This window comes from Acidocella sp. C78, from assembly GCF_907164655.1.
Genome location: NZ_CAJQZK010000001.1, coordinates 344121 through 399714, shown reverse-complemented (window position 1 = coordinate 399714; position 55594 = coordinate 344121). Strand labels below are relative to the sequence as shown.

Genomic DNA, 55594 nt, shown 5'->3' with positions numbered 1-55594 from the left:
GCAGATTTGCCGCAAGATCCCAGCGGGGCCGGGTTTCGGCGTGATAATAGGGAGCCAGATTCAGAACAAGGACCAGTCCGGCGGCCGGAAGCACGGCAAGGCGCGCCGCCGGAACCAGTTCGTCGAGGCCGAGCCCGGCTAGGATGAAAAATGGCGGCGCGCTCCAGAGCAGATAGCGCGGCAACAGAAGCGGATGGAGCAGAGACAGCAGACAGAGCGCGGCTGGCTGGCCGAGCCAGGCGATCAGCAACGTCAGGCCCTCGCCGCGGGCGGCGCGCAGATGGCGGATACCAAGGATCGCCAGAACCGCCATCGCAGGCGCAAGAATCATCATGTGGGTGGGCAGCAGACGCATGGTGACCATGGTTGCGTCGCGCAGGCCGTAGAGGCTGGCGGCCTCGGTCAGCAGGAAATGGATCGTCGGCGCCGGGATCCAGCGGAACCCCGCCATCGGCCCGTGATGCGGCGTGAGGAGCAGCAACGCGTAGGCAGGGGCGACGAGGATGAGGATGCCTCCGTTCAGCAGACCCCAGCTTCGGATCAGGCGTTTGCGGGCGCGGCTGCGCGGTATCGCGGCGGCGAGGAAAGCCGCGCTGGCGATAAGCGGCCAGGGCAAGGCATCCGGCAGGATCAGAAGCGCAACCGCCGTGCCGGCGGCATAGGCAGGCCAGGATGCGCGGGGCGGCGCGTCGGGATTGCGGACAAGGGCGAGCAAGCCCGCCAGCGCCAGGAGCAAGGGGGCCATCATCATCGTATAGGATCTGGCCTCTTGGCTGAACGCGACCTGCTGCGGGGCGAAGGCCATCAACAGGCCGGCGAGCCACGCGCCATCCCGGCCGCCGGCCTGACGGGCGATGGCAAAGACCAGCCCTGCCGAGACAGCTCCGGCCAGCGCCGGGGTGAAACGCAGCGCCGCGATCTGCATGCGAACGGGCGCCAGTTCGCGGGCGAGCCGTTCGATCAGGAAAAAGCCGGGCAGATGACGATTGCGCAGCGAGTCGTGCAGAAGATGCGGCACCGGAAGTCCGGCACGGTTGATGGTGATGACCTCGTCGAGCCAGGGCGGCTTTTCGCCGATCCCGTACAGACGGGCGGCAAAGGCGATGCAGAGGATGATCGCCACGCCCACGACCATTCCTGCCCGTTTGCGGATTCCGGAGAATTCGCCCATGGATTCCGATTTTAATTCGCCCACGATTCCGACGTTTATTCGCCCGGGGATTCCGAGATTTATTCGCCCGGGTAGCGGTCTCTGTGGCTGTTGATTTCGTTGCTCTCCTGTTCTCGTTGGGTCAAGCGGTTTTTGGGGTTTGCTTGCGGATCTTGCGCAGGCTTTCGCCGGTGAGTTCGATGCGGTGGGCATTGTGGAGCAGACGGTCGAGAATGGCGTCGGCGTAGGTCGGATCGCCGATCAGCTCATGCCAATGCGCCGGGGGGATCTGGCTGGTGATGATGGTGGCGCGGCGGCCGTAGCGATCCTCGACGATCTCGAGCAGGTCGTGACGGGCGCCGGCGTCGAGTGGAGCAAGGCCGAAGTCGTCGAGGATCAGTAGATTGACGGCACCGAGGGTGCGGATCATCCGGCCGTGACGCCCTTCGGCGCGGGCGACCGCGAGTTCTGCGAAGAGTTTGGGGGCGCGCTGATAGAGCACGGTCCTGTCATCGCGACATGCCTTGTGACCGAGGGCACAGGCCAGCCACGATTTTCCGACCCCTGTCGGCCCGCTCAGGACGAGATTGTCGTGCGCGTCGATCCACTCACCCTGGATCAGCTTCTGGAACAGAGCCCGATCGAGGCCGCGGGCACTCCGGTAATCGACATCCTCGATTGCAGCGTCATGGCGCAGCCTGGCATGGCGCAGCCTTGTGCTCAACCGCTTGTCACGTCGGACGGTGATCTCGCGGTCGAGCAGAAGACCGAGCCATTCGGCGTGACTGAGGCTGGGGGTTTCGGGATTGGCGTGCAGCTCGGTGAACGCGCGGGCCATGCCTGCAAGACCGAGCTGGTGGATCTGATCGAGGGTCGGATGGTTCAGCATGAGGCTTCTCCTTGTCATCAGTGGAAATATCCGCCGCCCCGGATGTTGGGGTGGCGGATCGGGGTGGGATCGGGACTGGCGGTGCCGGCGGCTCGCTCCAGCCGGTTATCGAGGATGGATTTGACCGAGCCGTAGGTCAGGGTGCCGATGGTGAGCGCGCGCTCGGCCGCGGCATCGAGCCGGTCGGCGCCAACACTGCGGGCCAGGCGAAGGATGCCGATGCAGGCGCGGAACCCCTGCTCCGGATGAGGCCGGCGTTCGAGGATCAGGGTGCAGAGTGTCGCGACCGAGGGACCAAGCCGTGCGGCTTCCTGATGGATCCGTGCGATGGTCCAGTCGCCATAACGCCGGTGGCTCGAGGGCATGTGCTCGGCGATCGTCGTGTGTTTGCCGTTACCCGGCCTGCGTGCGTGCACGGCGATCCGTTCGCCACGGAGAAAGATCTCGACCGTGCGCACGGTGAACCGGGCCTCGACCTCGGCGCGGGCGTGCCGGTAGGGGACGGAGTAAAAATGCTTCTCGATCTCGACGTGATAATCGATGCCGACCCGCCGGCGCCGCCATTGCGCCAGCACATAGGGTTCGGCCGGCAGTTCCTTCAGCGCGGGACGATCGAGTGTTTCCAGCAGATGCCGTCTTGTCGCCCCCAGGCGACGGACGACCCGCTCCTCGTTCAGCCAGCGGCAGAATTCAGCGATCGCGGCATTCAGTTCGGCGAGGCCGTAAAATGCCCGGTTGCGCAGCTTGCCCAGCAGCCACCGCTCCGCCAGCAAAACCGCCACCTCGACCTTCGCCTTGTCACGCGGCCGCCGCGGCCGCGCCGGGAGAATGGCCGTGCCGTAATGGCGCGCCATATCGGTGTAGGTCCGGTTGACCTGTGGATCGTAGAGGCAGGCGCGGATGATCGCGACCCTGGCGTTGTCGGGCACCAGCAGCGCCGGCACGCCGCCAATTGCTGCCAGAGTGCGATTATGCGCCTCGATCCAGTCCGGCAGGGTCTGGGTCCAGGTCGCCTCAGCATAGGTGAAGCTCGATGCGCCGAGAACGGCGACGAAGATCTGGGCCGCACGCGTCTCGCCGGTGAGCCGGTCGATCACCACCGGCACCGTGTCGCCGGCATAATCGACGAACAGCTTCTCGCCCGATGCGTGGGTCTGGCGCATCGTCACCGGTAGCCGGGCTTCCCAGCTCCGGTAGAGCTCGCAGAACCGGCTGTAGCGATACCCATCCGGGTGCTCGGCAATATACTCGTCCCACAGGATCGACAGCGTCACGTGCTTGCGCTGCAACTCGCGGCGGATACGCCCCCAGTCCGGCTCATCCACACGTCGATGCCCCGGCCGCTTGCCCACCGCGCCGTCGAACAAGCGCCTTTCCAATGCCGCTTCGGACAGCGCCAGAGCCCCTGGCCCATCGAGCCCGGCCGCCTCCAGTCGCCGCAGCGTCAAGCGCACCGTCGATGCCGCAACCCCGACCCGGATCCCCACCTGGCGGGTCGAAAGCCCCGCCATCCTCAATCTGACAATCTCGCGCACATCGCGCATCGCAATCCGCTCCACTGGCATTCATCCGCTCCCTCGATCAGCCAAAGGGAGGGAACCTGAACCAGCCAGCAGAGACCTCAAGCCAACCCGGCCAACCCCGCCCGCCTGGGCGAATAAAAGTCGGAACAGGTGGGCGAATTAATCTCGGAATAGGTGGGCGAATAATTCCCGGAATCCCGGGCGAGTTAATCTCGGAATCCCGGGCGAATTGAGCCCGGAATCAGCACCCGTTCATCCCGGCCTGCGCCCACCGCCCGCATGGCTGCACTCTCGCGCCGATATGTAACGGGGCGACAACCGACATTACGAGGACGTTCTCAACATTTTGTTAACCGGATTGCGGCAAGGTGGACCGGAATTGAACGGCCAATCCTGACGAGCGGCCCTGCGGGAGCAAAGGAGCGGATGAGCGGTCAAGCTCGAACGGACAGAAACAGCGATGCGACGCAGCTGGCTCAGGAGGAGATTGATTCCATCCTGTCTGGCGGCGCGGTCGACGAGGAAGAGGAGCTGGAACCGGAGGCCGAAGAGGACGCCAACCGACTGCTTTATGGTCGGGCGGACAGTTATGAACGCCTGCCGATGGCGGAAGTCGTTTTCGAACGTCTGTCGCGCATCCTGGCGGGCTCCTTGCGCAACCTGTTTCAGGACAATGTCGAGGTCCGCCTTACCCGGCTTGCCTCGCGCCGGCTCGCCGACAGTTTCGCGGAAATCAGGCCTCTGGCGTTGCTAGGCGTGTTCCGCGCGCGGGAGTGGGACAATCTCGGGCTCATTCACCTCGATGCCGAGACCGTCAACAATCTGACTGAAATCCTGCTCGGCGGGCGCCGCATGGCGATTTCATCCGATCGGATCCCGAAGCCGGTCACCTCGATCAGCCGAAACCTGTCCGAGCGGCTTATCCGCGTCGTGCTGCACGATCTCAGAAGCAGCTTCGGGCCGATCTGCGATGTTACGTTCGATTTCGAACGAACCGAAACAGATCCACGTTTCGCAACAATCGGGCGCAATTCGGGCGTGGCGCTGACGGCGCGACTCAGCCTGCATTCAGCGGGACGGAATTGCACGATCGACATCATCCTGCCGTTCGCCACGCTGGAACCAGTTCGCGAATTGCTGCTGCAGCAATTCATGGGCGAAAAATTCGGTCGTGATTCGATCTGGGAAAGCCATCTCGCCGAGGAACTCTGGCATACCGATGTGGAACTCGAAGCGGTGCTCGACGAGCAGACGATGAAGCTGGGCGCGGTAATGGAGTTGCGCGTGGGCGACATCATCCAGATCAACGCGCCGCGTGGCTCCGATATCGTATTGCGGTGCGGCAATGTCGACCTTTTCGCCGGACGACTCGGCGTTCGGCACGGCAAACTGGCCGCCGAGATCCGCGGCTGGATTCCCCGCGAGCGGGATTAGGGGATCACCCGATCTGATGGAGTGATCTGATCGGATAAAGATGCTCCACTTATAAATCTCACAGAGCACTACACCCGATCCGGATGGATCGGAAAGCGCTCGGCCCCCTGCCCGATCCCGCCGGAGTGGCTGAGGATCGGGTTTGCCGAGCTCGCTCACCCCGCCCTATCGTCACCAGATGGGCACATCAGATCAGGGAACCGTCTCGACGATCCGGGGGAACAGGCCGGACGGCGCCGGCAGCGCGGTGCCGGTATCGAGCGGGATCGCCAGCGCCGCGAAGTCACGCCGATCGGCCGGGACGGCAAGCTGGTCCAGCAATATGGCCATTGTCTCCGGCATGAAGGGTTGCAACAGGATTCCGATCACACGCAGCGCCTCGCAGAGGGTCCGCAATACGGCACGCATCCGCTCCTGGTCGGTCTTGCGCAGGGCCCAGGGTGCCTGGTGGTCGATATACGCGTTGGCGGCGCGGACCAGTTTCCAGACTTCCTCGATCGCTTCCTGATACGCCAGGCGGTGCATCGCATCGCGCATGCGGTCCGGCAGGCCGTCAGCAATCGCACGCAACGCGTGATCGGCTTCGGCTGCGGGGCCGGCTTCGGGCACCACGCCACCGGCATTCTTGGCGATGAAGGAGAGCGTGCGCTGCGCGAGGTTGCCGAGATCGTTGGCAAGCTCGACATTGATCCGCGTGATCACCGAACGGCGGGAGAAATTGCCGTCATTGCCAAAGGGCATTTCGCGCAGCAGGCAGAAGCGGAGCTGGTCGAGCCCGAATTCGGCGATCAGCGGCTCGACGGCCAGGGCATTGTTGAGCGACTTGCTCATCTTTTCGCCCTCGATCGTCCACCAGCCATTGGCGAAGATGCGGCGCGGCACCGGCAGGCCGGCAGCCATGAGCATCGCCGGCCAGTAGACGGCGTGGAAGCGGGTGATTTCCTTGCCGACCAGATGCAGATCGGCCGGCCAGTATTTCATCAGCGGCGCGTCCATGTCCGGATAGCCGCAGGCGGTGAGATAGTTGGTCAGCGCGTCGATCCAGACATACATCACGTGATCGGGTGCGCCGGGAACGGGAATGCCCCATTTGAAGCTGGTGCGGCTGATCGAGATGTCGCGAAGGCCGGAGCGGACGAAGGACAGCACTTCGTTGCGGCTGGAGGCGGGCTGGATAAAGTCCGGATTGTCTTCATACAATTTTAGAAGACGATCCTGGAACATGCTGAGTTTGAAGAAATATGAGGGTTCACGCACCCACTCGACCGGCGCCCCGAAGGGCGAGCGCTTGACGCCGTCGGCGCCGGTGACGAGTTCGCTCTCGTCGTAAAAGGCCTCGTCGCGAACGGCATACCACCCCTCGTAATGGCCGAGTTCGATGGCCCCTGCCCGCTCGATCGCCTGCCAGATCGCCTGGCATGAGCGGATATGGCGCGGCTCGGTGGTGCGGATGAAATCATCGTTCGAGATGTTCATCGCCTGCGCCATGGCGCGGAACTCGCTGGAAATGCGGTCGGTGAACTCTTGCGGGGCGATATTGTTCGCGCGGGCGGTCGCCTCGACCTTCTGGCCATGCTCGTCGGTGCCGGTGAGGAAATGCACATCGAACCCGTCCAGCCGCTTGAAGCGCGCGAGCGCGTCGGCGGCGACCGAGGTGTAGGCGTGGCCGATATGCGGCGCACCGTTCACGTAATAGATCGGGGTCGTGATGTAGAATTTTCGGGTCATGGCACTCGGAGAAGCTGGAGCATGGTCAGAACCGCCGCACGCGGGTCGAGATTGAGACCGTCGACCTCCGCCGCGATCCTGCCGAACTCCTGCCAGAGCCGGGCGCGGCCATCAAGCGCGGACGACGGGTTGGCGCGGGCGGCGGCGCGGGTTTCGGTGGCCAGCGCGGCGCGCAGCAGGTCGGCGAAGGTGGCGAATCCGTCATCGGCGCGGGCCACCGTATCGGCGATGGCGGCGCTGCGCGCGGGCGGGAGCGGGCCGGCGAGCGCCTCGCCGACAAGGCCGGCCAGAGCCAGGCCATCGGCATCGGCCAGCGAGAGCGCGCGTCCGATCGATCCTTCGGCCAGTCTGGCCAGGGCCGTGCGGCGTTCATCGGGAAGTTCGGGGAGATCGGCGGCCAGCAGGTTGCTGACGGTTTCGGCTGGCAGCGGGTCGAGATCGAGCCGGCGGCAGCGGCTGCGGATGGTGGGCAGCAGCCGGCCGGGCGCGTGGCTGACCAGCAGCCAGATCGCCCGCGCCGGCGGTTCCTCGAGCAGTTTGAGCAGCGCATTGGCGGCATTGCGGTTCAGCGCCTCGGCGCCATCGACGATGACGACGCGCCACCCCCCCTCGCCCGGCGTCAGCCGCAGAAAACGGCCGGCGGCGGCGACCGTGTCGACCACGATTTCGCCCTGCATCCGCTTGCGCTTCTCGTCATAACGGCGCTCGATCACCAGCAGGTCGGCATGCGCGCCGGTGGCGATGCGGCGGAAAGCAGGATCGCGCGCGGACAGCGACAGGTCGGGCGTGCGGGCGCCGGCGAGCAGCCAGCGGGCGAAGCGGAAGGCCAGCGTCGCCTTGCCAATCCCCGGCGGACCGGCGATCAGCCAGGCGTGATGCAGGCGCGCGCCAGTCGCGGCACGGAAAAGCTCCGCGACGGCGCTGTCATGGCCAAACAGTTGGGGGTTGGCGCGGGGCGACAGCATCAGGCGATGGCGAGGCCGAGCCGGGCGCGGATGCAAGCGGCAAGGGCTTCGGTCACCTCCTCGATCCGGCCCGCAGCGTCGACCACGGCGCAGCGTTCCGGCGCGGCGGCGGCGATGGCGCAAAATCCGGCAGCGACCCGCGCGTAAAAGCCGGCATCGAATTTCTCGTACCGGTCGGCGGCGCTGCCGCGACAGGCGAGCCGCGCACGTGCGACGGCATCCGGCAGGTCGAGGATCAGCGTGAGATCGGGCGCCACGCCGATCATCGTGCCAAGTGTTGCGATCGTCGCCCGGTCCACACCAAGGCCATAGCCCTGATAGGCCATGGTGGAATCGGTGAAACGGTCGCACAGCACCACGGCGCCGCGTTCGAGCGCCGGACGGATGACTGCCGTGACATGATCGGCACGGGCAGCAAAAACCAGCAACGTGTCGGCAAGCGGCGTGAAATGGCGCTCGGGGTCGAGCATCAGCGCGCGGATAGCCTCGGCTCCCGGCGTGCCGCCTGGCTCGCGGGTGGTCAGAACCTCGTGCCCGGCGGCGCGGAGCCGGTCGGCAAGCCGGGTGATCTGCGTTGACTTGCCGGCCCCCTCCCCGCCTTCAATGGTGATGAAAACACCGCGGAGGTTCACCGAACCACGATCCCTGGGCCGGCGATGCCCCGGTCGAGCAATGCACGTAGCGCCGCATCGGCGGCGGGTACGCTGTCATAGGGACCAAGGCGCATGGCGTAGAGCGTGCGACCGCCGGCGGACTGCGGAACAACCTCACCCGGCATGCCGTAAAGACGAGCGTGAAGGTTCATCGCGTCGGCGCTCGACCCAAATCCCGGGATCTCGACATAGAGCGGGCCGGGGGAAGATGGGCCGATGCGCACCATGCCGGAGAGGTGCGCTGCTGCGCCGGCGTTGCGTTGGCGCGTGGCAGGGTGGGCAGGGGTAGCAATAAAGGTACCGGCTGTGCCTGTGGCGCCCGGTGGCGGCGGCAGGGCGGCGGCAGCGACCGAACTGACCGGCGCCGCTGTGAGATGCGGACCGACGCCGAGACTGGCCTGCAAGGTCGACGAGCGCCCGGCCAGCAGCCGGACGCGGACCTCGGCGAGACCGTTGGACGGCATTCCGAGAAGACGGGCGACGCGGGGCGTGACTGCAATGATCCGCCCTGGCTGCATCGGACCGCGATCGTTCACGCGGACGGTCAGACTGCGGCCGGTATCCAGATTGGTGATCCGCACGATCGAGGGCAGCGGCAGGACCGTGCTCTGGGCCATGAGACCGCTGGCGCGATACGCCTCGCCATCCGCGGTAAGCCGGGCAGGCCCGGATGGAATGACCGCGGAAAGCCCAGTTCGGTCATAACGATTGAAAACGCGCGGATAATGCCATTGTCCACCCGCCTCGTAGGGCTTCCCGATCGTATAGTGAACGTGCGCCGCCAATCCGGAATGATGGAATGGCCGTGTACACCCGGCAAGAGCCAGCACCGCGGCCAGCAGCAGGGTCAGGCGGATCATGCGAGAATCCGGCGGCCGAGTTCACCGACCGCGAGGGCGTAGAGATCGGACGGGTTGTAGCTGCGGATCGCGCGGAAATTGCCGAAGGCGAGGAACGCTTCCCCGTGCGGGCCATCCGGCAGCAGCAGCGAGGCCGGGGTGGATGCCGGCAGGCGACGAGCCGGTGCCAGGCGATGGATGCCCAGCGCCTGCCAGCGGCCCAGGGGCAGCGAGTGGTCGCGACCAGCCAGTGCGGTGTCGAAATGCTGTGGGATCAGCACGGGCTCGCTCGATGGCAGGCCGAGCCGCCAGTGCGACTTGTGCATGTAATTGGCGATCGATGCCATTGTGTCTGGCACGCTGGTCCAGATATTTGGTTGGCCATGGCCTGAATAACTGACTGCGGTACTGAGATAGATGCTCGGCATGAATTGCGGTTGCCCCATGGCGCCGGCCCATGAGCCGCGCAACTCGGGAAGGCGGATGTCGCCGCGGGAGACGATGCGCATCGCGGCGATGGCCTCGCGGCTGAAATAGGCGCTGTTCTTGTACCAGGCGAGCGTGGCGAGGGAGTCGATCACGTTGAAATCGCCCTGATAATGGCCGAAATCGGTTTCGATCCCCCAGATGCCCATGATCGGCGCGGCGGCGACGCCAAAGCGGGACCGGAGCCGATCGAGAATGACCCGATGCTCGGCGAAGGCCGCCCTTCCCGCGGCCACGCGGGTTTGGGTGACCACGCGGGCGCTGTATTGCGCCCAGGTCAGGGTGAATTCAGGCTGATGGGTTTCATGTCGTATCACCTCCCGGTTCGGCTTCAGACCGGACAGGGCGGCGACGGCGATATGGGACGGAACACCTTCCCGACGCGCCCGGCCTTCGAGTTCGTGGATGAAATCTTCAAAACCGGCCGCGCGGGCCGGCCGAATCAGGGCGGGAGTAGACGGTAGCGCGGCGAGCAGGAGACGACGTTTCATCCCCTCGTTCTGCCACGCCCCGCGTCGTCGCGGAAGGGAGGTTCAGGCTCCCTCAACATCGGCTACCGCGAGTTCAATCAGGCGTTCCAGAATATCCGGCTCCTGCGCGCCGGCAATCGCGGCCTGACCATCGATGATGAAACAGGGAACGCCGTTGATGCCGAGGCGATGGACAAACAGATTGTCGGCATGGATCTGCTCGATCGCCCGGTCGCTCGCGAGAAAGGCGGCGGTCTCATTGTGCCTCAAGCCATTTGCCTCACCGATGGCGGCAAGAGCGTCGGGGTTGCCGATGTCGAGGCCCGCCGAGAAATAGGCCTGGAAAATGTCCAGAACCAGCCCTTCCGCCGCTACGCCACGCTCAAGGGCGAGGCGGACGAGGCGATGGGCATCGACGGTGCTCGGCGCGCGGGCGATCCGGGGAAAGGCGAGGTCAAGACCGTCTTCGGCAGCGATGCTGGAAATGGCGGCATGAAACCGCCGCGCGCGATCTTCGTCGCCGAATTTGCGCGCAGTGTAATCGGCGCGGCTTATTCCGCTGCGGGGCATGTCCGGATTGAGAAGAAACGGCCGCCATACTGGCGTGAGCGGCAGATCGGGGCGGCTCTGGCGCAGACGCTGAAAACGGTGAATGCCAAGATAGCACCAAGGACAGACGAAATCGAAAACGATCTCGACGGTCACCCTCGGCGGGCGAGGCAGAGCCATATTCATGGCTAATCAGACTAGCCGATGCGTCCCGGCAGGCAAAGCGAAAAGGTATCGACGGCCCGAGGGAGTTTTGGGATCATTGAAGGGTGATGGTGCGGCACGGCGGGCGCATCGCGTCCGTAATCGCGCTATATGTGGAAATCGGCGATGGCCGGCCAAACAGGTAGCCCTGAATTTCGTCGGCTCCGCAATCCCTCAGTATGTCCGCCTGCCGCTCGGTTTCCACACCTTCCACCACCACCGGCAGGCGCAACCCGCGCCCGAGGCCGAGGACGGCATTGACGATGGCGAGCGATTCGGATTCTTCTGCCAGGTCACGAACAAAGCTGCGATCGATCTTGAGCTTGTTGAAGGGAAAGGCTCGAAGCGTTGCGAGTGAAGAATAGCCGGTGCCGAAATCATCGATCGAGATGCCGACGCCGAGAGCCTTGATCCTCTGCAACGTATCCACCGCCCGCTCGAAATTGCGAATCAGCATCGATTCGGTAACCTCGATTTCGAGTCGGGACGGCGGCAGGCCAGTCTCGCGCAGAATGTCGGTAATGATCGCGGCGAGATCGCCGTGCTGGATCTGTATGGGCGAAACGTTCACCGCGACGGTCAGCGGCGCCGACCACCGCGCAGCTTCGGCACAGGCTTCACGCAAAACCCAGGTTCCGAACTCCTCCATCAGGCCGATCGACTCTGCGAGGCCGATGAAAAGGTCGGGCGCAACCGGTCCGTGGACCGGGCTGTTCCAGCGCAGCAACGCCTCGAACCCGCTGCATAAGGCGGTGCGCATGCAGATCATCGGCTGATAGACCAGCGACAGTTCCCGGTGTTGGAGGGCCAGCCTGAGATCTTGTTCGAGTACGCGCCGCTTCTGCCATTCCGACTGGATCGTGGCGTCGTAAAAAGTAAGGCTGTTGGGCCTTTCCTTTTTGATGACATGCAGCGCCTGGCTGCTATGGGCGAGCAGCGTGCTGGAGGTCATGCCATCGAAGGGATGCAACGCGATGCCCACTGACGCGGAAATGGCGATCTCGCGACCATCGGACAGAGTGATCGGCTCGGCGATGGCGCGCAACAGCCGGCGCGCCAGCGCTTCGACCGCCTCCGGCTCCTCGCAGCCGGCTTCGACCACCACGAACTCGTCGCCGCCGATGCGGGCGACAAGATCCGTTTCGCGGACCTGACGGCTGATCCGTGCCGCGACCTCGCGCAACACGCCGTCAGCCGCCATATGGCCGAACAGATCGTTGATGCCCTTGAAATCATCGATATCAAAGGTCAGCAGCGCGACGTTTTCACGGCGGCGGCGCGCCTCGGCAAGCACCTGGTCGAGCCGCTCGAGCAGATGGCCGCGATTGATCAGGCTGGTCAGCGGATCATGCGAGGTCATGAACCGGATCCGCTCGAGCGCCAGCTTGCGGTCGGTGATTTCCTGGCAGAACCCGCGTATGGCGACCACGGCGCCGGCGGAGCCGGTTTCGGGTCGCATGTCGATCCAGAACCAGCGCCGCGCCCCCTCGCCGCAGCCATCGAGTCGGACTTCCACTGCGGCCGGCTCGCCGGTTTCGACAATCGTCGCAAAGGTCGCAAGGAAGGTGGCGCGGTCAGCTTCGTCCATCTGGCTGGTGAGCGTATCTTCATGCGGGACGAACGATGCGGGATCGGTGCCGAATAATTCGTGCATGTCGGCCGACCATGTCGCGCGACGATCCTTGACGGCGATCCGCCAGTTCCCGATCCGGGCAATGCGATGAACGGTCTGCAGATCATCAAGCGCCTGGCGGGCACAACCGATCGAGCGTTGCGCGACGTCGAGGGCGAGGCCTGCAACGCGATTGAATTTCTGCACGGCGGGATGCGCCATCCCCGCAGGCAGATCGCGGGCAAGATCTGCCGTGGCCTGGGCCAATGCCGCGCGAAGCTGGTCGACTTCGGTGGGATCGAAGGTGGTGCAAGCCGCTTCCCGCTCTGTCATGACAGCGGCCTCAGGGACGTTTGGGGAAACGGAAGCCGGCGCGGCATCGTGACCAGTCCAAACCCGATCCGACCCAGAACGACCGCAAGGTCTGGCGGATGTCCGGCCGCAGCAAGGGCCCGGGCCCGTGCATCAGGCCCGACGCGGCGGAGGCTGGGGTGCCGGATGGGGGCCGGGGCAGAACCGTTCATGTCGATCCTCGGTCTCCGTGATGCCAAAATTCATGAAGACATATAGCCCGAAAAGGTGAACAAAACGTTTCGGATTCCGACAGGTCGGTAGCGCACTTGACTTGCGACGCCGCTAGACCCATCGTGATAGGACCGAGGGGTGCGCCCGCAGGCGCTGAGAGCTGGATGTCCGGCAACCCTTTGAACCTGATCCGGGTTACGCCGGCGGAGGGACGGGATCAAACAGACCGAACCACACGCCCCAGCGTCGCCCCTGTTCCGAGGAGCGCGCCATGAATGTCCAGACCAAGCCTGCCAGCGTCACGACCGGCCCGATCGCCGGCTCGCGCAAGGTGTTTACCTCCCCCGACGGGCGGCCAGACATCGCCGTGCCGTTCCGTGAGATCGATCTGCATCCGAGCGCGGGAGAAGCGCCGTTCCGGCTCTATGACACGTCGGGCCCGTTCACCGACCCGCATTTCAGCCTCGATCTCGACAACGGCTTGCCGCAGGTTCGCGGCGCCTGGATCGAACGGCGCGGCTTCGATTCTGTTGCCGGCCGGGCGGTGAAACCGGAGGATAACGGATTCGCGGCGGCGGACCGGCTGGTGCCCCCCTGCCCCGCAGGGCGGCGCGTGTTCGCCGGCAAGGACGGCGCGCTGGTGACGCAATATGAATACGCGCGGGCCGGAATCGTCACCGAGGAGATGATCTATGTCGCGCATCGCGAAAATCTCGGCCGGGCGAAGGCCGCCGAGGGGGCTGCGGCGCGGCGGGCGGATGGCGAGCGGTTCGGCGCGGCGATCCCCGAATTCGTGACGCCGGAATTCGTGCGTAGCGAGATTGCCGCCGGAAGGGCGATCATTCCGGCGAACATCAACCACCCCGAGCTGGAGCCGGTGATCATCGGCCGCAACTTCCTGGTGAAGATCAACGCCAATATCGGCAATTCGGCGGTCACCTCCGGAGCCGCGGAAGAGGTCGAGAAGCTGGTCTGGGCGATCCGCTGGGGGGCGGATACGGTGATGGACCTCTCGACCGGGCGGAACATCCACAACATTCGCTCCTGGATCATGCGCAACTCGCCGGTGCCGATCGGCACCGTGCCGATCTACCAGGCGCTGGAAAAGGTCGGCGGCGATCCCGACAAGCTCGACTGGGAGGTGTTCCGCGACACGCTGATCGAGCAGGCCGAACAGGGCGTGGACTATTTCACCATCCATGCCGGGGTGCGGCTTGCCCATGTGCCGCTGACGGCCAAGCGGGTGACCGGCATTGTCTCGCGCGGCGGCTCGATCATGGCGCGCTGGTGCCTCGCGCATCACCGCGAGAGCTTCCTTTATGAGAAGTTCGACGAAATCTGCGACATCATGCGCAAGTATGACGTGTCGTTCTCGCTGGGTGACGGGCTGCGGCCCGGCTCGATTGCCGATGCCAATGACGCGGCGCAGTTCGCCGAGCTGGAGACGCTGGGCGAGCTGACCAAGATCGCCTGGGCCAAGGGCTGCCAGGTGATGATCGAGGGCCCCGGCCATGTGCCGATGCACAAGATCAAGGAGAACATGGAGAAGCAGCTCGAAGTCTGCCACGAGGCCCCGTTCTACACGCTCGGGCCGCTGACCACCGACATAGCACCCGGCTACGATCACATCACCTCGGCGATCGGGGCCGCGATGATCGGCTGGTTCGGCACCGCCATGCTCTGCTACGTGACGCCGAAGGAACATCTCGGCCTGCCGAACCGCGACGACGTGAAGACCGGGGTGATCACCTACCGCCTCGCGGCGCATGCGGCGGATCTCGCCAAGGGGCATCCGGCGGCGAAGCTGCGCGACGACGCGGTGAGCCGGGCGCGGTTCGAATTCCGCTGGGAAGACCAGTTCAATCTCGGCCTCGACCCCGACACGGCGCGCGCGTTCCACGACGAGACGATGCCCAAGGAAGCGCACAAGGTCGCGCATTTCTGCTCGATGTGCGGGCCGAAATTCTGCTCGATGAAAATCACCCAGGACATCCGCGACGAGGTGGCGCGCGATGAGGGGCTGGCACAGAAGGCGGCCGAGTTCCGCGATGGCGGCAGCCGCATCTATGTCGAGGATCAGGCGGCGGAGTGAAGCCATGAAGGTCGCCATCATCGGCGGCGGCATCATCGGGCTCGCCCTGGGCTGGCGCCTCGCGCAGCGCGGCGCCGAAGCCACGGTATTCGAGCGCGATGCGATCGGCCGCGGCGCCAGCTACGCCGCGGCCGGAATGCTCGCCGCCGGCTGCGAGGCGGAGCCGGGCGAACAGGCGCTCGGGGTGCTCAACCACAAATCGCTGGCGCTGTGGCCGGATTTCGCGGCTGAACTCGAGGCGGCCTCCGGCATGCAGGTGGGGCTGCGGCGCGAGGGCACGATACTGATCGCCCTCAACCGCGACGATGCGGCGAAGCTGCGGCACGACATGGAATTCCAGAAACGCCAGGGCATCGACCTCGAATGGCTGACGCCGGTCGAGGCGCGCGCGCGCGAGCCCTATCTCGCGCCGCAACTGGCCGGGGCGGTGTTCTCGCCAGATGACATCCAGGTCGACAACCGGGCGGCAACGATGGCGCTGGGCGAGGCCTTCCGCCGCGCCGGCGGGGTGCTGCGCGAGCGGCTGCCGGTGCTGCGGATCGAGACCGACGGCGCCCGCGCCCGCGGCGTGGTGACCGCCGAGGGCATCCACGAGGCCGATGTGGTCGTGCTGGCGGCGGGGGCCTGGTCTGGCACGTTCGACGTGCCGGTGCCGCTGCCCCCGGTTCGCCCGATCAAGGGGCAGATGCTCTCGGTGCAGATGGACCCGGAAGCCCCCCTGCTGCGCCATGTGATCTGGGCGCCACGGGCCTATCTGGTGCCGCGGCGGAGCGGGCTGCTCATCGTCGGGGCAACCGTCGAGGAGCGCGGGTTCGATGGCGCGATAACGGCTGGCGGGCTTTATTCGCTGCTCGATGGCGCCTGGCGCGCCGTGCCGGGGATCGAGGAGCTCGACCTGGTGGAGACCTGGGTCGGTTTCCGGCCCGGCTCGCGCGACGATGCGCCTGTGCTCGGGCCGAGCGCCCTTCCCGGCCTAATGTTCTGCACCGGGCATCACCGCAACGGAATTCTGCTCACCCCGGTCACCGCCGCAGCGATGGCGGCGACAATCCTTGAGCAGAGGCTGGATCCGCGCATTGCCCCGTTCGATATCGGGCGGTTCGCGCGGGTGAGGAGTGCGGCATGAATCGCGAAGAAATCAGGGTAAACGGCACCTTCGAGCCGATTGCGGCGAGCATTGCCGCTTTGCTGGAGGCAAAGGGGCTGCACGAAACCAAAGGTCTGGCGGTGGCGCTCAACGCTTCCGTGGTGCCGCGGGCGTCCTGGGCGCGTACGCGGCTGGTGCCGGGCGACGAGGTCGAGATTGTCCGTGCGGTCGGAGGAGGCTGAGATGAACGCTTTCGAGATCGCGGGCGTCGCGCTCGGCTCGCGCCTGTTCATGGGCAGCAGCGCCTATCCCAACCAGCAGGTGCTGCTCGATGCGCTGGATGCGGCGGAACCTTCGCTGGTCACCGTGGCGATCAGGCGGATCAGCCTCGATGCCTATGGCGGATCACTGCTCGATGCGCTGGGCGGGCGCTATCGGCTGCTGCCGAACACCGCCGGCTGCTCGACCGTGCGCGATGCGGTGCTGACCGCCGAACTCGCGCGCGAGGCGCTGGAGACGGACTGGATCAAGCTTGAAATCATCGGCGACCGGGAGACCCTGTATCCGGATGCCGAATTGCTGATCGAGGCGACAGGCGTGCTGGTGAAGGCCGGTTTCACTGTGCTGCCCTATTGCACTGACGATCCGATTCTCTGCCGCAAGCTGGCGGATCTGGGCGCGGCCGCGGTGATGCCGTTGGGCTCGCCGATCGGCTCCGGGCTCGGGATCGCCAATCCCTACAACATCGAGCGGATCTGCGCGCAGAGTGCGGTGCCGGTGGTGCTCGATGCCGGCATCGGCACCGCGTCGGACGCGACGCTGGCGATGGAACTCGGCTGCGATGCCGTGCTGCTGAATACCGCGATTGCCCGGGCGCATGACCCGGTGCGGATGGCGGCGGCGATGCGGGCAGCGGTCGAGGCCGGATTCGGCGCCCGCGGCGCCGGCCGGATTCCGAAACGGCTGCGGGCCGAAGCCTCGAGCCCGGAACTGGGTCTGATTGGGGCGTGAAGGTCAGGCTGGCGCCGTACCGGCTCTTTCAAGCGCGGGAGCGTGAGTTGCGCCGCCCGCGCGCCCCCTTGGCGCGTTCATTTTGCCCGCGCGCGGAAAGGCCTTTGATATTGCCAAATCATCACCGAACGGATCATAGTCTGTCCAGATAAAGAGAGTTTGGTTACGGGGACAAAGAAATGGGTCAGCATGCGCCCCTGGCAGCAGACGGTTTGCTGCGGACTGGCGAACTGAAAACGATGGCGGTTGATAGCGAAACCGAGATTGAACTCGACGCGATGATGCGCAACGCGACGATGGCGGCGCAGTTTCTGCGGTGCATCGCCAATCCTCACCGGTTGATGGTTCTGTGTCACCTTACCCATGGTGAAGCCTCGGTGGGGCAGCTCGAGCGGGAACTCGGCATCCGCCAGGCGCATCTGTCGCAGCAGCTCGCACGGTTGCGACAGGACGGGCTGGTTACGACCCGTCGCGATTCGCGGACGATCTATTACGCGTTGGGCAGCGATGCGGCGCGCGATGTGGTGGGATTGATCTACCGCCTGTTTTGCACGGCGGGCATGGACAAGGTGGGCGGCTGCGACTGACGCGCGGCATCCAGCAAGCGGACGATCCATATCCCGGCGAACATTGCGATCACGAATGGCCAGAGGGCCAAAGGATCGAGCGCAAGCGCGGTGATGGCCGGTCCGGGGCATAGCCCGGCCATTCCCCAGCCAATCCCGAAAATCGCAGCGCCACCGGCAAGGCGAAGGGTGATTCCGCTGCGCCGCAGCACTGGAAAGCTCCCACCAGTCAATGGCCTGCCACGGCGGCGGCCATATGCGAACCCCGCCGCGGCGACGAGAACGCCGCCGGCCATGACGAAGGCGAGGCTCGGATCCCAATGACCGGCGATGTTGAGGAAGCCGAGGACCTTGGCGGGATCGACCATATCCGAGAGCAGCAGCCCGCCACCAAAGAGCAGGCCGGCGGCAAAAGCGATCAGGGGCCGGCGCATCATACGGCTCCAAGGTCACGGGTGAGGAAAACCACGACCGCCGCGACGGCCATGAAAACGAGTGTCGCGACAATCGAGCGCGGCGAAACGCGGGCCAGACCACAGACGCCGTGGCCTGAGGTGCAGCCGCCGCCGAGCGCGGTGCCGATTCCGACCAGCAGGCCGGCGCCGATCATCACCGGCGGCCCGGCGGCGACATGGATCGCCGGGGCGGCGCCAAACGACCGCGCGAGAAGGCCGGCCAGAAGCAGGCCGGAGATGAAGGCGAGCCGCCAGTCCCGCCCGGAGCGCTGGATCAGGTCTCCGGCGATTCCGGTGATCCCGGCAATGCGGCCGATGCCGAGCCAGAGCATGGCGGCGGCGGCGCCGATCATCAGCCCGCCCGCGAGATCGGGCAGCGGGGTGAAGCCCGTGGGGAAAGGCGCTGGAAGCAGCATGCAGCCGGGTCCTCGCGGTCAGAGCGTGTTGAGCGGAATTTTCAGATAGCGCCGGCCGTTCGGCGCGGGGGCCGGCAGATCACCGCCGCGGATGTTGACCTGCAGAGAGGGCAGAATCAGAACCGGGGCGGCGAGGGTCGCATCCCGCGCCTCGCGCATGGCGACGAATTGCTCCTCGCCGATGCCGGCGTTGATTTGCAGGTTCCCTGCCTTCTGCTCGGCAATCGTGCTTTCCCATCGCGGCTCACGCCCGCCGGGCTGGTAGTCATGCGCAGTGAAGACCCGGGTTTCGCCCGGCAGCGCATAGAGCCGGTGAACCGAGCGATAGAGCGCGTGCGCATCGCCACCGGGGAAATCGCAGCGCGCGGTGCCATAATCGGGCTGGAACAACGTGTCGCCCACAAAGACGGCGTCACCCACATGATAGGACATGCAGGCCGGCGTGTGGCCGGGCGTATAGATCGCCTCGGCCTCGATCATGCCGACCGCGAAGCGTTCGCCATCGCGAAACAGGTGGTTGAACTGGCTTCCGTCAATGGGAAAATCGGGACCGAGATCGAAGATATCGGCGAAATTGGCCTGCACCGGCGCGATATGATCGCCAATCCCGATCATCCCGCCGCCGAGGCTATGCTGGATATAGCGCGCCGCCGAGAAATGATCCGCATGGACGTGGGTTTCGAGAATCCAGTCGATGGTGAGGCCGCGCTCGCGCACGCTCGCGATCAGCGCATCGGCCGAAGTCGTCGACACCCGGCCAGATTTCGGGTCGTAGTCGAGCACAGAATCGATGATCGCGGCGCGAGACGTCGTCGGATCGATCACGATGTAACTGATCGTGCTCGTCGCGGGGTCGAAAAACGGCAGTATTTCGGGGCGCACAGTCATCGCAGCCTCCTCACGGGGTCATATTCTGTGCACCGAATATGAGAGGCCGAACGCTGTGGTCAATAGTGCCGACGGTCAGCCGATCCGCGCGCGCCCTCCCATATAGGGGCGCAGCGCATCCGGGATCGTGATCGACCCATCGGCATTCTGGTAGGTCTCCATCACCGCGATCAGGGCACGGCCGGTAGCAACACCGGAGCCGTTCAATGTGTGAACGAAATCGGGCTTTGCCGGCTTTGGGCCGGTCTGCGCCGGACGGTAGCGGGCGTTCATCCGCCGGGCCTGGAAGGCGCGGCAGTTCGAGCAGGAGGAGATTTCACGATAGGTCCCCTGCCCCGGCATCCAGACCTCGAGATCGTAGGTCTTTGCCGAGGAGAAGCCGGTATCGCCGGCGCAGAGCAGCATGCGGCGATAGGGCAGCCCCAGGCGTTCCAGCACGGTTTCGGCGCAGCGCGTCATCCGCTCGTGCTCGTCGGCGCTGGCCTCCGGCGTGGTGAGGGAGACGAGTTCGACCTTCCAGAACTGGTGCTGGCGCAACATTCCGCGGGTGTCGCGCCCGGCCGAGCCGGCCTCGGAGCGGAAGGACGGGGTCAGCGCCGTCATGCGCAGCGGCAGGCTGGCGGCATCGAGAATCTCGCCGGCGGCGAGGTTGGTCAGCGGCACCTCGGCGGTGGGGATCAGCCAGCGGCCGTCGGTGGTGCTGAAGAGGTCTTCGGCGAATTTGGGAAGTTGCCCGGTGCCGTACATTGTCGCGTCGTTGACGAGGAGCGGCGGCGAGACCTCGGTATAGCCGTGCTCGTTCACATGCAGGTCGAGCATGAACTGGCCGAGGGCGCGTTCGAGCCGGGCGAGATCGCCGCGCAGCACGGTGAAGCGGGCGCCCGCAAGCTTGGCCGCGCCGGCGAAATCCATCAGGCCGAGGGCTTCGCCGAGTTCGAAATGCTGCTTGGCCTCGAAGTCGAACGCGGGCGGTGCGCCGACCCGTTTTTGCTCCACATTGGCCGACTCGTCGGGGCCATCGGGCACGTCGGCATAGAGGATGTTGGGGAGGACAGCGAGCATCTCGTCCAGCTTTCGTGCCGATTCCGCCAGATAGGCGTTGGCGGACTCGATCTTCTGGCGCAACTCAGCGCCTTCCGCCTCGAGCGCTGATGTATCCTCGCCGGCCCGCTTGGCCTGACCAATCGCGCGAGCGAGTTCATTGCGGCGGGTCTCGTAGCCTTGCAGCTTGGTCTGGGCGTCGCGCCGCTGTCGGTCGTACACGAGTATAGCGTGGTCGGCCCCTTCAGCCGGGTAACCGGGGAATTCGACACCGGCAATCCCCCGCCGGCGCATCGCGGCGGCAAAGGCCGCGGCGGCGTCGCGAATGGCTTTCAGATCATGCATTCTCGGTAACCTCGGCTTTTGGCTCGACCATCTTCACCGCAAAGATCGACAGCTCGAACAGGGCGATCAGCGGCAGCGCCAGGCCCGTCATGGTAAAAACGTCGGGCGGGGTCAGGATCGCGGCGACGATGAAGCAGGCGACATAGGCATAGCGACGATATTTCTTCAGCGCCGCCGCGTTGACGATCCCGACCCGTCCGAGCAGTGTCAGCAGCACCGGCAGTTCGAAGCAGATGCCGAAGGCGAAGATCAGCTTCATCACAAGGTTGAGATAGTCGGAGACGCGCGGCAGCACGTTGATCTGGAAATTCGCGTTGTGCGGGTTCGTCTGAAAACTCAGGAAAAACTTCCAGGCATTTGGAAATATGACATAATAAGCCAGTGCGCCGCTGCGAAAAACAGCACCGGCGTGGCGATCAGAAAAGGCAGCAGCGCGCGCTTTTCCGACCGGTAGAGGCCCGGCGCGATGAACAGCCAGATCTGCGTGGCGATCACCGGAAAGGAGATGAAGGCGGCGGCGAAGATCGCGACCTTCACATAGGTGAAGAACGCCTCGTAAAGCGCTGTATAGACGAGTTCCGGCTTCTGCCCGCGTTCCTTGAGGATGTTGACGAGCGGCTGGGCAAGAAAATGGTAGATCGGGCGTGCGTAATAATACGACACCAGGAAGGCGCCGAGAAAGGCAAGGCCTGACCAGAGGAGGCGGCGGCGCAACTCGGCCAGGTGGTCGAGCAGCGGCATTTCCTTGTCGTTGATCGGGTCCGCATCCTGCGGCGCGTCGGTCTCATCGGATGTCATGCGCCGGACCTACCAGAGTCGTGTGCCGGGGGGAATGAAGGCGGGCACCGGGCGGGCGCGCACCGCGTCCGGCGGAACGAAAGCGGGCAATCCGGGCGGCAGATCGTCATCCGCGGTTCCTTCGATCACGGCATCCGCAGCGGAAGGAACTCCATAGCTCTCGCCATCGATCGAATCGAAGCTGCTGCGGATCGTGCCATCGGGGTCGACATGGCGCTCGATCGTGCTGCCGAGATCGAAATTGCGGAGATTGCGCAGGTCGTTGCCGATGTCGGCAAGATCGGCCTCGCGCATCAGCTCCTGCACATGGCCCTGGAACTCGCTGGCAAGGCCGCGCATCTTGCGCAGCGCCGCGGTTGCCGTGCGGATCGCCACCGGCAGGTCTTTCGGTCCGATGACGACAAGCGCCACCATCAATATCACGCCAATCTCTGGCCAGGAAAATCCGAGCATATCCGTCCGCTTAAACCGGCTTCTCTGCTAGCAGCCCTGCGGCCGAGGTCAAGGATCGGCCGGGGCCGGGCCGGCCGGTTCGACCAGAAGATCGCTGCGCTTGGGCAGGTCGCGCAGCGATTTGAGACCGAACTGCACCAGGAACTGCGGCGTCGTCGCCCAGAGCGCCGGGCGGCCGGGCGCCTCGCGATGGCCGGCCGGAGTGACCAGATCGGCCTCCAGCAACGCATCCAGCGCCGATTGCGAGAGGCTGACACCGCGGATTTCCTCGATCTCGGCGCGGGTAACCGGCTGATGATAGGCGATGACGGCGAGCGTCTCCATCGCCGCGCGCGCCAGGCGGCGGGGGATTTCCACCACCCGGCGCAGCGCCGGCGCGAGATCCGGCGCAGTGCGGAACATCATTCCCTGCCCCGCCTCGACGAGTTCGATCCCGCCGCCCTCGTGGCGGGCGCGCAGGGCCGCCAGCACGGAGTCGAGATCCTCGCCCTCGGGCAGCAGGGTGGCGAGGGTGCGCATCGGCACCGGCTCCCGGCTGGCGAAGATCACCGCCTCGATCAGCCGTTCGGCGTGTGGGCGGGAACTGGGCGGGGCGGTATCATTCATGGTCGGGTTCGGGCTCCGGGCCGGGGCGGATCTGGATGGGGCCGAAAGGCTGCTCCTGTCGGAGTGCCAGTTGGCCGTCGCGGGCGAGTTCGAGCCCGGCGAGCAGCGTGCTGGAGAGAGCAGCGCGGCGGGCAAGTGGCGGTTCGGACGAATCGGGCAGTTCGGGCGGCAGGAAGCCGGCGAGATCGGTCCAGTCCCGCGTGGCGCCGAGCAGCCGGGTCAGACGTTCCAGCGCCTGCTGTACCGACCAGAAATTCATCGGCTTCGGCCGGTATTGCCGCTTCGCGCCGGACCGGCGGCGGGCGGCGAGATAGGCCGTCAGCAGCGAAGTGAGATCGACGCGCAGCCGTGAACGGTCGATCTCGGTGAAATCCTCCGGCGCGCCACGGGGGAAGACGTCCTGTCCGAGTTGCGGCCGTGCCCCCAGCCAGGCGGCGCCCTCGCGGATGGCCTCAAGCGCCTGAAGCCGCGCGGCCAGCACGTCGGCGGCGATCTCGCCCTCCTCGGCGGCGGTCTCGTCCTCGGGCAACAGCAGGCGGGATTTCAGCCAGGCGAGCCAGGCGGCCATGACCAGCCAGTCCGCCGCGAGTTCGAGCCGCACCCGGCGCGCGCCCTCGACGATCGCGAGATATTGCTCGACGAGGGCGAGAATCGACACATTGGCGAGATCGACCTTCTGGCCGCGGGCGAGTTCCAGCAGCAGGTCGAGCGGCCCCTCGAACCCCTCGAAGCGGACGATGAAGGCCTCGACGGGTTCGGGGGATGGCGCGGCGTCAGAATCCGGCATTGACGCCAGCAAGATGAAGGAACCAGGCGGCGACGCGCGGCACCCAGAGGCTGAGCGCGTCCGATACCGGGTTGAAGCGGATGCCGAACTGGCCGAGCAGCGCGGGCAGGATGAAGATCACCGACAGGATGAGCAGGATGCCGAGCTGCTCGACGCGGGCAAGCATCCGGGCGGCGGGCAGCGGCAGCAGGCCGACGGCGATCCGCCCGCCGTCGAAGGGCGGCAGCGGCAGCAGGTTGAACAGGCCGAGCACGATGTTGAAGAGCAGAAAATAGAGCAGGAAATCGCCAAGCATCGGCACATTGCCGAAGGCGGCGATGGCGAAGGACGCGGCAAGCGCAAGGACAAAATTCGAAAGCGGGCCGGCGGCGGCGACGATCGCCATGCCACGCCGCGGATCGCGGAAGCCGGACGGGTCCACTGGCACCGGCTTTGCCCAGCCGAACATGAAATCGATCCTGCCGATGGTCAGGAGCTGGCTGGCGATGAGAAACAGCGGCAGGATCACCGTGCCGAACCGGTCGACATGGCGCAGCGGATTGAACGAAAGCCGCCCGGCGCGCTGGGCCGTTCGGTCACCGAGGGCGAGCGCGGCGTAACCATGCGCGAGTTCATGCAGCACGATCGCCGGGATCGCCGCAAGCACACTGATCGCCACTGAAAGGATGGGGTTATGGGTCATGGCGCCGGCGTCGGTTTGAGGCGGAGGATCAGCGCCTTGTCGAGATCGGGCACGGCTTCGAGCACCGCGCGGTTGGCGGCAGGCTCGCCCGGGCAATAGAGGGCGAGGTCGCAGCCGGCGGCAAGGGCGCGCAGGGCACGCGAGACCGGCGTGCCGTCAAGCGCGCCCATCGCAAGATCGTCGCTGACCAGAATCCCACGGAAGCCGATCCGCCCGCGAATCACCTCCTCGATGATCCTGCGGGAGAAGGTCGCCGGAGTCGCGGGGTCGAGCGCCTCGTAGAGGATATGGGCGGTCATGCCCCAGGGCAGGTCGCGATTCGCGGCGAAGGGCGCGAAGTCGGCATCGAGTGCCGTGGCGGTGACACGCGGCAGGCTATGATGGCTGTCGAGCCCGGCGCGGCCGTGACCCGGCATGTGCTTCATCACCGGCACGACGCCCTGGAACATCAGCCCCCAGGCGATATCCGCCCCCAGCGCGCCGACCACGGCGGGGTCGGCGGCGATCGCGCGGTCACCGATCACATCGTGCGCGCCGGGGACCGGGACATCGAGCACCGGCGCGGCGACCACGTCGAACCCGCGTCGCGGGCCATCGCGCCGATCGCGGCGCCGTGCGCGCGGGCGGCGTTGCGGGCGGCGTCGGGGTCGGTCGCGAACAGCGCGCCGAGCTGGGCGGCTGGCGGAAGCTCGGGCCAGTGCGGCGCGCGCAGCCGGGCCACACGGCCGCCTTCCTGGTCGACCATCAGCACCGCCTCCGCGGGGAGTGCCTCGCGCAGGGCGGCCACGAGATCGCGCAGCTGGGCGGGATCGGCGATGTTGCGGCCGAACAGGATCACGCCCGCCGGCGGATGTTCGGCGAACAGCGCGCGTTCCTCCGGCGCAAGGGTAGTGCCGGCGATGCCGAGTATGGCGGCCTTCATGGTCGGTGTCTCACTTCGGCGGAACGTAGCAGGCGACGTGACGGGCTTTCAGCCGGTCGCAAAAGGTGGTGGCGGCGGTGGCGGTGGCAAAGCCGCCGAGGCGCAGCCGGTAGAAGTCCTCCCGTTCACCGTGCCCGGCACGACGAGGGGGGTGCGGCCCGCCAATAGATCGGGCACGCGGGCGAGCAGGATCTGCCAGGCTTCGTCGGCCTTCGCCATCGAGACGAGGGCGCCGAGCTGGATGTCGTGCGGGCCGGCGCTGGCGGCCTGTTTCGGCGGGATGATCGCCGGCATCGCCTTGCCGATCTGCGGGTTGGGCGCGGCGGTTCCCGCTGCCGGCGGCGCGGCGGCCGGTGTCGCCGGCGCTGCCGCGCCGGATGCAGACGCACCAGATGCCGGGGCCGCCGATGACGGCGGCGGTGGCGGCAGGGGGGCCGAAAGGCCCGCGCCGGGCGGCCGGCTCTGCGAGGCCGCGGCGGCCGTCGACGCGGGGTGCGGAGCGGGCTTCGGCTGTGACGAATTCGCCTCGGCGGCGAGCTTCGAGAAATCCGGCTGTGGTGTCGGCGGCGCGAGCTGAGGTGGCCTGAAGCGGTCGTACCGGACATGATCTGCTCGTTCGCCCCCGGAACCTGCAGGCCGCCGGGATTGGCCGGAGCGGTCCGCATCGGTCCCGGCGGCGGCTTGATCACCGGCGGCGGGCCAAGGCGCGGATGCACGCCGCCCCAGATCAGCGCGACGAGGACGATCGCCCCGGCGAAGCCGCCAGCGATGAGCGCGATACGGCGCATTTCCGGATCGAACCCGCGCGTGGGCGGACGCCGCACCGCATAGGGCGGAATGTCGATCTCGTCATCGTAATCCTGTCGGTCCATCGTCTCTCCGGGCAGCCGGCGCCGCTCAGCGCATCTCCTCAACCGGGGCAACACCCATCACCGCAAGGCCGGAGCGGATGACCATCGCGGTCGCCGCGACCAGGGCGAGCCGCGCCCGGCTGGCCTCGATGGCATCGGCCTGGATGAAGCGGAGCGTGGCATCGGCGCGGCCAGCGTTCCACAGGGCATGGAAGTCGCCAGCCAGATCATACAGGAAAAATCCGATTCGGTGCGGCTCGCGCGCTTGCGCGGCCGATTCAACGAGGCGCGGCCAGGCGGCCAGGCGGCGCACCAGCGTCAGCTCCTCGGGCGCGGTCAGGCCGGCGAGCGCGGCCTCCGCGAGGGCGGCATCGGCGGTATCGCCGAGTTCGGGCAGCTCCGCTGCGGCGCGCAGCACCGAGCGGCAACGCGCATGGGCATATTGCACGTAGAAAACCGGATTTTCCCGCGTTTGCGCCACCGCGGCATCAAGGTCGAACTCCATCTGCGCGTCGGACTTGCGCATCAGCATGATGAAGCGGACGACATCGGACCCCACGGCATCGATCAGGTCGCGCAGCTCGATATAGGTGCCGGCGCGTTTCGACATGCGCATCGGCGTTCCGTCCTTCATCACGCGGACGATCTGGCAGAGCACGATGTCGAGCGAGGCGTCGCGCCCGGCGGCGAGCGCCTTCACCGCCGCCTGCATCCGCTTGACGTAGCCGCCGTGATCCGCACCCCAGACATCGATCATGGTGTCGAAGCCGCGGGCCATCTTGTCGGCGTGGTTGGCGATGTCGTTGAAGAAATAGGTGTTCGAACCGTCCGACTTGCGGACCGGGCGGTCGACATCGTCGCCAAAGCCGGTGGCGCGGAACAGTGTCTGCTCGCGCGGTTCCCAGTCCTCCGGCGTCTTGCCCTTGGGCGGTTCCAGCACGCCCTCGTAAAGCAGGTCCTGCCCGCGCAGGATCGCCTCGGCGCGCTCGACTCCGCCTGCGGCGATCAGTGCCGCCTCGCTGGTGAACACGTCCTGGCGGACGTTGAGGGCGGCGAGATCGTCGCGGATCAGCGCCATCATCGCCTCGATCGCGTGGCGGCGGACCATGTCGAGCCAGGCCCCGGCGGGCGCGATGGACAGGCCCGGGCCGGCGAGCGCGTCGCCATGGGCCGCCACCAGCGCCTCCGCCACCGGAATCAGGTAATCGCCCGGATATTGCAGGCCGGTCGGCGTCGCCGCGGCGAAATCCTCTTCGGTGAGCTGGGTGCCGAGCGCCTGCAAATAGCGCCAGTAGACCGACCAGGCGAGTGCGGTAACCTGCGCGCCGGCATCGTTGATGTAGTATTCGCGGGTGACGTCATACCCGGCCTTGGCTAGCAGCGAGGCCAGCGCATCGCCCACAACGGCGCCGCGGCAATGGCCGACGGTGAGCGGGCCGGTCGGGTTGGCGGAGACGTATTCGACATTGACACGGCGCCCCTGCCCCATAGCGCTCGCGCCGAAGGCTTCGCCGGCGCGCAGGATGGCGGCGATTTCGGCGTGCCAGACCGGATCCGCCAGGGTGAGGTTGACGAAGCCGGGCCCCGCTGGCTCGGCCTTCGCGATGTCCGGCAGCGCCGCCAGCGCTGCGGCGAGGGCGGTGGCGATCTCGCGCGGTGCGCGGCCAAGCGGCTTGGCGGCGATCAGCGCGGCATTGGTCGCCATGTCGCCATGCGCGGCTTCCCGCGTCGGCGAGACCTCGATCCGCGCCTGAACCTCCGCATCGAGAGCCGGAAACAGGCGCGCCATTTCGGCCAGGACCAGCCGGCGCAGGGCGATGAAGATGTTGTGGGACATGCGGAAACCTCAGGCGGGAGAATGGGGGTCGGTCAGGCGGCGATGCTCGTCGAGCGCGGCGCGGTCGGTCATGCCGGCGATATAGTCGCGCACCGCCTCGGCCGCCGTCATGCTGCGCGGCGCGCCGGCGGCGCTGCGCCAGTCCTCCGGCAGCAGGTCCGGCCGGGCGAGCAGCAGGCGGGCCATGTCGCGCACCACGAGCTCGACCTTGTGGGTCATGCGGTTGACGCGCCATTGGCGATACATGCGTGCGTAAAGGAAGCGGCGGATTTCGGCATTCTCCGCGGCAAGCTCGGGGGCGAAGCCGATCACCGGTTCGGGACAGGCGCGCACCGCCTCGGAATCGGCGGGCGCGAGGGCGGCCAGCCGCCGGCGGCTCTCGGCCAGCGCGCCGCTGACCAGCACGCCGATCATCTGCCGCACGGCATGGGCGCGGATACGCACCGGATCGGCCGTCAACGCGCGCGCCTCGTTCAGCGTGGCGCCGATGATCGGCACGGCGGCGAGATCGTCAGGCGTGAACAGGCCGGCGCGCAGCCCATCGTCAATGTCATGAGCATGATAGGCGATGTCGTCGGCCAGGGCCGCGACCTGCGCCTCGGCCGAGGCCTGGCGGGCGAGATCGAGCGGATAGGCGGCATCGAAGGCGGCGATGTACGCAGGGGGCGCGGTCAGCGGGCCGTTATGCTTGGCCAGCCCCTCCAGCGATTCCCAGGTGAGGTTCAGCCCGTCGAACCCGGCATAGCGGCGCTCCAGCAGCGTCACGGTGCGCAGGCTCTGGGCGTTATGGTCGAAGCCGCCATGCTCGCCGAGCGCGTCGTTCAACCCGGCCTCGCCGGCATGGCCGAAGGGCGGGTGGCCGAGATCGTGCGCGAGGGCGAGGGTTTCGGTCAGGTCCTCGTCGAGCCCCAGGCCGCGGGCGATGCTGCGGGCAATCTGCGCCACCTCAAGGCTGTGGGTCAGGCGGGTGCGGTAGAAATCGCCCTCATGGATCACGAAGACCTGGGTCTTGTATTGCAGCGTGCGGAAGGCGGCCGAGTGCAGCACGCGGTCGCGGTCGCGTGCGAAGGGGGAGCGGGTCGCGCTTTCGGGCTCTGGATGCTGGCGGCCGCGCGAGGCCCCGGCGCGGGCGGCATAGGGGGCGAGTGACATGGCCCCGGCTTACTAGGAGAGCGCAGGCTTGTCCAAGCGACGCTGGCGATCCGGCGGGTGAGCGACTATATTCCGCGTCATGAGCGAGACAGTGAACCGGTTCCGGATCAGTGAGGCGGCGGCGGCACGGATCGCCGCCATCGTCGCGGTGGAAAACCCCGATTCGGCCCTGCGGGTGGAAGTTCTGGCGGGCGGCTGCAACGGGTTTCAATACAAGTTCGACCTCACCCGCGAGGTGGCGCCCGATGATGTGGTATTCGAGCACGGCGGCGCGAAGGTGGTCGTCGATCCCGCGAGCCTTGAACTGCTCGATGGCGCCGAGCTGGATTTCAAGGACACGCTGATGGGGGCCTATTTCGCCGTGGGCAACCCGAACGCGACCTCGTCCTGCGGCTGCGGTTCGTCCTTCTCGGTCGACTGAGCGCAGCGTGCGGATCGCGACCTGGAACGTCAACTCGGCGCGTGTGCGGGCCGGGCTGATTGCGGATTTTCTCAAGCGCGAACAGCCGGATTTGCTGTTGCTACAGGAAATCAAGTGCGAGGCGGCGCAGTTTCCGGCCGCGGCCTTCGAGGCGGAGGGATACCGCGCCGAGATCGTCGGGCAGAAGGCGTATAACGGTGTCGCGGTGCTTTCGCGCGCGCCGGTGAAGGTGACGCATCGTCGCCTTCCCGGCGAGGAGGAAGACGCGGCGGCGCGCTTCATCGAGGTCGAGGCCGGCGGCCTGCTGGTCGGCAATCTCTATTTGCCCAATGGCAATTCCGGCGGCGACGACGGCTTCGCCGCCAAGCTCGACTGGATGGAGAAATTGCGCCTGCATGCCGCCTCGCTGCTTGAGCATGATCGCGATTTCATCCTCGCCGGCGATTACAATGTCGGCCCCACCGATGCGGATCTGGCGAAAGGCGCGCTGGCGGCGGATGACGCGTTGGTGCGGCCGGAAAGCCGGGCGGCATTCCGCGGGCTGATCTGGCTCGGCCTGACCGATGCGCTGCGAGCGCTGCATCCGGGTGAGACGCTTTATACGTTCTGGGACTATCAGGCCGGCGCATGGCAGCGCGACAGAGGGCTGCGGATCGATCACGCATTGCTCTCGCCGCGCGTAGCGGAACGGCTTGAGACGGTGCGGGTGGCGCGCGAGGAGCGGGACAAGCCGCAACCCTCTGACCATGTGCCGGTCATCGTGACGCTCCGTGACCCGTCCTGAGCGGCGAAGGCGCTCGCGGGCGGCGAGGCGGAGCGCGCATGTGCCGGGCGGGTTTCCTTCATCCGGCAAGCTGAACGTCTTCTGGCCATCCTGCCAAACGCAACTCGAAGATCTTCGCGTTTTCAGGCAATGTCCTAGATCACATTTGGTTGATGTTAGAATTCGATTTGATTAACAAAAAATTTATTTTTTTATTACATCAGATATTCCTTTACAAATTTTATTTATTTTGACTGACTTGTCATCATTTTCGTTGACAATCTGAAACGTTGCTAACGCCTCTGGCCGCGCCCATTGATTTTCCCGGGAGGAGAATCATGAACCGCGACATGAACGACGCCGTTTCGGGACATCCTGGCTATCCCCTACCGTGTTCCATGAACATTGGTGGCTCGATGCGGCTTCCGGTGGAGCGTTTGGTGAGGTCAGGGTGGAATCCGGAGGGCGTCTTGCGGGACGCTTGCCCTTTATCGTCCAGCGGCGGGCACGCAGCTTCGATGTGGTGCGCATCCCCGATCTCACCCACTGCCTGGGGCCGGCGATCGCGGCCGAGTTCGATCCGCCGGGCGCCGTCAAATCGACCAAGGGAATCGAGATTTGCAGCCAGTTGATCGCTCAACTTCCCAAGGCGGCTCATGTCTGGTTCAGGCTTCATCCGGAAACCGCAAATACGCTGGCGTTCGACAAGGCGGGGTTTTTAAGCACTGTACAATGGTCGGTCGAGATTGCGCCGCACCCGGAAGAGCATTTGTGGAAGCGGATGCGCGACAAGACGCGCAACGCCATTCGCCGTGCAGGCGACGGCCTGACCGTGACGACGTGGGACGAGCCCGCGCATTTCCTTGATTTCTACAAGGATTGCCTGCGCCGGAGCGACCGCAGGAACCATTATGACGACGCGACGCTGGCCTCCCTGGTTGGAGAGATTCTGCGGCGCCGACGCGGGCGGGTGCTGGCGGCAATCAGGCCCGACAATACGCCGGAGGCCGCAATCCTCACGGCATGGTGCGAGCGGCGCGAGTTCTACTTCATGTCGGCACGGGACCCGTCAGCCCATTTCGGCGCCATCAACCTGCTGATCTGGTCGGCCATTCAGAATGCGGCGGCCGCGAATCGTATTTTCGACATGGACAATATCCACGTCGTGGATGGCGCGCTGCCCAACCTTCTGATGCTGAGCGGATTTGGCGGGACTGTCGTGCCTCGCTACTGCGTCTCGCGCAGTTCGGCGGTGTTGAACGCGTTGCTGGGCGTGCGCCGCGCTCTCGGCCGGTAGAACCGCTTCCAGCGGGATCGGGCGTGGATATGTCCGTCTCAGCGGAGGCTGCGGGCAACGGCCTCGGCGGCGCGGATACCATCGACCCCTGCCGAGAGGATGCCGCCAGCATAGCCCGCCCCCTCGCCGGCGGGAAACAGGCCGTGCGTGTTCAGGCTTTGGCCATCCGCCCCGCGGGTGATGCGGATGGGCGCCGAGGTGCGGGTTTCAACACCGGTCAGCACCGCATCCTCACGGTCGAAGCCCGGGATCTTGCGCCCGAAGGCCGGCAACGCCTCACGGATCGCCTCAATCGCGTAATCGGGAAGGAGTGTCGCGAGATCGGTGAGGGTGACGCCGGGGCGGTAGGACGGGATCACGGCGCCGAAATCCGTCGAGGCACGGCCGGCGAGAAAATCGCCAACCAGTTGCCCGGGCGCGTGATAGGTCGAGCCGCCTGCCACATAGGCCGCCTCTTCGAGGCGGCGCTGCAACTCGACGCCGGCCAGAACATCCCCCGGAAAATCCTCCGGCGAAATGCCAACCACGATCCCGGCATTGGCGTTGCGCTCGTTGCGCGAATACTGGCTCATGCCATTGGTGACGACCCGACCCGGCTCGGACGTCGCGGCGACGACGGTGCCGCCGGGGCACATGCAGAAACTGTAGGCGCTGCGGCCGTTTTTCGCGTGATGCACCAGCTTGTAATCGGCCGCGCCGAGCAGCTTGTGGCCGGCATGATCGCCATAGCGGGCGCGGTCGATCAATGATTGCGGATGCTCGATGCGAAAACCGATGGCGAAGGGCTTCTTGTCGAGATGCACGCCGCGGTCGCGCAGCATGGCGAAGGTATCGCGCGAGGAATGGCCAATGGCGAGAATGACGTGGTCGGTCTCGATCGTCTCGCCGGACTCGAGCATCACGCCACGGACCTGCCGGGCGTCGCCGATGGTGTCGATGACAAGATCGGTCACCTTGGCGTCGAAACGGTATTCGCCGCCGAGGCGCTCGATCGTCGCACGCATGGTCTCGACCATGCCGACGAGGCGGAACGTGCCGATATGCGGATGCGCGACGTAGAGGATCTCCTCCGGCGCGCCGGCGGCGACGAATTCGGTCAGCACCTTGCGGCCGAGATGGTTGGGATCGCTGATCTGGCTGTAGAGCTTGCCGTCGGAGAACGTCCCTGCCCCGCCCTCGCCGAACTGGACGTTGGATTCGGGCGTCAGCACGCCGCGCCGCCAGAGCGCCCAGGTATCTTTCGTGCGCTCGCGCACCACCTTGCCACGTTCGAGGATCAGCGGGCGCAGGCCGGCCTGGGCGAGGATGAGGGCGGCGAAGATACCGCAGGGGCCGGTGCCGACCACGATGGGCCGGCGCGGCGGCAGCGAAGATTTCGGAAACAGGTAGCTCATGTCAGGCGTCGGGCCGACATGGCGACTCGCCGCGTGGCGAGCGAGAAGCCCCGCCTCGTCCACGGCTTCGACATCGATCGTGTAGGTAAGGACGATCGCGGCCTTGCGGCGAGCATCCACGGCGCGGCGGAAGACGGTGAAGCCGCGCAGCGCGCCCTCGCCGATGCCAAGGCGCGCGAGCACCGCATCGCGCAGGGCGTCGGGGGCGTGGTCGAGCGGCAGGCGGATTTCGGTCAGGCGGATCATGACGGCGCTCTCATACTCCGATCGGCGCTCGCTTGCCATGCGATCCGCGATTGGCCACAAGGCGCGCATGGCCCCTCCCCTGCTCAACCTGCAAGACGTAAGGCTTTCGCTCGGCGGCGCGCCGCTGCTCGATGGAGCGGAGATCGGCATTGCCGCGGGCGAGCGGATCTGCCTGGTCGGGCGCAACGGATCGGGCAAGTCAACTCTGCTGAAGATCGCGGCGGGTCTGGCCGAGGCCGATTCCGGCACGCGATTCCTGCAGCCCGGCGCCACCTTGCGCTACCTGCCGCAGGAGCCGGACCTCACCCGCTTCCCGACCGTGCTCGATTACGTGTTCGACGGGCTCGATCCGGAAGTGGACGGGCACCGGGCGCGCGCCTGCCTCGATCGGCTCGGGCTGACCGGCGCCGAGAGCACCGACCGCCTCTCCGGCGGCGAGGCGCGGCGCGCGGCGCTGGCCAAGGTGCTGGCGCCGGAACCGGACGTGCTGCTGCTCGACGAGCCGACCAACCACCTCGACCTGCCGGCGATCGAATGGCTGGAGGCAGAATTGAAGGCCTCGCGCGCCGGCATCGTGCTGATCAGCCATGACCGGCGGCTGCTGGAAACGGTAACGCGCAGCATCGTCTGGCTGGATCGCGGCCGGACCAGCCGCATCGATCGCGGGTTCGCGCATTTCGAGGCCTGGCGCGACGAGGTGTTCGAACAGGAAGAGCGCGACGCGCAGAAGCTCTCCCGCGCCATCGCGCGCGAGGAAGACTGGATGCGCTACGGCGTGACGGCGCGGCGAAAGCGCAATGTCCGCCGCGTTGCCGAACTCGCGGCCCTGCGCACGCGCAAGCGCGAGGAGCGGCGCGAGGCGCGGGAGATGAACGTGACGACGAGCGCCGCCGCACTCTCCGGCAAGATCATCGTCGATGCCGAGCACGTCTCGAAATCCTTCGGCGAACGCAGCGTGATCCACGACCTGACGCTGCGGGTGCTGCGGGGCGACCGGCTCGGCATCGTCGGGCCGAACGGCGCGGGCAAGACCACGCTGCTGCGGCTGCTCACCGGCCAGATCGAACCGGACTCGGGCACGATCACCCAGGGCACCAACCTCGCCGTGGCGACGCTCGACCAACAGCGCGCCGCCCTCGACCCGGCCTGCACCCTGGCCGACACGCTGACCGGCGGAGGAAGCGACATGGTCGAGGTCGGCGGGCAATTCCGCCATGTCGTCGGCTACATGAAGGATTTCCTGTTCCGCCCTGAGCAGGCACGCACGCCGGTCGGCACGCTGTCGGGCGGCGAGCGCGGCCGGCTGCTGCTGGCCCGCGCGATGGCGCGCCCCTCGAACCTGTTGATCCTCGACGAGCCGACCAACGATCTCGACCTCGAAACGCTCGACATCCTGCAGGACATGCTATCGGACTATAATGGAACGGTGCTGCTGGTCAGCCACGACCGCGACTTCCTCGACCGAATCGCGACATCGACGCTCGCGGCGGAAGGCGACGGGCGCTGGATCGAGTATGCGGGCGGCTATGCGGACATGCTGGCCCAGCGCGGCACACGCGAGGTCCGCGAGGCAGGACCGCGCAAGCCGGCTGCAACGCCGCCGAAACCGAAGGCTGCCGCTTCGGGATTCTCCTTTCGCGACCGTCACCGGCTGAAGGAACTCGAAGGCGAGATGGAAACGCTTCAGGCCGGCATCGCCCGGCACGAGGCACGCCTCGCCGACCCCGATTTCTTCACCCGCGATCCAAACGGATTCCGCAAGGTCAGCGAAACGGTGGGCGGATTGCAGGCGAGGCTCGCCGCGCTCGAGGCGGAATGGCTCGACCTCGAACTCAGGCGCGAGGCTGCTGATGAGGCGAAAACCTCATCGTGATGCTGCGCGCAATCACCAGCACGATGATAAGGACAACCAGCGTGAGAATGTCTTCAGCCGAGAATTTCTGGCCATAGAGCTTGATCAGCACCTCGCGAAGCGAAAACACGATTGTCACGTCAAGCAGCGTCGAGAGTCTGATTCGCCGGGTTCGGGCATAATCCATGAAGGTGTTGAACAGCTCGATAAGGATGACAACGTCGAGAATCTGTTCGACCAGCACGCGAAGGGTGAACGTATCCATCGTTTCCGCCCGGAAATCGGGCACAAGATGGATCGTGCTAGCAACCGCCTCGAGAAAAGCGAAAGCGAGGGCGACGAGCATCAGCGGTATCACGCCGAGGATAACGGCATCCACCGCGATGTCGTAGCCGCGGAAGACGAGGCCGCGCCAGCGCCCGCGCGGCCTTTCTGTTCCGTCAGATGCCACGGGCCGCCAACGCCCCGACGAGTTCGTCAATCGCCTCGCCAGCCTCGGGAATCACCCGGCCCATCGTCAGGAAACCATGAATCTGCCCCGGAAAACGCCGCAGCGTGACCGGAACGCCGACCTCCGCAAGCCGCCGTGCATAGGCCTCGCCCTCATCGCGCAGCGGGTCGAACCCGGCGGTGATCACGAGCGCCGGCGGCAGGCCGTCATGCCGTGCGGCGCGCATCGGCGAAGCCCGCCAGTCCGCCTTGTCCGCCTCCGAGCGCAGGTAATGGGCGCGAAAATACGTCATCATCGCCCTCGTCAGCATGTAGTTCTCGCCGAAGACCTCGTGGCTTTCGGTCGAGCCGAGCATGTCGGTCGAAGGGTAGACCAGCGCCTGAAGCGCGATGGCAGGGCCGGCATTGTCGCGCGAATCGATCGCGACGACGGCGGCGAGGTTACCGCCCGCGCTGTCACCACCGACGGCGAGGCGCTTCGCGTCGACGCCCAGTTCACCGGCATGCTTGGCGACCCAGATGGTGGCGTCGATCGCATCCTCGACAGCGGCAGGGAATTTGTGTTCAGGGCCGAGCCGGTAATCGACGGAAATGACCACCGCGCGGCTACGCTGCGCGATCTGCCGGCAGACGACGTCATGGGTATCGCGATCGCCGATCACCCAGCCGCCGCCATGGAAATACACGAGGCAGCCGCGCGCCGCGGTGTCGTCCCCATCGCGATAGAGGCGGAGCGGAATGGCGCCGTTGCGGCCCTGAGCATCGAGATCGCGCACCTGCGTGATCGCCGGCGGCTCGGGCGAAAGGGCGCCGCGCGCCAGCAGATAGCCGATCCGCGCTTCGGCCGGGCTGAGCTGGTCGGCCGGCGGGCGGCCCGCGGCACGGATGAGTTCGAGCGCCATAGTGGCGCTGCTGTCGAGTTCTGCCATTGACGGTGTCTCCCCTTGTTGTTCAGCCATCGACGAGATGGCCATCGCGCAGCATCACCACGCGATCCATGCGGGCGGCAAGATCGGGATTATGGGTGGCGATCAGCGCCGCGATGTTTTCCTTGCGGACCACCCGCAGCAATTCGGCAAAGACGAGATCGGCGGTGGCAACATCGAGATTGCCGGTCGGCTCGTCGGCAAGCAGGAGTTTCGGTGCGTTCGCCATGGCGCGCGCGATCGCGACGCGCTGGCGCTCGCCGCCCGAGAGCTTGCCGGGCAGATGGTTCGCGCGCGCGGCAAGGCCGAACGCATCGAGCAGATGGGCGGCCCGGACCTCGGCGTCCTTGCGGGAGCGCCCCGCGATGAGCTGCGGCAGCGCGGCGTTTTCGAGCGCCGTGAATTCGGCGAGAAGATGATGCGCCTGATAGACGAAGCCGATTTCGTTGCGGCGCAGCGTGGTCTTTTCGGAATCCGAAAGGCGCGCGGTATCGATCCCGCCGATGCGGATGGTGCCGGCATCCGGCTTTTCGAGAAGCCCCGCGAGGTGCAGCAGCGTGGACTTGCCGGAACCCGAAGGCGCCACCAGCGCGACGATCTCGCCGCTGCGCAGCGAAAGATCGGCGCCGCGCAGGATGTGAAGATTTTCGCCCTCGCTGTGAAAGGTGCGGACGACGCCATCGAGTTTCAGAACCTCACTCATGGCGCAGAGCCTCCACCGGATCGGTTCGCGCCGCCCGCCAGCTCGGATAGAGTGTGGCGACGAAGGACAGGCCAATGGCGATCACCACGACCTCGACCACCTGGCTCCAGACCAGCTTCGCCGGCAGGGATTCAAGATAATAGACGGTTGGGTTGAAGAGCTGCGTGCCGGTCAGCCCCTGCACGAACTGGCGGATCTGCTCGATATGCGCACAGAAGACAACGCCGAGCCCGAAGCCGGCGATTGTGCCGATCACGCCGACCGAAGCGCCGACCATGAAGAAGATCCGCATGATCGAGCCGGAGGTCGCCCCCATCGTGCGCAGGATGGCGATATCGGCAGTCTTGTCCTTCACCATCATGATCATCGAGGACACGACGTTGAACACGGCAACGATGATGATCAGCGTAAGGATCAGGAACATCACGTTGCGTTCGACATTGACCGCCGCGAAGAAGGCGTTGTTGCTGTTCTGCCAGTCCACCACGTTGACCGGCGCGCTGCCCATCGCCGTGGGGATGGCGGCCTTGATCGGGGCGGTGTTGTCGGGATTCTTCACGAAAAGCTGGATCTGCGTCGCGGCGTCTTTCGCGCGGAAGAGCGTCTGCGCCGAGGCGAGAGGCAGGAAGACGAAGCTGGAATCGTATTGCGCCATGCCGGTGCGGAAGATCGCGCTCACATGAAAGCTCTGGATGCGCGGGATGGTGCCGATGATGGTGGCGTCGCCCTGCGGCAGCACGAGGGTGATGGTGCCACCGAGCGAAATGCCGAGCTGGCTGGCGACGCCGGCACCGATTGCGATGTTGCCGCCGGTGAAATCCTTCAGCGAGCCGGCGACGATGTGCCGTGAGACGGTCCGCAGCTTCGCCAGCCCGTCCGGCTGGATGCCGCGCGCCACCCCGCCGATCGCGCCGCCATGCGGCCCGGTCATCAGCACCTCGCCCTGCACGATCGGGATGGCGCTGATCACGCCGGGGATCTTTTCGAGCCTCTGCGCCGCCGCGTCGTATTGCGAAATGTTGTGCCCGGCGCCGTAGACGCCGATATCGCCGTTCAGGCCGAGGATCTGCGCCAGCAATTCCTGGCGGAATCCGTTCATCACGCTCATCACGATGATCAGCGTCGCCACCCCGAGCGCGATGCCGACGAGCGAGAAGATCGCGATGATCGAGACGAACCGCTCGCCCTTGCGAGCGCGTAGATAACGGAAAGCGACCCGGCGCTCGAAGGCGGAAAACATCAGAGGCGCACTTTCGCGAGCGCCGCCTCGATATCGAGTTCGGCGCGCTCGCCGGTACGCCGGTGCTTGAGCTCGACCTGGCTCTTCGCCGCGCCGCGCGGGCCGACAATGATCTGCCAGGGATGGCCCATCAGGTCGGCATCGGCGAATTTCTCGCCGGCCCTGGCATCGCGGTCGTCATAGAGCGCATCGCGACCCAGCGCATCGTAGATCTGCTCGCAAAGCGCGTCGGTCACCTGGTCCCCCTGGCGGAGATTGAGGATCGAGGCGCGGAAGGGCGCGATTGCGTCGGGCCAGATGATGCCCGCCTCGTCATGGCTCGCCTCGATGATCGCACCGGTCAGGCGCGAGACGCCGATGCCATAGCTGCCCATTTCGGGATGCACGCGCGCGCCGTCCGGCCCGACCACGGCGAAATTCATCGCCTGGCTGTATTTGGTGCCGAAATAGAAAATCTGGCCAACCTCGATCCCCCTGCCCTCGCGGCGCTGATCCTCGGGCACTTTCGCCCAGGCGGCCTCGTCGTGCTTCTCGTCGGTCGCGGCGTAGAGCGAGGTCATGCGGTCGAAAAACGCGTCGAGATCGGCGCGGTTTTCGTAGTCATAGGCATCATCACCGAGTTCTATCGTCTCGAAGCTTGCGTCGTAGAACACCCCGCTCTCGCCGGTCGGCGCCAGGATATGGAATTCATGCGAGAGATTGCCGCCGATCGGCCCGGTATCGGCGCGCATCGGCACCGCACGCACGCCCATGCGCTTGAAGGTGCGCATATAGGCCAGCATCATCCGCCGGTAGCTTTCAACCGCGCCCTCATAGTCGAGATCGAAACTGTAGCCGTCCTTCATGAAGAACTCGCGGCCGCGCAGCACGCCGAAGCGCGGGCGAACCTCGTCGCGGAATTTCCACTGGATCTGGTAGAGCATCTGCGGCAGGTCACGGTAGGACTGTACCGAATCACGCATGATCGCGGTCAGCATTTCCTCGTTGGTCGGGCCGTAGAGCATCTCGCGATCGTGACGGTCGCGGATGCGCAGCATTTCGGGGCCATAGGCGTCGTAGCGTCCGCTTTCACGCCACAGCTCGGCGGACTGGATCGTCGGCATCAGGATTTCCTGGGCGCCGGCGCGCGCCTGTTCCTCGCGAACGATATTGGCGATGTTGTGCAGGACCCGCAGCCCAGCCGGCAGCCAGGCATAGATGCCGGCCGATTGCTGGCGGATCAGCCCGGCGCGCAGCATCAGCCGATGCGAGACGATCTGCGCTTCGGCGGGCGTTTCCTTGAGGGTGGGAATGAGCGAGCGGGAAAGGCGCATGATGAGTCCTGATCGGTTGGGGGTCGAAAGCCTGATTACAGCGCCACGCTGCCCTCGGCCAGAGCCGCCGCGCGTTCAGGGTCCAGACGCCGGTTGAAGGCGATCCGCGCGGGCTTCTCGACAAGCAGGTGCAAAAGCACGGCGAGGCCCGCAGTAAGTGCCACCAGCGCCCCCGCAACCGCGAGCGGCGCCGCCGCGCGGGCAATGCCGAGATGCCGGAAGAGCTGAGCGGTCATCAGTTCGGCGGGGGCGAAGCTCATGTAGAACGCATAGGACAAAACGCCCATGGCCCGCAGCGGGCGTATGGCGCCGAGACTTGCCGGGAGGCCGGCATCGCCATGCATGCCAAGGCCGAACAACATCAGCCAGAGTCCGAAAACTGTCATGGCATCGTGACCGGTGACGGCGAAGATGAGGGCAACGCCAGCACCACCGAGAGCGAGCGTCCTGTTGGGTGCTTCGTCGGCGACGAAGGGAATAAAGACCGCAGTCGCCATGCCGGCGATGAATTCCGGGAAAAATCGCAGCAAGGAGACGCCGAACGTCAGGTTAAGCCCGCCGAACGCCCAAGCAACAAGCGCAAGAACCGTAAAACAGAGCGGAAGGGAAACCACGAAGGCAGCTTGGTAGAATGTCCGCGAAGCGGCGATCATCAGCGGAAACAGGAGATAGCCGGCCCATTCGGTGCTGATCGACCAGGAGGGGTAGTTCCACGCCCAATGGTCCAGCGTTCCCCATCCCTGCACAAGCAACAGGTGACAGAGCAGCGCCACTCCTGAAAAGCGCGCCGGTTCACGCGGTGTCACCCCGGCAGCTTTCCCGGCCAGGAACAGCACGCCAAGCAAAACGATCACCGCGAGATGCACCGGGTAGATCCGCGCCAGGCGCTTTCCCCAGAACCGCATCGCGCCACGCAGGCTGAAAGGGATGTCCTGATCGACCCTCGTGAGCAGCAGTCCGGAGAGAATGAAGAAGCCATCGACGCCAAGATAGCCATGGGCGATGACGGGCGCGAGCGGGCCCAGCCAGTGGGCGTACTCCACCTGCAGATTGACGTGATAGGCGAACACCCAGAGCGCGAAGAGGGCGCGGCAGGCTGTCAGGTCGGTCAGTTCTCGCCTGCGGTTCATGGCGCATCCGTCCCAGACGTAAAAAAACCCGCCGGCGAAGACGCCAGCGGGCCAAGTTCAGGGAGGAAACGCCAGTCACACGGCGGAGCGAAGAACCATTCCTCACTCCACGGACGATAGTGCAGCGCACCACAAAATCGGTAAAGCGAAATCATCACAAACTGCCTATAAAAATGACGGTTAAAAATGGATTTTGTTCGATTTATGACCGTATTATGCATTCATAATATTCAAATGCCTATTTATGAGGCTTTCAAACGTGAATAATATGAACCTCCACCATCGGACGTTTGCCGAAGCGGCGGCCGAGCACGCGACGGAGCGCTGTCTGCGCCGCGTCCCGAACGGCGGACCGGTCGGTGCGCAGCCCCACCGGAAGATCCTCGAATGTAGCCACGAAATCCTCGGCCAGCGCCGCGAGGGCGCTATCCTCCGCCTCGAACAGGCCAGGCGCCGTGATCTGGGCGGCTCCCTTCACCTTGCCTTCTCGATCGACGGCGAGACTGCCAACCACGACCCCGTTGAGCATCATCCGTCGCCGCGCTGCCATGACGCCGCCCTGCATCGGCACGAGACGATCACCGTCCACGGCCAGCCTCCCGACCGGAACGCTGTCGACAACCTCGGGCGCATCGGGCGCGAGGCGCAACACATCGCCGTCTTCCAGCAGAAGCGTGCGGATGCCCTCGGCCTCCGCAAGATCGGCCTGCGCGGCCATGTGGCGCCATTCGCCGTGGGTGGGGATGAGATAGTGCGGGCGTACCAGGCGGTAAAGCCGGCGCAACTCATCCCGTGCCGGATGGCCGGAGACGTGAACCATGTGATCGTCATCGGTCATGATGTTCACGCCGGCGCGCACCAGCTCATCCTGCACGGCGCCGATCGCACGCTCATTGCCGGGGATGACCCGGGCCGAGAAAATGACGGTATCGCCCTCGCCCAGCGCAACATGGCGATGCGTATCGGCGGCCATTCTCGCCAGGGCCGAACGCTTCTCTCCCTGGCTGCCCGTGGCCAGGATCAGCAGATTATCATCGGGAATCGAGCCGGTATCGTCCTCCGGAACAAAATCCGGCAGGTCGGCCAGATAACCGCATGCCTGTGCCGCCTCGACATATTTGCCGAGGCTGCGGCCAACCAGCGCGACGTGCCGGCCAGCCGCCGCAGCCGCCTTAACGACCGTTTCGATCCGGGCAATGTTGCTCGCGAAGCATGTCACCACAATCCGGCCGCGCAGTCCGGCGATCAGGCTGGTCAGACTGCGGCGGACCGTGGCTTCCGAGCCGGAATGCCCCTCAACCAGCGCATTGGTCGAATCGCAGATCATCGCGAGGACGCCGGCGTCCCCCAGCTCCCGCAGGGCGTCCTCGTCGGTCGGCGGCCCGATCAGCGGTTCCGGGTCGAGCTTCCAGTCTCCGGTGTGCAGAACGGTTCCGTATTTCGTGGCGATGACGAGCGCCTGTGACTCAGGTGTGGAATGGGCCATCCTGATATAGCGCAGTCCGAACGGGCCGACCTCGAAGCTGCCACCGGGCTGGATTTCCGTGATCCGAACGCTTCGCAGCAGCCCGGCTTCACCGAGCCGGTAGCGGATCAATGCCGCGGCAAAAGGCGTTGCGTAAACCGGGCAGCGGAGCGCATCCCAGATCCGGGCAATCCCGCCAATATGGTCTTCATGTGCATGGGTGATGACAAGGCCGCAAATCCGTTCCCGGTTGGCGGCAAGAAAGGCCGGGTCGGGGACGAGCAGTTCGGCCTCCGGCGCCTCCGGCCCGGCAAAGCCCATGCCGCAATCGACCACCAGAAAATCACCATCCAGCCCGTAGACGTTCAGGTTCATGCCGATCTCGCCGGTGCCGCCCAGCGGGGTAAAACTCAGCCCCTTGCTGATCTCGTTCATGAAGTCACCTTGTTGTTCAGTCGCATAAGCTTGTTCATTCGTGTTCGGCATCCCGCGCCCGCAGCAGCGGCGCGGGATTGCGAAGGGCGAGCAGGCGCAGGCCCTCCAACGTGAGGTCGGGATCGGTAAAACCGATACTCGACGTGCCCTCGGCAATCAGCGGCGCTAGTCCGCCTGTGGCGATTGTTTTCATCTTGCCGCCGAAATCCGTCTCGATCCGCGAGATCAGCCCCTCGACGAGACCGACATATCCCCAATAGATGCCCGAGCGCATGGCCGGGATCGTCGATTTCCCGATCACCTGCTGCGGTCGCCCGATGCCGATGCGGGGCAACCGGGCGGCCGCCTGATGCAACGCCTCCATCGAGAGGTTGATTCCAGGCGCGATCACGCCGCCGACATACGCGCCATTGCCGTTGACCACGTCAAACGTCGTCGCCGTGCCGAAATCGATCACGATGAGCGGGCCACCATAACTGTGATGGGCGGCCAACGCGTTGAGAAGGCGGTCCGCACCGACTTCGGCCGGATTGTCCATCTCGATCGCAAACCCCCAGTCGAGCTCGGCGCGGGCAATCAGCGGCTCGATCCCGAACCAGTCACGACACAGCCGGCGCAAGTGATAGAGTGCCGCCGGAACCACGGTGCCGAGCACCGCGGCGTCGATCCCCGCCGAGGCAATGCCCGCACGATCGAGCAGTACGCCAAGCCAGACACCGTATTCATCAGAGGTGCGCTGAGCGTCCGTCGCGATGCGCCAGGCACCGCGCCACCGCTCGCCATCATGCACAGCGAAAACAATATTGGTGTTGCCTGCGTCAATAACCAGTTTCATGTCATGCCGGCTCGGTTGGGCGATCAGATCAGCGCGACGTCGCCGCCGCGCAGCGCGACGACGCGTTCACCATCGCGGAGCAGCAGCGCGCCATCCTTGTCAAGACCGACATACTGTCCGGTCAGCCGGCCACCATCCACCGTCAGCGCCGCGCCCTCGGGATGCGCCCGCGCCATCCAGGCACGGCGCAGCGTTTCGGACCCCAGCGGTAGCACACCGAGCCAGTGATCGAGCCGTGTGCACAGAACAGATGCCAGATCCTCCGGGGTCATTGTTCCGCCCAGCGATGCGAGGCTGGCTGTTGTACGGCCCGGAACGTGAGGCGCCGTGACGAGGTTGACGCCAACACCGATCACAAGCCAGGCGATCACGCCGTTCTCGATCGTCGCGTCAAGCAGGATGCCCGCGAGCTTGGCGTCTCCTGCCATCACGTCGTTCGGCCATTTCAGCGCGATGCGCCCGGGGGTTGGAAGCGCCGCATCGAGAGCCTCGATCAGCGCGAGCCCGGCAAGAAGGGCATACCATCCCCCCTGCCCCGCTGGAATGTTCGGCCGCAGCAGAACGGAGCCATAGAAATTCCCTGCGGGCGAATTCCACTGGCGACCAGCACGCCCGCGACCAGAGGTCTGCCGCCCGGCCAGTACCATCAGCCCGGCAGGTTCACCCGTAGCCGCCCGCCGCGCGCAGAAATCCGACGTCGAATCCAGCGTATCGTAGCGTTCGATCCGCCAGCGCGTGACGTCAGCCGTCAAAAGCCCTGGCTCGTCATGACCGCGTGAGCCGCCATCGTCGACAGGGTCGTCAGCGTCGAGGGATGAAAGGCGAACAGAAGCACGCCCGCCGACGCAAGCCCAATGACAAGGCTCACTCCGGAATTGCGCGAATCCAGACCCGGTTCACCGGCATCGAAATACATGACCTTGATCACGCGCAGATAATAGAAAGCGGCCACCACGCTGGTGACAATGCCAAGCACCGCCAGGGGGGTCAGACCGGCATTTATCGCAGCCGCGAATACATAGAATTTGCCGAAAAAGCCGGCGAGCGGCGGAATGCCGGCCATCGACCACATCATCATCGCGAGCGCGAAGGCAAAGCGCGGATCATCCGTCGCCATGCCTGCGAGGTCGGATATCCGGTCGACCGGCTGACGGCCGCGGCTCATCGCAATGATGCAGCCAAACGTGCCGAGCGACATGACAACATAGATCGCCAGATAGATCAGCGCGCCGCTGACCCCGGCTGCGTTGCCGGCCGCAAGCCCCATCAACGCGTATCCCATATGGCCGATCGACGAGTAGCCCATGAGCCGCTTGATGCTGGTCTGCCGGATCGCGCCGATGGCGCCAATGACCATCGAAGCCGCGGCGAGGAGTTCCACAAGATCCCGCCACTGCGCCACCGCGGGGCCGAACGGCCCCAACATCACCCGCAACAGCAGTGCGAACACGGCGATCTTCGGCGCCGTGGCGAAGAATGCCGTCACCGAGGTCGGCGCGCCTTCATAGACATCGGGTGTCCACATATGGAACGGTGCCGCCGAAATCTTGAACGCCAGCCCGACCAGAACAAAGACCAGCCCGACCGTCGATCCCATGGCGGCGGCCGGGTGGCTGGCAAGCGCGCGGGCGATGCCCTCGAACCCCGTGGTTCCGGCAAAGCCGTAGACGAGCGAGATACCGTAGAGCAGCAGACCGGAAGACAGCGCGCCGAGCACGAAATATTTCAGCCCGGCTTCCGATGAGCGCAGATTGTGCCGGGCAAAGGCTGCAAGCACATAGAGCGCGAGCGACTGGATCTCGAACCCGATATAGAGAGTAATGAGGTCGTTTGCCGAAACCAGCACGACCATGCCAGTGACGGCGAACAGGATCAGCACCGGAAATTCGAACCGCGTGATCCCGATATTGCGATTGAACGTGACGGAGAGCGCAAGAGCGCCGATGGCGCCCAGTGCCACCAGAACATCCGCGAAACGGGTGAAATCATTTGTCTGATACAGCCCGTGCAGAACCGTCCCGGTCGGGGCCGCGACAAGTAGCCGGGCGGCGATGGCCAGCACCACCCCCGTGACCGCGGTGATCGCGAAACTGTGGTCGCGCCGGGCAAAAACGCCAGCCATCAGCATCACGATCCCCGCGACCGCGAGAAACAGGATGGGCAGAACGGTATAGAATGTCGACATTGCCTCGCTCACTGCTTGATCATGGCCAGCCGGCCGTGCGCGCCGGAAGACAGGTCGGCGAGATGCGCATGAACAAGATCCTGCACGGCGCCGCCGAAAATATGGGTCAGGCTGCCAGGTGCAAAGCCGAGCACGAGAACCAGCACCGCCAGCGGCGCAAGCAGCAGCCATTCACGCGGGCCAATATCGGCAATGACCGCGTTGGCGACGCTGCGTGCCTGATCGAACAGCACGCGACGGATCATCACCAACATGTACATCACGCTCAGGATCATGCCGGTGCCCACCAATAGCGCCACCCAGAAATTCGCCTGGATCGCGCCGATCATCACCAGGATTTCGCCGACGAAGCCGGAGGTGCCGGGCAAACCGACATTCGCCATCACGAACAGCATCAGGAAGGTGGCGTAGACCGGCATGCGCGAGGCAAGCCCGCCAAGCTGGTCGAGCCGCAGCGAATGACCGCGCGCGAGCAGGATGCCCACGCAGAGGAACAGTGCGGCAATGACGAGCCCATGCGACACCATCTGGAACAGCGCTCCCTCGATGCCCGCGACGGTGACGGTAAAGATACCGACCACGATCAGCCCCATATGCGCGACCGAGGAATAGGCGACCATGCGCTTGATGTCGGTCTGCGCCAGGGCGGCGAAGGAGATATAGATGATGCCGATGATGCCGAGCGCGAACATGAACGGCTCAAAATAGGCCGTCGCCTGTGGCAACATCGGTAGCGAGAAGCGCAGGAACCCATAGGCTCCCATTTTTGAAAGCACTGCGGCCAGCATGATCGTGCCGGGCAGCGGCGCTTCACCATAAGCGTCGGGCAGCCAGGTGTGCAGTGGCCAGACCGCCGCCTTGACGCCGAAAGACAGCAGGAACGCGATGAACAGCCAATCCTGAATGGTGGGCGCAATGGCCGTGTGCATAAGCCGCACCATGTCGGTGGTGCCGGCATGGTGCCACATCCAGACCAGGGCGAGCAGCATCGGCAGCGAACCGGCGAGTGTGAAGAGGAAGAACTTCACTGCGGCATGAACCCGACGCTCCCCCCCCCATACGCCGATGATCAGATACATCGGGATCAGCACGCCCTCGAAGAAGATGTAGAACAGCAGGAAATCGAGAGCCGAGAACATGCCGATGGTCATGGTCTCGAGCAGCAGAAAGGCTGCCATGTAGTCGCGCACGCGCCGGCGCTCGCGCCAGCTCGCCAGCACCGCGACCGGCGTCAGCAGCGCGCTGAGGCCAACGAAGAACAGGCTGATGCCGTCAACGCCCATCCGGTAGCCGATGCCATAGGCCGGGATCCATTCGGCGGACTCGACGAATTGAAACCCATGCACCGACGGATTGAAGCCGACGATCATTACCACAGCAAGCACGAGCACGAGCAGGCTGGTCCACAGCGCGATCCAGCGCGCATTGCGGGCGGTAGCGGCATTTGCAGAGTCACCGGTCAGATACATCAGTACGGCACCGGCAAGTGGCAGCCAGGTCATCAGCGAGAGAAGATGGAAATTCATGTGCCGCTCCCCCTCACCGCGCAACCAGGAAGACGGTCACCAGAACCATCAGCCCCACCAGCATGACGAACCCGTACACCGCGATCGATCCGCTCTGCAGCCGGCTGGCGACGCCGGAAGCGTCGCCGGTCAACCGCGCCAGACCCTCCGGCACGCCGTCGATCATCTCCTCATCGCCGATCCGCCAGATGGCGCGCGCGATGCGCAAGGCCGGACGAACGAAAATCGCATCATAAAGCTCGTCGAAATACCATTTGTTGAGCAGGAACGCGTGGAGTCCCGGCCAGGTTTGGGCCAGCCGCGCCGGCAGCGCCGGGGCGAGTTCATAGAACCAGTAGGCAATACCGATGCCGGCAATGGCCAGCAGCAGCGGCATCTTTTCTGCCCAGGCCGGAATGGCGTCACGTGCCGCCATCACCGCGCCGCCATGCGGCAGGGCGATGCTGGAGCCCCAGAAATTCGCAAAATGCGCCCCGATGAACGTCGGTCCGAGCAGGAAGCCGGTCGTCAACGCGCCGATCGCGAGCGCCACCAGCGGCAGCAGCATCACCAGCGGGCTTTCATGCGCGTGGGCGAGCGTTTCGTTGGACGCCCGCGGCTTGCCGTGGAAGGTGAGCAACATCAGCCGCACCGTGTAGAACGCCGTCAGCCCTGCACCCAGCGTGCCGCACAGCCAGCCGAACACCGCCGTATGCGAATGCGCGGCAAAAGCTGCGGACAGAATCGCATCCTTGGAGAAATACCCCGAGAATGGCGGAATCGCGACCAGAGCCAGGCTGCCCGCCCACATCGTCACATAGGTCACCGGCAGTTTGCGCCAGAGACCGCCCATCTTGCGGACATCCTGCTCGTCGGCCAGCGCGTGGATCACCGAACCGGCGCCCAGAAACAGCAGCGCCTTGAAGAAGGCATGATTGATCAGGTGGAAGATGCCAATCGGCGCCGCGCCCACACCGACCGCGAGGAACATGTAGCCGAGCTGCGAGCAGGTGGAATAGGCGATGATGCGCTTGATGTCGTTCTGCACGCAGCCGATCGTCGCCGCAAAAAAGGCGGTGAAGCCTCCAATTACCGTGATGGCTGCGAGGGCGACGGGCGCCGCATCGATCACCGGAGACATCCGCGCCGTCATGAACACCCCGGCCGTCACCATGGTCGCGGCATGGATGAGGGCGGAAATCGGCGTCGGGCCTTCCATCGCATCCGGCAGCCAGGTGTGCAGGAACAGCTGCGCGGACTTGCCCATCGCACCGATGAAAAGAAGGATCGAGATGACCTCGAGCACCGGCAGATCGGTGCCAAACAAATGGTAGACGTGCGGCGCAACCTTCGCCACGCCGGCGAAGATCGCATCGAAATTCACACTGCCGAACTCATACCAGGTCAGCGCGATGCCGACTGCGAAGAACAGGTCACCCACCCGGTTGACGATGAAGGCCTTGATCGCTGCTTCGTTGGCGCTGGCGCGGTCGTACCAGTAGCCGATCAGCAGGTACGACATCAGGCCAACGCCTTCCCAGCCGAAGAACAACTGCAGCAGGTTATTGGCGGTGGCGAGCATCAGCATCGCGAATGTGAACAGCGAGATATAGACGAAGAAGCGCGGCTCGGTGCGGTCCTCCGCCATGTATCCCATGCTGTAGACATGGATCAGCGCCGATACCACGCAGACCATTCCGACCATCACGAGCGACAGCGTGTCCATCCGCAGCGCCCATTGCGGCGCGAAGGTGCCGACCGAGATCCATTGACCGAGCACAACGAGATGGTCCGCCGCCCCGAGCACGAGATGACGATAGACCGTGCCGATCGCGGCGATGGCCGCCACGACCAGCGAAACCACGCTGAGCCCGACGGCCGGGGCTCGGCCGATTGTGGGACGGGCGAGCCCGGCGAGCAGCGCGCCGGCCAGCGGCGCGAGAACGGCAATGGCAAGCAGCATGTCGGCTCAGCCCTTCATCAGCGTGACGTCTTCGACTTCGATCGAGCCGCGGTTGCGGAAATACACAACGAGAATTGCCAGCCCGATCGCCGCTTCCGCCGCCGCGACCGAGAGAACGAACATGGTGAAGACCTGCCCCGCCATGTCATGCAGCGCCGAAGAGAAGGCGACGAAATTGATATTGGCGGCGAGCAGGATCAACTCGATCGACATCATGATGACGATGATGTTTTTCCGGTTGAGGAAGATTCCGAAAATCCCGATCACCAGCAACAAACCGGCGACGACGAGATAGGGGCCAAGCCCTACAGCGCTCATCGGATCGTCTCCTGAGACGCGGGGGCAGACTGGGTCATCTGCTTCGCTCCCTTGCCAATACCGAGCTTGACCATCGTCAGCGTTTCGTCGATCGGCCGCTGATGCTGCGCCGAGATGTCCTGTCGGCGCGAGCGGCGCTCGCCCGAATGAGTCAGAACGATCGCGCCGATCATCGCGACAAGGAGCAGCAACGCCACAAGTTCAAAGGCGAACATGTAACGGGTGTAGATAAGGTCGCCGAGAGCCGCGGTGTTCGACATATCTGCCGGCATCGGCACCTGGCTGGCGAGATGGGCGGCGGGGGTAACGGTCCAGCCGACGGCAACGGCGCCAATTTCCACCATCAGGATGAACCCGATCAGCAGGCCGAGGGGCGCGTAGCGCTGAAATCCCTCGCGCAGCGCCGCAAAATCGACGTCGAGCATCATCACGACGAAAAGGAACAGCACGGCGACCGCACCGACATAGACGATGACGAGCACCATCGCGAGAAATTCGGCACCGGCCAGCACGAACAGGGCAGCTGCGTTGATGAAGGCCAATATAAGAAACAGCACCGAATGCACCGGATTGCGCGCGGTGATCACCATGCAGGCCGAGAGCAACAGGATCGCGGCAAAAACATAGAACGCAAGGGCTACGATCATGATGCGTTACCGGTAGGGCGCGTCGAGTTCGAGACGCTTGGCCAGTTCGCTTTCCCATCGATCGCCGTTCGCGAGAAGTCTTTCTTTATCATACATCAGCTCCTCGCGCGTCTCGGTCGCGAATTCGAAGTTCGGCCTTCGACGATCGCATCGACCGGACAGGCTTCCTCGCAGAGGCCGCAATAGATACATTTTGTCATGTCGATATCGTAGCGCGTGGTCCGGCGCGAGCCGTCCTCGCGCGGTTCGGCTTCGATCGTAATTGCCTGCGCGGGGCAGACCGCCTCGCAAAGCTTGCAGGCGATGCACCGCTCCTCACCGTTCGGATATCGCCGCAGCGCATGCTCGCCCTTGAAGCGCGGGCTGATCGCGTTCTTCTCGAACGGATAGTTCAGCGTCGCCTTGCGGGTGAAGAAATACCGCAAGGTCAGACGCATACCGGAGAGTATCTCCAGCAGGAGAAACCGGTGCGCGATGCGATCAAGTCTGGCCATCATCCAATCTCCCGGTCACGCATGCGGCAACCAGCCGAAAATTTCGAGTGCGCTCGCCGTGATCACCAGCCAGGAAAGGGAGAGCGGCAGGAAAACCTTCCAGCCGAGCTGCATGAGCTGGTCGTAACGGAACCGCGGCAAGGTCGCCCGAACCCACAGAAAGACAAACAGGCAGAGCATCACCTTGAGCAGGAACCAGATTGGCCCCGGAACCCAGGTAAAGGGCGCGAGCGGGATCGGCGACAGCCAGCCGCCGAGGAAAAAGATGGTCGTCATACCGCTCATTAGGATCATGTTCGCGTATTCGCCGAGGAAGAACAGCGCGAAGCTCATGGCGCTGTATTCAACGAAAAACCCGGCCACGATTTCACTCTCGCCTTCCGGCAGGTCGAATGGCGCCCGGTTCGTCTCGGCGAGACCGGAGATGAAGAAAATCACGAACATGGGCAGAAGCGGTATCGCGAACCAGATATGCCGCTGCGCCACCACGATGTCGTTGAGGTTCAGGCTGCCGACGCAGACCAGAACCGAAAGGATCACGAGCCCGATCGAAACCTCGTAGCTCACCATCTGCGCGGCACTGCGCATGGCGCCGAGAAACGCGAATTTCGAGTTGCTCGCCCAGCCGGCGATGATGACACCGTAAACCCCGAGCGAGGAAATTGCGAAAAGATAGAGCAGGCCAACATTGATATTGGCGATTGCCCAGTGGTTGTTCACGGGAATGACGGCCCAGGCGATGATCGCAAGCCCGAACGTGATCATCGGCGCAAACAGGAACAGCAGGCGGCTCGCGCCATCCGGAATGACCGTTTCCTTGAAAAGCATCTTGATCGCATCGGCGAAAGGCTGCCACAGGCCGAACGGGCCGACCACGTTTGGCCCCTTGCGGAGCTGCATCGCGGCCAGCACCTTGCGCTCGGCGTAGGTGAGGTAGGCAACACCGATCAGCAACGGCACCAGCAGGGCCAGAGCCCGCAGCAACGTGATGACGAGAATGCCAAGATCGCTCGAGAAGAAGCCAGCCTCCATCACGCTCACTCCGCTGCTATCTGGCGCGGGAGGATGATCTCCTCGATGCATTTCGCCATGGTCTGGCTGGCGCGGCTGATCGGATCGGTCTGGTAATAGGTCGCGAAGGCACGGCCGAACGGCGCATCGCTGACCGAGCCGGAATCGCCGCGCGGCGCGGCCCCACCACCATGGCCGAGGCGCCGCAGCACACCAATCTCGCCAAGGACCGGATAAGACTCGATCATCCTCGCGCGCAACGCGTCGAGATCGTCATACGGCAATGGCCGACCAAGTGCTCCGCTCGCCGCGCGCAGGATCGCCCAATCCTCCCGCGCCTCACCTGGCGGAAAAATCGCCCGCAGCGCACGCTGCGCCCTGCCCTCGGTATTCACATAAGTGCCTGGCTTCTCGGTGTAGGCGGCCCCAGGCAGAATCACATCGGCCCGTGCCGCGCCACGATCGCCATGATGCCCCTGATAGATCACGAACGTGTCGGCGCCGATCCTGGACATATCGAATTCGTCGGCACCGAGCAGCCACAGCACATCCACCCCGCCGCCCATCATGCCGGCGATGTCCTTGCCCTTGTCACCCGGCAGAAAACCGAGTTCGAGCGCGCCCATCCGTGCCGCCGCGTTGTGCAGCACATTGAACCCCTGCCATTCGGCGGTCAGCATGCCGGTCTGCAGCGCGATCTGCCAGCAAGACGCGAGCACTGCCGCCGCATCCGCCCTGGCGAAGGCCTGCGAACCAACGATCATCATCGGCCGTTTCGCCGCCGCCAGCCGTTTCGTGAAATGATGCGCCGGATCGAGCAGCGCCTTCAGCGCGTCGCCTCCGTGGCCAAGATGTTCATGATCATAGGTCAGGTCGGCTGGCGCGCCGACCAATCCGGCAACGAAACCCGGGGTTTCCACCCAGCGGCGCCGCAGCCGCGCATTCAGCACCGGCGCTTCCTCGCGCGGATTGGCGCCGACGATCAGCAGCGCGTCAGCCTCGTCGATCCCTTCGATCGTCGTGTTGAATCGATAAAAAGCCCGGTTGGAAACGTCGAATGTGGCGCCATCCTGCCGGCAGTCGAGATTGGCGGAGCCAAGCGCGCCCATCAGATCCTTCAGCGCCATCATGCTCTCGGCATCGCAGAGATTGCCCGCGATCGCGCCAATTCTGCTGCCATCAAGCCCTTTGATCCGGCCGGCGATGGCGGCAAAGGCCTCGTCCCAGCTGGCCGGGCGCAGCTTACCATCCTCACGCAGCCAGGGCCGGTCAAGCCGACGGCGCTTGAGGCCGTCGATCGAGAAGCGCCCCTTGTCGGCAAGCCACTCCTCGTTCACCGCGTCGTTCAACCTGGGCAGAACGCGCAGCACCTCGGCGCCACGGGCGTCTATGCGGATATTCGTTCCGACCGCGTCGAACACGTCAATACTGTCGGTCTTGCGCAACTCCCAGGTGCGGGCGGTGAACGCATAAGGCTTCGAGGTCAGCGCGCCAACCGGGCAGAGATCGATGATATTGCCCGACAGTTCGGAGGATAGGCCGCGTTCGACGTAATTGGTGATTTCCATGTGTTCGCCGCGTTGCACTGCGCCGAGTTCAGGGACGCCTGCGACCTCCGCCATGAACCTGACGCAGCGGGTGCAATGAATGCACCGCGTCATCACCGTCTTGACCAGCGGGCCAAGGTATTTATCGTTGACCGCGCGCTTGCTGCCCTCATACCGGGTGTGGTCTCGCCCATACCCAACGGCTTCGTCCTGCAGGTCGCACTCGCCACCCTGATCGCAGATCGGGCAGTCGAGCGGATGGTTGATGAGCAGGAATTCCATCACCCCGCGGCGGGCCTGGCGGACTTTTTCGCTGTCGGTGTGAATGACCATGCCCTCGCCCACTGGCTGCCCGCAGGAGGCGACCGGCTTCGGCATCTTCTCGATCTCCACGAGGCACATGCGGCAATTGCCGGCAATCGAGAGCCGCTCGTGATAGCAAAAGCGCGGTATTTCCTTGCCCGCTTCCTCGCAGGCTTGCAGCACCGTGTATCCGTTCGGAACCTCGATCTCTACCCCGTCGACCGTCACTTTCGGCATCAGATCCGCACCCCGCCGGTGGCGCGCGTGGCGCCGTTGACCCTCTTGTGCCGCATCGTCCCCTCCGTCATTCCGCCGCGAGCCGCGCTGCCGAGCGCGCCTTGTAATCCGCGATGCGCTGTTCGACCATCGGCCGGAAATGCCGCAGCAGACCCTGGATCGGCCAGGCCGCCGCGTCGCCGAGCGGACAGATCGTGTGGCCTTCAACCTGTCTGGTGACCTGTTCCAACAAATCGATATCGGAAATTTCAGCCCGCCCCTCGACCAGCCGGTTCATCATCCGCATCATCCAGCCGGTGCCCTCGCGGCAGGGCGTGCACTGGCCGCAACTCTCATGTTTGTAGAACGCCGCGAGCCGCGCGATCGCCCTGATGAGGTCGGTCGACTTGTCCATCACGATCACCGCGGCGGTGCCGAGCCCCGTACGCTGCTCACGGAGACTGTCGTAATCCATCAGCACCGTGTCGCAGACCGATTTCGGGATCATATGCACCGATGACCCGCCAGGGATCACCGCCTGCAGATTGTCCCACCCACCGCGTACGCCACCGGCATGCTTCTCGATCAGTTCACGCAGCGGAATGCCGAGTTCCTCCTCGACATTGCACGGCCTGTTCACGTGACCGGAGATGCAGAAGATCTTGGTGCCCGAATTCTTCGGCCGGCCGAGCGCCGAAAACCAGGCCGCGCCCCGCCGCATGATGGTTGCAACCCCGGCAATGGTCTCGACATTGTTGACGGTGGTCGGACAGCCATAGAGACCAAGCGCCGCAGGGAAAGGCGGTTTCATCCGCGGCATGCCCTTCTTGCCTTCGATGCTTTCGATGAGCGCCGATTCCTCACCACAGATATACGCACCGGCGCCGCGATGCACCGTGATGTCGAAAGCCCAGCCCGATCCGCAGGCATCCTCGCCGATCAGCCCGGCGTCACGCGCCTCGTCAACGGCCGCCTGCAAATTCCTGTATTCGTTATAATATTCGCCACGAACATAGATGAAGGCGCGATGCGCGCCCATAGCGAAGCCGGCGATCAGCGCGCCTTCCACCAGCTTGTGCGGCTCATGGCGCAGAATGTCGCGATCCTTGCAGGTGCCGGGCTCGCTTTCATCGGCATTGATGACGAGATAGCTAGGGCGTCCGCCGGTTTCCTTCGGCATGAACGACCATTTCATTCCCGTCGGAAAGCCCGCCCCGCCCCGGCCGCGCAAACCCGACGACTTGATCTCCTCGATGATCGCATCCCGCCCGCGGGCGAGGATATCCTTCGTGCCGTCCCAGTCACCACGCGCGCGGGCGCCGGCAAGCCGCCAGTCATGCACACCGTAGAGGTTGGTATAGATCCGGTCGCGATCGCTCAGCATGTTATTCCGCTCCGCCCTCTTGCTTGCCGCCCCCCACGTTGAACAGCGTGGTCGGCCCACCCTCGGGCGCCGAATTCTGGCGGCCGATCATCGAGCCGGGCGGCGGCACGTCACCGGCGCGCAGGCGGTCGAGCAGGTCTTCGGTGCGCGGTCCGTCCAGATCCTCGTAGACATCGTCATTCACCTGCACGACCGGGGCATTCACGCAGCAGCCAAGGCATTCGACTTCCTCGATGCTGAATGTCTCGCCGTCGGCCTCGGCGGCCTTGCGGCAGGCCTCCATCACCTCGTCAGAGCCGCGCAGCCAGCATGGCGTCGTCGTGCAGACCTGAAGGTGATACCGACCCACCGGCTTGGTGTGATACATCGTGTAGAACGTCGCGACTTCATAGACGCGCATGGACGGCATCGAAAGGCGGCGGGCGATCGCATCCATCGCCGCCCGCGGCACCCAGGCATGGCCCGTCTGCCGCGCCATCTGCCGTTGCGCGAGGTCGAGCAGGGGCATCACAGCGCTCGCCTGCTTGCCCTCCGG

The 55594-nt window shown here is 65.2% G+C and carries 53 protein-coding genes, 2 pseudogenes and 1 riboswitch (2 of these 56 only partly in view); of the genes and pseudogenes, 11 read left to right on the top strand and 44 right to left on the bottom strand.

What is annotated here, in order from left to right:
• The 3 genes from ACIDOCELLA78_RS98740 to istA all read right to left on the bottom strand — a co-directional run.
• Positions 1-1171 carry the 5' portion of a glycosyltransferase family 39 protein gene (locus ACIDOCELLA78_RS98740; protein WP_201727665.1) on the bottom strand. The gene continues 329 nt to the left of window position 1, outside the view, so only the first 1171 of its 1500 coding nucleotides appear in the window; it begins with the start codon at positions 1169-1171; its stop codon lies off the left edge, out of view.
• A 121-nt stretch (positions 1172-1292) separates the two neighbouring features.
• Positions 1293-2039, bottom strand: a complete 747-nt coding sequence (gene istB / locus ACIDOCELLA78_RS98735) for an IS21-like element helper ATPase IstB (protein WP_201727488.1) — start codon at positions 2037-2039, stop codon at positions 1293-1295.
• A gap of 17 nt (positions 2040-2056) precedes the next feature.
• Positions 2057-3583 (bottom strand): IS21 family transposase, encoded by a 1527-nt coding sequence (gene istA, locus ACIDOCELLA78_RS98730; protein ID WP_201727680.1) that lies wholly within the window; start codon positions 3581-3583, stop codon positions 2057-2059.
• A gap of 258 nt (positions 3584-3841) precedes the next feature.
• On the opposite strand from istA, the gene ACIDOCELLA78_RS98725 reads away from it, so the two are divergent.
• Positions 3842-4996, top strand: a complete 1155-nt coding sequence (locus ACIDOCELLA78_RS98725; protein WP_249674956.1) for a FliM/FliN family flagellar motor switch protein — start codon at positions 3842-3844, stop codon at positions 4994-4996.
• Positions 4997-5188: 192 nt separating this feature from the next.
• Here ACIDOCELLA78_RS98725 and metG read toward each other — a convergent pair whose 3' ends face one another.
• The 7 genes from metG to ACIDOCELLA78_RS98690 form a co-directional block, all read right to left on the bottom strand.
• A complete protein-coding gene (gene metG, locus ACIDOCELLA78_RS98720) occupies positions 5189-6724 on the bottom strand; it encodes a methionine--tRNA ligase (protein WP_201727664.1) in 1536 nt (511 codons plus the stop codon).
• Positions 6721-7689: a DNA polymerase III subunit delta' gene (locus tag ACIDOCELLA78_RS98715; protein WP_201727663.1), complete on the bottom strand. Its 969-nt coding sequence runs from the start codon at positions 7687-7689 to the stop codon at positions 6721-6723. The genes metG and ACIDOCELLA78_RS98715 overlap by 4 nt, the downstream gene beginning before the upstream one ends.
• Positions 7689-8321, bottom strand: a complete 633-nt coding sequence (gene tmk / locus ACIDOCELLA78_RS98710) for a dTMP kinase (protein ID WP_201727662.1) — start codon at positions 8319-8321, stop codon at positions 7689-7691. Before tmk ends, ACIDOCELLA78_RS98715 begins: the two co-directional genes overlap by 1 nt.
• Entirely contained in the window at positions 8318-9202 is an 885-nt protein-coding gene (locus tag ACIDOCELLA78_RS98705) for an RlpA-like double-psi beta-barrel domain-containing protein (RefSeq protein WP_201727661.1), read from the bottom strand. Before ACIDOCELLA78_RS98705 ends, tmk begins: the two co-directional genes overlap by 4 nt.
• Positions 9199-10158, bottom strand: a complete 960-nt coding sequence (locus ACIDOCELLA78_RS98700) for a lytic transglycosylase domain-containing protein (RefSeq protein WP_201727660.1) — start codon at positions 10156-10158, stop codon at positions 9199-9201. The genes ACIDOCELLA78_RS98705 and ACIDOCELLA78_RS98700 overlap by 4 nt, the downstream gene beginning before the upstream one ends.
• A 42-nt stretch (positions 10159-10200) precedes the next feature.
• Positions 10201-10866 (bottom strand): DsbA family oxidoreductase, encoded by a 666-nt coding sequence (locus tag ACIDOCELLA78_RS98695; protein ID WP_201727659.1) that lies wholly within the window; start codon positions 10864-10866, stop codon positions 10201-10203.
• 79 nt (positions 10867-10945) lie between these two features.
• Positions 10946-12724 (bottom strand): bifunctional diguanylate cyclase/phosphodiesterase, encoded by a 1779-nt coding sequence (locus ACIDOCELLA78_RS98690; protein ID WP_249674954.1) that lies wholly within the window; start codon positions 12722-12724, stop codon positions 10946-10948.
• A 427-nt stretch (positions 12725-13151) separates the two neighbouring features.
• Positions 13152-13256, top strand: a riboswitch (TPP riboswitch).
• 42 nt (positions 13257-13298) lie between these two features.
• Between ACIDOCELLA78_RS98690 and thiC the strand changes: the two genes are divergently transcribed.
• The 5 genes from thiC to ACIDOCELLA78_RS98665 all read left to right on the top strand — a co-directional run bounded on the left by thiC (position 13299) and on the right by ACIDOCELLA78_RS98665 (position 17804).
• Positions 13299-15119 carry a phosphomethylpyrimidine synthase ThiC gene (gene thiC, locus ACIDOCELLA78_RS98685; protein ID WP_201727657.1) on the top strand — a complete coding sequence of 607 codons (1821 nt, stop codon included), beginning with the start codon at positions 13299-13301 and terminating at the stop codon, positions 15117-15119.
• Between the two features lie 4 nt (positions 15120-15123).
• Entirely contained in the window at positions 15124-16245 is a 1122-nt protein-coding gene (gene thiO, locus ACIDOCELLA78_RS98680) for a glycine oxidase ThiO (RefSeq protein WP_201727656.1), read from the top strand.
• Positions 16242-16448 (top strand): sulfur carrier protein ThiS, encoded by a 207-nt coding sequence (gene thiS / locus ACIDOCELLA78_RS98675; RefSeq protein WP_201727655.1) that lies wholly within the window; start codon positions 16242-16244, stop codon positions 16446-16448. The genes thiO and thiS overlap by 4 nt, the downstream gene beginning before the upstream one ends.
• A 1-nt stretch (position 16449) precedes the next feature.
• The gene (locus ACIDOCELLA78_RS98670; RefSeq protein WP_201727654.1) at positions 16450-17217 is read left to right on the top strand and encodes a thiazole synthase; all 768 of its coding nucleotides are present in this window, start codon (positions 16450-16452) and stop codon (positions 17215-17217) included.
• Between the two features lie 179 nt (positions 17218-17396).
• Positions 17397-17804 carry a metalloregulator ArsR/SmtB family transcription factor gene (locus ACIDOCELLA78_RS98665; RefSeq protein WP_201727653.1) on the top strand — a complete coding sequence of 136 codons (408 nt, stop codon included), beginning with the start codon at positions 17397-17399 and terminating at the stop codon, positions 17802-17804.
• Here the strand turns inward: ACIDOCELLA78_RS98665 and ACIDOCELLA78_RS98660 are convergent.
• The 12 genes and pseudogenes from ACIDOCELLA78_RS98660 to ACIDOCELLA78_RS98605 form a co-directional block, all read right to left on the bottom strand.
• Positions 17753-18217 carry a DUF6691 family protein gene (locus ACIDOCELLA78_RS98660; RefSeq protein ID WP_201727652.1) on the bottom strand — a complete coding sequence of 155 codons (465 nt, stop codon included), beginning with the start codon at positions 18215-18217 and terminating at the stop codon, positions 17753-17755. The genes ACIDOCELLA78_RS98665 and ACIDOCELLA78_RS98660 overlap by 52 nt on opposite strands.
• The gene (locus tag ACIDOCELLA78_RS98655) at positions 18217-18654 is read right to left on the bottom strand and encodes a YeeE/YedE family protein (RefSeq protein ID WP_201727651.1); all 438 of its coding nucleotides are present in this window, start codon (positions 18652-18654) and stop codon (positions 18217-18219) included. The genes ACIDOCELLA78_RS98660 and ACIDOCELLA78_RS98655 overlap by 1 nt, the downstream gene beginning before the upstream one ends.
• Positions 18655-18672: 18 nt before the next feature.
• Positions 18673-19542, bottom strand: coding sequence for an MBL fold metallo-hydrolase (locus ACIDOCELLA78_RS98650; protein ID WP_201727650.1), 870 nt, complete (start codon positions 19540-19542; stop codon positions 18673-18675).
• 75 nt (positions 19543-19617) lie between these two features.
• Entirely contained in the window at positions 19618-20928 is a 1311-nt protein-coding gene (gene serS, locus ACIDOCELLA78_RS98645; RefSeq protein ID WP_201727649.1) for a serine--tRNA ligase, read from the bottom strand.
• Positions 20921-21726: pseudogene (gene tatC / locus ACIDOCELLA78_RS98640) on the bottom strand (twin-arginine translocase subunit TatC). The gene serS and the pseudogene tatC overlap by 8 nt, the downstream one beginning before the upstream one ends.
• 9 nt (positions 21727-21735) lie before the next feature.
• Positions 21736-22179 (bottom strand): Sec-independent protein translocase protein TatB, encoded by a 444-nt coding sequence (gene tatB, locus ACIDOCELLA78_RS98635; RefSeq protein WP_201727648.1) that lies wholly within the window; start codon positions 22177-22179, stop codon positions 21736-21738.
• Positions 22180-22227: 48 nt separating this feature from the next.
• A complete protein-coding gene (gene scpB / locus ACIDOCELLA78_RS98630; RefSeq protein ID WP_201727647.1) occupies positions 22228-22785 on the bottom strand; it encodes an SMC-Scp complex subunit ScpB in 558 nt (185 codons plus the stop codon).
• Entirely contained in the window at positions 22778-23572 is a 795-nt protein-coding gene (locus ACIDOCELLA78_RS98625; protein WP_201727646.1) for a ScpA family protein, read from the bottom strand. Before ACIDOCELLA78_RS98625 ends, scpB begins: the two co-directional genes overlap by 8 nt.
• Complete coding sequence (locus ACIDOCELLA78_RS98620) at positions 23559-24254, bottom strand: site-2 protease family protein (protein ID WP_201727645.1); 696 nt, start codon at positions 24252-24254, stop codon at positions 23559-23561. Before ACIDOCELLA78_RS98620 ends, ACIDOCELLA78_RS98625 begins: the two co-directional genes overlap by 14 nt.
• Entirely contained in the window at positions 24251-24826 is a 576-nt protein-coding gene (locus ACIDOCELLA78_RS98615) for a glycoside hydrolase family 3 N-terminal domain-containing protein (protein ID WP_283770801.1), read from the bottom strand. Before ACIDOCELLA78_RS98615 ends, ACIDOCELLA78_RS98620 begins: the two co-directional genes overlap by 4 nt.
• A complete protein-coding gene (locus ACIDOCELLA78_RS98610; RefSeq protein WP_283770800.1) occupies positions 24775-25176 on the bottom strand; it encodes a glycoside hydrolase family 3 N-terminal domain-containing protein in 402 nt (133 codons plus the stop codon). Before ACIDOCELLA78_RS98610 ends, ACIDOCELLA78_RS98615 begins: the two co-directional genes overlap by 52 nt.
• 10 nt (positions 25177-25186) lie before the next feature.
• On the bottom strand, positions 25187-25282 hold the full coding sequence (locus ACIDOCELLA78_RS98605) for a hypothetical protein (RefSeq protein ID WP_249674995.1): 96 nt from the start codon (positions 25280-25282) through the stop codon (positions 25187-25189).
• 174 nt (positions 25283-25456) lie between these two features.
• Between ACIDOCELLA78_RS98605 and ACIDOCELLA78_RS98600 the strand changes: the two genes are divergently transcribed.
• Complete coding sequence (locus tag ACIDOCELLA78_RS98600) at positions 25457-25753, top strand: hypothetical protein (protein WP_249674951.1); 297 nt, start codon at positions 25457-25459, stop codon at positions 25751-25753.
• A 320-nt stretch (positions 25754-26073) separates the two neighbouring features.
• Here ACIDOCELLA78_RS98600 and ACIDOCELLA78_RS98595 read toward each other — a convergent pair whose 3' ends face one another.
• Together ACIDOCELLA78_RS98595 and ACIDOCELLA78_RS98590 are read right to left on the bottom strand one after the other, a co-directional pair.
• On the bottom strand, positions 26074-27864 hold the full coding sequence (locus ACIDOCELLA78_RS98595) for an arginine--tRNA ligase (protein ID WP_201727644.1): 1791 nt from the start codon (positions 27862-27864) through the stop codon (positions 26074-26076).
• A gap of 9 nt (positions 27865-27873) precedes the next feature.
• A complete protein-coding gene (locus tag ACIDOCELLA78_RS98590) occupies positions 27874-29016 on the bottom strand; it encodes a deoxyguanosinetriphosphate triphosphohydrolase (RefSeq protein ID WP_201727643.1) in 1143 nt (380 codons plus the stop codon).
• 79 nt (positions 29017-29095) lie between these two features.
• Between ACIDOCELLA78_RS98590 and ACIDOCELLA78_RS98585 the strand changes: the two genes are divergently transcribed.
• The 3 genes from ACIDOCELLA78_RS98585 (at position 29096) to ACIDOCELLA78_RS98575 (ending at position 31497) form a co-directional block, all read left to right on the top strand.
• Positions 29096-29437, top strand: coding sequence for an iron-sulfur cluster assembly accessory protein (locus tag ACIDOCELLA78_RS98585; protein ID WP_201727642.1), 342 nt, complete (start codon positions 29096-29098; stop codon positions 29435-29437).
• Between the two features lie 7 nt (positions 29438-29444).
• The gene (locus ACIDOCELLA78_RS98580; RefSeq protein ID WP_201727641.1) at positions 29445-30221 is read left to right on the top strand and encodes an exodeoxyribonuclease III; all 777 of its coding nucleotides are present in this window, start codon (positions 29445-29447) and stop codon (positions 30219-30221) included.
• Between the two features lie 370 nt (positions 30222-30591).
• The gene (locus ACIDOCELLA78_RS98575) at positions 30592-31497 is read left to right on the top strand and encodes a GNAT family N-acetyltransferase (protein ID WP_201727640.1); all 906 of its coding nucleotides are present in this window, start codon (positions 30592-30594) and stop codon (positions 31495-31497) included.
• Positions 31498-31535: 38 nt separating this feature from the next.
• Here ACIDOCELLA78_RS98575 and ACIDOCELLA78_RS98570 read toward each other — a convergent pair whose 3' ends face one another.
• Positions 31536-33137 carry an NAD(P)/FAD-dependent oxidoreductase gene (locus ACIDOCELLA78_RS98570; protein WP_201727639.1) on the bottom strand — a complete coding sequence of 534 codons (1602 nt, stop codon included), beginning with the start codon at positions 33135-33137 and terminating at the stop codon, positions 31536-31538.
• Positions 33138-33204: 67 nt separating this feature from the next.
• On the opposite strand from ACIDOCELLA78_RS98570, the gene ACIDOCELLA78_RS98565 reads away from it, so the two are divergent.
• The gene (locus ACIDOCELLA78_RS98565; protein WP_201727638.1) at positions 33205-35010 is read left to right on the top strand and encodes an ABC-F family ATP-binding cassette domain-containing protein; all 1806 of its coding nucleotides are present in this window, start codon (positions 33205-33207) and stop codon (positions 35008-35010) included.
• Here ACIDOCELLA78_RS98565 and ACIDOCELLA78_RS98560 read toward each other — a convergent pair.
• From ACIDOCELLA78_RS98560 to ACIDOCELLA78_RS98470, 19 genes and pseudogenes are all read right to left on the bottom strand, one after another.
• Positions 34970-35440 carry a phosphate-starvation-inducible PsiE family protein gene (locus tag ACIDOCELLA78_RS98560; protein ID WP_201727637.1) on the bottom strand — a complete coding sequence of 157 codons (471 nt, stop codon included), beginning with the start codon at positions 35438-35440 and terminating at the stop codon, positions 34970-34972. The two genes, ACIDOCELLA78_RS98565 and ACIDOCELLA78_RS98560, sit on opposite strands and share 41 nt — an antisense overlap.
• Positions 35430-36368, bottom strand: coding sequence for an alpha/beta hydrolase (locus ACIDOCELLA78_RS98555; protein WP_201727636.1), 939 nt, complete (start codon positions 36366-36368; stop codon positions 35430-35432). Before ACIDOCELLA78_RS98555 ends, ACIDOCELLA78_RS98560 begins: the two co-directional genes overlap by 11 nt.
• Before the next feature lie 22 nt (positions 36369-36390).
• The gene (locus tag ACIDOCELLA78_RS98550; RefSeq protein ID WP_201727635.1) at positions 36391-37068 is read right to left on the bottom strand and encodes an ABC transporter ATP-binding protein; all 678 of its coding nucleotides are present in this window, start codon (positions 37066-37068) and stop codon (positions 36391-36393) included.
• Positions 37061-38308 carry a lipoprotein-releasing ABC transporter permease subunit gene (locus ACIDOCELLA78_RS98545; protein ID WP_201727634.1) on the bottom strand — a complete coding sequence of 416 codons (1248 nt, stop codon included), beginning with the start codon at positions 38306-38308 and terminating at the stop codon, positions 37061-37063. The genes ACIDOCELLA78_RS98550 and ACIDOCELLA78_RS98545 overlap by 8 nt, the downstream gene beginning before the upstream one ends.
• Entirely contained in the window at positions 38308-39621 is a 1314-nt protein-coding gene (gene proS, locus ACIDOCELLA78_RS98540; protein ID WP_201727633.1) for a proline--tRNA ligase, read from the bottom strand. Before proS ends, ACIDOCELLA78_RS98545 begins: the two co-directional genes overlap by 1 nt.
• A gap of 35 nt (positions 39622-39656) precedes the next feature.
• The gene (locus tag ACIDOCELLA78_RS98535) at positions 39657-40751 is read right to left on the bottom strand and encodes an acyltransferase (RefSeq protein WP_201727632.1); all 1095 of its coding nucleotides are present in this window, start codon (positions 40749-40751) and stop codon (positions 39657-39659) included.
• Between the two features lie 253 nt (positions 40752-41004).
• Positions 41005-42651 (bottom strand): ribonuclease J, encoded by a 1647-nt coding sequence (locus tag ACIDOCELLA78_RS98530; RefSeq protein ID WP_201727631.1) that lies wholly within the window; start codon positions 42649-42651, stop codon positions 41005-41007.
• A 34-nt stretch (positions 42652-42685) separates the two neighbouring features.
• On the bottom strand, positions 42686-43486 hold the full coding sequence (locus ACIDOCELLA78_RS98525; protein ID WP_201727630.1) for a type III pantothenate kinase: 801 nt from the start codon (positions 43484-43486) through the stop codon (positions 42686-42688).
• Positions 43487-43509: 23 nt separating this feature from the next.
• A complete protein-coding gene (locus ACIDOCELLA78_RS98520) occupies positions 43510-44238 on the bottom strand; it encodes a biotin--[acetyl-CoA-carboxylase] ligase (RefSeq protein ID WP_201727629.1) in 729 nt (242 codons plus the stop codon).
• Entirely contained in the window at positions 44235-45671 is a 1437-nt protein-coding gene (gene nuoN / locus ACIDOCELLA78_RS98515; protein WP_201727628.1) for an NADH-quinone oxidoreductase subunit NuoN, read from the bottom strand. The genes ACIDOCELLA78_RS98520 and nuoN overlap by 4 nt, the downstream gene beginning before the upstream one ends.
• A gap of 8 nt (positions 45672-45679) precedes the next feature.
• Positions 45680-47197, bottom strand: a complete 1518-nt coding sequence (locus ACIDOCELLA78_RS98510) for an NADH-quinone oxidoreductase subunit M (RefSeq protein ID WP_201727627.1) — start codon at positions 47195-47197, stop codon at positions 45680-45682.
• Between the two features lie 13 nt (positions 47198-47210).
• Positions 47211-49139, bottom strand: coding sequence for an NADH-quinone oxidoreductase subunit L (gene nuoL / locus ACIDOCELLA78_RS98505; RefSeq protein ID WP_201727626.1), 1929 nt, complete (start codon positions 49137-49139; stop codon positions 47211-47213).
• 6 nt (positions 49140-49145) lie between these two features.
• Positions 49146-49457, bottom strand: coding sequence for an NADH-quinone oxidoreductase subunit NuoK (nuoK, locus tag ACIDOCELLA78_RS98500; RefSeq protein WP_011941875.1), 312 nt, complete (start codon positions 49455-49457; stop codon positions 49146-49148).
• Positions 49454-50104 (bottom strand): NADH-quinone oxidoreductase subunit J, encoded by a 651-nt coding sequence (locus ACIDOCELLA78_RS98495; RefSeq protein ID WP_201727625.1) that lies wholly within the window; start codon positions 50102-50104, stop codon positions 49454-49456. The genes nuoK and ACIDOCELLA78_RS98495 overlap by 4 nt, the downstream gene beginning before the upstream one ends.
• A gap of 6 nt (positions 50105-50110) precedes the next feature.
• Positions 50111-50598: pseudogene (nuoI, locus tag ACIDOCELLA78_RS98490) on the bottom strand (NADH-quinone oxidoreductase subunit NuoI).
• A 15-nt stretch (positions 50599-50613) separates the two neighbouring features.
• Positions 50614-51630 (bottom strand): NADH-quinone oxidoreductase subunit NuoH, encoded by a 1017-nt coding sequence (gene nuoH, locus ACIDOCELLA78_RS98485; protein ID WP_201727624.1) that lies wholly within the window; start codon positions 51628-51630, stop codon positions 50614-50616.
• Positions 51631-51635: 5 nt separating this feature from the next.
• Positions 51636-53696 carry an NADH-quinone oxidoreductase subunit NuoG gene (nuoG, locus tag ACIDOCELLA78_RS98480; protein ID WP_201727623.1) on the bottom strand — a complete coding sequence of 687 codons (2061 nt, stop codon included), beginning with the start codon at positions 53694-53696 and terminating at the stop codon, positions 51636-51638.
• Positions 53697-53763: 67 nt separating this feature from the next.
• Positions 53764-55059: an NADH-quinone oxidoreductase subunit NuoF gene (gene nuoF, locus ACIDOCELLA78_RS98475; RefSeq protein ID WP_201727622.1), complete on the bottom strand. Its 1296-nt coding sequence runs from the start codon at positions 55057-55059 to the stop codon at positions 53764-53766.
• A 1-nt stretch (position 55060) separates the two neighbouring features.
• Positions 55061-55594 carry the 3' portion of an NAD(P)H-dependent oxidoreductase subunit E gene (locus ACIDOCELLA78_RS98470; protein ID WP_201727621.1) on the bottom strand. The gene runs 78 nt beyond the window's last position, so 534 of the gene's 612 nt are visible here — the last part of the coding sequence; the start codon falls outside the window, past its right edge; its stop codon occupies positions 55061-55063.

Excerpts from the sequence above, each read along its gene's own strand:
- istB (WP_201727488.1), bottom strand. The coding sequence starts at position 2,039 with ATGCTGAACCATCCGACCCTCGATCAGATCCACCAGCTCGGTCTTGCA.
- istA (WP_201727680.1), bottom strand. The coding sequence starts at position 3,583 with ATGCGCGATGTGCGCGAGATTGTCAGATTGAGGATGGCGGGGCTTTCG.
- ACIDOCELLA78_RS98725 (WP_249674956.1), top strand. The coding sequence starts at position 3,842 with ATGGCTGCACTCTCGCGCCGATATGTAACGGGGCGACAACCGACATTA.
- metG (WP_201727664.1), bottom strand. The coding sequence starts at position 6,724 with ATGACCCGAAAATTCTACATCACGACCCCGATCTATTACGTGAACGGT.
- ACIDOCELLA78_RS98715 (WP_201727663.1), bottom strand. The coding sequence starts at position 7,689 with ATGCTGTCGCCCCGCGCCAACCCCCAACTGTTTGGCCATGACAGCGCC.
- ACIDOCELLA78_RS98705 (WP_201727661.1), bottom strand. The coding sequence starts at position 9,202 with ATGATCCGCCTGACCCTGCTGCTGGCCGCGGTGCTGGCTCTTGCCGGG.
- ACIDOCELLA78_RS98700 (WP_201727660.1), bottom strand. The coding sequence starts at position 10,158 with ATGAAACGTCGTCTCCTGCTCGCCGCGCTACCGTCTACTCCCGCCCTG.
- ACIDOCELLA78_RS98695 (WP_201727659.1), bottom strand. The coding sequence starts at position 10,866 with ATGGCTCTGCCTCGCCCGCCGAGGGTGACCGTCGAGATCGTTTTCGAT.
- ACIDOCELLA78_RS98690 (WP_249674954.1), bottom strand. The coding sequence starts at position 12,724 with ATGGCGCATCCCGCCGTGCAGAAATTCAATCGCGTTGCAGGCCTCGCC.
- thiC (WP_201727657.1), top strand. The coding sequence starts at position 13,299 with ATGAATGTCCAGACCAAGCCTGCCAGCGTCACGACCGGCCCGATCGCC.
- thiO (WP_201727656.1), top strand. The coding sequence starts at position 15,124 with ATGAAGGTCGCCATCATCGGCGGCGGCATCATCGGGCTCGCCCTGGGC.
- thiS (WP_201727655.1), top strand. The coding sequence starts at position 16,242 with ATGAATCGCGAAGAAATCAGGGTAAACGGCACCTTCGAGCCGATTGCG.
- ACIDOCELLA78_RS98670 (WP_201727654.1), top strand. The coding sequence starts at position 16,450 with ATGAACGCTTTCGAGATCGCGGGCGTCGCGCTCGGCTCGCGCCTGTTC.
- ACIDOCELLA78_RS98665 (WP_201727653.1), top strand. The coding sequence starts at position 17,397 with ATGGGTCAGCATGCGCCCCTGGCAGCAGACGGTTTGCTGCGGACTGGC.
- ACIDOCELLA78_RS98660 (WP_201727652.1), bottom strand. The coding sequence starts at position 18,217 with ATGCGCCGGCCCCTGATCGCTTTTGCCGCCGGCCTGCTCTTTGGTGGC.
- ACIDOCELLA78_RS98655 (WP_201727651.1), bottom strand. The coding sequence starts at position 18,654 with ATGCTGCTTCCAGCGCCTTTCCCCACGGGCTTCACCCCGCTGCCCGAT.
- ACIDOCELLA78_RS98650 (WP_201727650.1), bottom strand. The coding sequence starts at position 19,542 with ATGACTGTGCGCCCCGAAATACTGCCGTTTTTCGACCCCGCGACGAGC.
- serS (WP_201727649.1), bottom strand. The coding sequence starts at position 20,928 with ATGCATGATCTGAAAGCCATTCGCGACGCCGCCGCGGCCTTTGCCGCC.
- tatB (WP_201727648.1), bottom strand. The coding sequence starts at position 22,179 with ATGCTCGGATTTTCCTGGCCAGAGATTGGCGTGATATTGATGGTGGCG.
- scpB (WP_201727647.1), bottom strand. The coding sequence starts at position 22,785 with ATGAATGATACCGCCCCGCCCAGTTCCCGCCCACACGCCGAACGGCTG.
- ACIDOCELLA78_RS98625 (WP_201727646.1), bottom strand. The coding sequence starts at position 23,572 with ATGCCGGATTCTGACGCCGCGCCATCCCCCGAACCCGTCGAGGCCTTC.
- ACIDOCELLA78_RS98620 (WP_201727645.1), bottom strand. The coding sequence starts at position 24,254 with ATGACCCATAACCCCATCCTTTCAGTGGCGATCAGTGTGCTTGCGGCG.
- ACIDOCELLA78_RS98610 (WP_283770800.1), bottom strand. The coding sequence starts at position 25,176 with ATGAAGGCCGCCATACTCGGCATCGCCGGCACTACCCTTGCGCCGGAG.
- ACIDOCELLA78_RS98600 (WP_249674951.1), top strand. The coding sequence starts at position 25,457 with ATGATCGCCGGCATCGCCTTGCCGATCTGCGGGTTGGGCGCGGCGGTT.
- ACIDOCELLA78_RS98595 (WP_201727644.1), bottom strand. The coding sequence starts at position 27,864 with ATGTCCCACAACATCTTCATCGCCCTGCGCCGGCTGGTCCTGGCCGAA.
- ACIDOCELLA78_RS98590 (WP_201727643.1), bottom strand. The coding sequence starts at position 29,016 with ATGTCACTCGCCCCCTATGCCGCCCGCGCCGGGGCCTCGCGCGGCCGC.
- ACIDOCELLA78_RS98585 (WP_201727642.1), top strand. The coding sequence starts at position 29,096 with ATGAGCGAGACAGTGAACCGGTTCCGGATCAGTGAGGCGGCGGCGGCA.
- ACIDOCELLA78_RS98570 (WP_201727639.1), bottom strand. The coding sequence starts at position 33,137 with ATGATCCGCCTGACCGAAATCCGCCTGCCGCTCGACCACGCCCCCGAC.
- ACIDOCELLA78_RS98565 (WP_201727638.1), top strand. The coding sequence starts at position 33,205 with ATGGCCCCTCCCCTGCTCAACCTGCAAGACGTAAGGCTTTCGCTCGGC.
- ACIDOCELLA78_RS98555 (WP_201727636.1), bottom strand. The coding sequence starts at position 36,368 with ATGGCAGAACTCGACAGCAGCGCCACTATGGCGCTCGAACTCATCCGT.
- ACIDOCELLA78_RS98550 (WP_201727635.1), bottom strand. The coding sequence starts at position 37,068 with ATGAGTGAGGTTCTGAAACTCGATGGCGTCGTCCGCACCTTTCACAGC.
- ACIDOCELLA78_RS98545 (WP_201727634.1), bottom strand. The coding sequence starts at position 38,308 with ATGTTTTCCGCCTTCGAGCGCCGGGTCGCTTTCCGTTATCTACGCGCT.
- proS (WP_201727633.1), bottom strand. The coding sequence starts at position 39,621 with ATGCGCCTTTCCCGCTCGCTCATTCCCACCCTCAAGGAAACGCCCGCC.
- ACIDOCELLA78_RS98535 (WP_201727632.1), bottom strand. The coding sequence starts at position 40,751 with ATGAACCGCAGGCGAGAACTGACCGACCTGACAGCCTGCCGCGCCCTC.
- ACIDOCELLA78_RS98530 (WP_201727631.1), bottom strand. The coding sequence starts at position 42,651 with ATGAACGAGATCAGCAAGGGGCTGAGTTTTACCCCGCTGGGCGGCACC.
- ACIDOCELLA78_RS98525 (WP_201727630.1), bottom strand. The coding sequence starts at position 43,486 with ATGAAACTGGTTATTGACGCAGGCAACACCAATATTGTTTTCGCTGTG.
- nuoN (WP_201727628.1), bottom strand. The coding sequence starts at position 45,671 with ATGTCGACATTCTATACCGTTCTGCCCATCCTGTTTCTCGCGGTCGCG.
- ACIDOCELLA78_RS98510 (WP_201727627.1), bottom strand. The coding sequence starts at position 47,197 with ATGAATTTCCATCTTCTCTCGCTGATGACCTGGCTGCCACTTGCCGGT.
- nuoL (WP_201727626.1), bottom strand. The coding sequence starts at position 49,139 with ATGCTGCTTGCCATTGCCGTTCTCGCGCCGCTGGCCGGCGCGCTGCTC.
- nuoK (WP_011941875.1), bottom strand. The coding sequence starts at position 49,457 with ATGAGCGCTGTAGGGCTTGGCCCCTATCTCGTCGTCGCCGGTTTGTTG.
- ACIDOCELLA78_RS98495 (WP_201727625.1), bottom strand. The coding sequence starts at position 50,104 with ATGATCGTAGCCCTTGCGTTCTATGTTTTTGCCGCGATCCTGTTGCTC.
- nuoH (WP_201727624.1), bottom strand. The coding sequence starts at position 51,630 with ATGGAGGCTGGCTTCTTCTCGAGCGATCTTGGCATTCTCGTCATCACG.
- nuoG (WP_201727623.1), bottom strand. The coding sequence starts at position 53,696 with ATGCCGAAAGTGACGGTCGACGGGGTAGAGATCGAGGTTCCGAACGGA.
- nuoF (WP_201727622.1), bottom strand. The coding sequence starts at position 55,059 with ATGCTGAGCGATCGCGACCGGATCTATACCAACCTCTACGGTGTGCAT.